The 57671-nt window shown below is 63.9% G+C and carries 39 protein-coding genes, 1 tRNA gene and 2 pseudogenes (1 of these 42 running past the window's edge); 26 read left to right on the top strand and 16 right to left on the bottom strand.

The features are described from left to right. The 4 genes from E4487_RS22090 to E4487_RS22075 all read right to left on the bottom strand — a co-directional run. Positions 1–8772: part of a non-ribosomal peptide synthetase coding region (locus tag E4487_RS22090; RefSeq protein WP_175254406.1), annotated on the bottom strand (this coding region is incomplete at its 3' end). 2215 nt of the annotated region lie to the left of the window's left edge; the window shows 8772 of its 10987 annotated nt. Between the two features lie 63 nt (positions 8773–8835). Next, positions 8836–9807 (bottom strand): TauD/TfdA family dioxygenase, encoded by a 972-nt coding sequence (locus tag E4487_RS22085; RefSeq protein WP_037055677.1) that lies wholly within the window; start codon positions 9805–9807, stop codon positions 8836–8838. Between the two features lie 12 nt (positions 9808–9819). Continuing rightward, on the bottom strand, positions 9820–10551 hold the full coding sequence (locus E4487_RS22080; protein ID WP_047585738.1) for a thioesterase II family protein: 732 nt from the start codon (positions 10549–10551) through the stop codon (positions 9820–9822). A gap of 2 nt (positions 10552–10553) precedes the next feature. Beyond that, on the bottom strand, positions 10554–10772 hold the full coding sequence (locus E4487_RS22075; RefSeq protein WP_152489134.1) for an MbtH family NRPS accessory protein: 219 nt from the start codon (positions 10770–10772) through the stop codon (positions 10554–10556). A gap of 317 nt (positions 10773–11089) precedes the next feature. On the opposite strand from E4487_RS22075, the gene E4487_RS22070 reads away from it, so the two are divergent. The 4 genes from E4487_RS22070 to E4487_RS22055 all read left to right on the top strand — a co-directional run bounded on the left by E4487_RS22070 (position 11090) and on the right by E4487_RS22055 (position 15785). Next, on the top strand, positions 11090–11626 hold the full coding sequence (locus E4487_RS22070; RefSeq protein WP_051800647.1) for an RNA polymerase factor sigma-70: 537 nt from the start codon (positions 11090–11092) through the stop codon (positions 11624–11626). 488 nt (positions 11627–12114) lie between these two features. Next, the gene (locus E4487_RS22065) at positions 12115–12864 is read left to right on the top strand and encodes a siderophore ferric iron reductase (RefSeq protein ID WP_175254405.1); all 750 of its coding nucleotides are present in this window, start codon (positions 12115–12117) and stop codon (positions 12862–12864) included. Between the two features lie 54 nt (positions 12865–12918). After that, complete coding sequence (gene fhuB / locus E4487_RS22060) at positions 12919–14922, top strand: Fe(3+)-hydroxamate ABC transporter permease FhuB (protein ID WP_257229483.1); 2004 nt, start codon at positions 12919–12921, stop codon at positions 14920–14922. Beyond that, entirely contained in the window at positions 14919–15785 is an 867-nt protein-coding gene (locus E4487_RS22055) for an ABC transporter substrate-binding protein (protein ID WP_037055669.1), read from the top strand. Before fhuB ends, E4487_RS22055 begins: the two co-directional genes overlap by 4 nt. Before the next feature lie 39 nt (positions 15786–15824). Here the strand turns inward: E4487_RS22055 and E4487_RS22050 are convergent, their stop codons facing one another. From E4487_RS22050 to E4487_RS22020, 8 genes and pseudogenes are all read right to left on the bottom strand, one after another. Further along, positions 15825–18011 (bottom strand): TonB-dependent siderophore receptor, encoded by a 2187-nt coding sequence (locus tag E4487_RS22050; RefSeq protein WP_175254404.1) that lies wholly within the window; start codon positions 18009–18011, stop codon positions 15825–15827. A gap of 102 nt (positions 18012–18113) precedes the next feature. Further along, positions 18114–18371: an SRPBCC family protein gene (locus tag E4487_RS22045; RefSeq protein WP_373921562.1), complete on the bottom strand. Its 258-nt coding sequence runs from the start codon at positions 18369–18371 to the stop codon at positions 18114–18116. A gap of 7 nt (positions 18372–18378) precedes the next feature. Further along, positions 18379–18621 (bottom strand): annotated as a pseudogene (locus tag E4487_RS25015) (GNAT family N-acetyltransferase); the annotation flags it as partial. Between the two features lie 103 nt (positions 18622–18724). Further along, a complete protein-coding gene (locus E4487_RS22040) occupies positions 18725–19924 on the bottom strand; it encodes an MFS transporter (protein ID WP_175254402.1) in 1200 nt (399 codons plus the stop codon). 103 nt (positions 19925–20027) lie between these two features. Continuing rightward, entirely contained in the window at positions 20028–20450 is a 423-nt protein-coding gene (locus E4487_RS22035) for a SidA/IucD/PvdA family monooxygenase (protein ID WP_280527652.1), read from the bottom strand. Between the two features lie 347 nt (positions 20451–20797). Next, a tRNA-Arg gene (locus E4487_RS22030) sits at positions 20798–20872 on the bottom strand. A 76-nt stretch (positions 20873–20948) separates the two neighbouring features. Beyond that, on the bottom strand, positions 20949–22061 hold the full coding sequence (locus E4487_RS22025; RefSeq protein ID WP_152489135.1) for a Glu/Leu/Phe/Val dehydrogenase dimerization domain-containing protein: 1113 nt from the start codon (positions 22059–22061) through the stop codon (positions 20949–20951). 79 nt (positions 22062–22140) lie between these two features. Then, positions 22141–25608, bottom strand: a complete 3468-nt coding sequence (locus E4487_RS22020) for an indolepyruvate ferredoxin oxidoreductase family protein (RefSeq protein WP_175254400.1) — start codon at positions 25606–25608, stop codon at positions 22141–22143. A 198-nt stretch (positions 25609–25806) separates the two neighbouring features. On the opposite strand from E4487_RS22020, the gene E4487_RS22015 reads away from it, so the two are divergent. Next, a complete protein-coding gene (locus E4487_RS22015; RefSeq protein WP_037055653.1) occupies positions 25807–26274 on the top strand; it encodes an Lrp/AsnC family transcriptional regulator in 468 nt (155 codons plus the stop codon). Here the strand turns inward: E4487_RS22015 and E4487_RS22010 are convergent, their stop codons facing one another. After that, complete coding sequence (locus E4487_RS22010; RefSeq protein ID WP_134675493.1) at positions 26275–27243, bottom strand: DMT family transporter; 969 nt, start codon at positions 27241–27243, stop codon at positions 26275–26277. It lies immediately after the preceding gene. A 278-nt stretch (positions 27244–27521) separates the two neighbouring features. On the opposite strand from E4487_RS22010, the pseudogene E4487_RS22005 reads away from it, so the two are divergent. After that, positions 27522–27710 (top strand): annotated as a pseudogene (locus tag E4487_RS22005) (DUF6316 family protein); the annotation flags it as partial. Positions 27711–27785: 75 nt separating this feature from the next. On the opposite strand, the gene E4487_RS22000 reads toward E4487_RS22005, so the two are convergent. Together E4487_RS22000 and metE are read right to left on the bottom strand one after the other, a co-directional pair. After that, positions 27786–28775, bottom strand: coding sequence for an alpha/beta fold hydrolase (locus E4487_RS22000; protein ID WP_175254399.1), 990 nt, complete (start codon positions 28773–28775; stop codon positions 27786–27788). Positions 28776–28966: 191 nt separating this feature from the next. Next, positions 28967–31264, bottom strand: coding sequence for a 5-methyltetrahydropteroyltriglutamate--homocysteine S-methyltransferase (gene metE, locus E4487_RS21995; RefSeq protein ID WP_175254398.1), 2298 nt, complete (start codon positions 31262–31264; stop codon positions 28967–28969). A 168-nt stretch (positions 31265–31432) separates the two neighbouring features. Here metE and metR point away from each other — a divergent pair, with 168 nt between their 5' ends. The 16 genes from metR (at position 31433) to E4487_RS21915 (ending at position 54092) form a co-directional block, all read left to right on the top strand. Continuing rightward, a complete protein-coding gene (gene metR / locus E4487_RS21990; protein ID WP_037055645.1) occupies positions 31433–32350 on the top strand; it encodes a transcriptional regulator MetR in 918 nt (305 codons plus the stop codon). A 279-nt stretch (positions 32351–32629) separates the two neighbouring features. Beyond that, a complete protein-coding gene (locus E4487_RS21985; RefSeq protein WP_175254397.1) occupies positions 32630–33286 on the top strand; it encodes a TetR/AcrR family transcriptional regulator in 657 nt (218 codons plus the stop codon). A gap of 9 nt (positions 33287–33295) precedes the next feature. Beyond that, a complete protein-coding gene (locus E4487_RS21980) occupies positions 33296–34384 on the top strand; it encodes an efflux RND transporter periplasmic adaptor subunit (protein WP_175254396.1) in 1089 nt (362 codons plus the stop codon). 1 nt (position 34385) lies between these two features. Further along, positions 34386–37532: an efflux RND transporter permease subunit gene (locus E4487_RS21975; protein ID WP_047584316.1), complete on the top strand. Its 3147-nt coding sequence runs from the start codon at positions 34386–34388 to the stop codon at positions 37530–37532. A gap of 829 nt (positions 37533–38361) precedes the next feature. Next, positions 38362–39672 (top strand): nucleotide sugar dehydrogenase, encoded by a 1311-nt coding sequence (locus tag E4487_RS21970; RefSeq protein WP_175254395.1) that lies wholly within the window; start codon positions 38362–38364, stop codon positions 39670–39672. Positions 39673–39784: 112 nt separating this feature from the next. Then, positions 39785–41215, top strand: coding sequence for a mannose-1-phosphate guanylyltransferase/mannose-6-phosphate isomerase (locus E4487_RS21965; protein ID WP_175254394.1), 1431 nt, complete (start codon positions 39785–39787; stop codon positions 41213–41215). Between the two features lie 45 nt (positions 41216–41260). After that, positions 41261–42793 carry a glycosyltransferase gene (locus tag E4487_RS21960; protein WP_051800644.1) on the top strand — a complete coding sequence of 511 codons (1533 nt, stop codon included), beginning with the start codon at positions 41261–41263 and terminating at the stop codon, positions 42791–42793. Between the two features lie 17 nt (positions 42794–42810). Further along, positions 42811–43956: a PilZ domain-containing protein gene (locus tag E4487_RS21955; protein ID WP_175254393.1), complete on the top strand. Its 1146-nt coding sequence runs from the start codon at positions 42811–42813 to the stop codon at positions 43954–43956. A 7-nt stretch (positions 43957–43963) separates the two neighbouring features. Further along, a complete protein-coding gene (locus E4487_RS21950) occupies positions 43964–45439 on the top strand; it encodes a sel1 repeat family protein (RefSeq protein WP_175254392.1) in 1476 nt (491 codons plus the stop codon). Next, positions 45436–46848 (top strand): alginate export family protein, encoded by a 1413-nt coding sequence (locus E4487_RS21945; protein WP_175254391.1) that lies wholly within the window; start codon positions 45436–45438, stop codon positions 46846–46848. Before E4487_RS21950 ends, E4487_RS21945 begins: the two co-directional genes overlap by 4 nt. 17 nt (positions 46849–46865) lie before the next feature. Further along, complete coding sequence (locus E4487_RS21940) at positions 46866–48296, top strand: MBOAT family protein (protein ID WP_175254390.1); 1431 nt, start codon at positions 46866–46868, stop codon at positions 48294–48296. Positions 48297–48306: 10 nt separating this feature from the next. Continuing rightward, complete coding sequence (locus tag E4487_RS21935) at positions 48307–49383, top strand: alginate O-acetyltransferase (RefSeq protein ID WP_150605720.1); 1077 nt, start codon at positions 48307–48309, stop codon at positions 49381–49383. Between the two features lie 26 nt (positions 49384–49409). After that, positions 49410–50051, top strand: coding sequence for an alginate O-acetyltransferase AlgF (locus E4487_RS21930; RefSeq protein ID WP_175254389.1), 642 nt, complete (start codon positions 49410–49412; stop codon positions 50049–50051). Between the two features lie 34 nt (positions 50052–50085). Beyond that, entirely contained in the window at positions 50086–51504 is a 1419-nt protein-coding gene (locus E4487_RS21925) for an alginate biosynthesis protein AlgX (protein ID WP_257229482.1), read from the top strand. Further along, positions 51495–52598: a polysaccharide lyase gene (locus E4487_RS21920; RefSeq protein WP_175254388.1), complete on the top strand. Its 1104-nt coding sequence runs from the start codon at positions 51495–51497 to the stop codon at positions 52596–52598. Before E4487_RS21925 ends, E4487_RS21920 begins: the two co-directional genes overlap by 10 nt. 15 nt (positions 52599–52613) lie before the next feature. After that, complete coding sequence (locus E4487_RS21915) at positions 52614–54092, top strand: right-handed parallel beta-helix repeat-containing protein (RefSeq protein ID WP_175254387.1); 1479 nt, start codon at positions 52614–52616, stop codon at positions 54090–54092. 31 nt (positions 54093–54123) lie between these two features. Here E4487_RS21915 and E4487_RS21910 read toward each other — a convergent pair whose 3' ends face one another. Continuing rightward, positions 54124–54804 (bottom strand): polysaccharide lyase family 7 protein, encoded by a 681-nt coding sequence (locus E4487_RS21910; RefSeq protein WP_134675479.1) that lies wholly within the window; start codon positions 54802–54804, stop codon positions 54124–54126. 801 nt (positions 54805–55605) lie between these two features. Between E4487_RS21910 and E4487_RS21905 the strand changes: the two genes are divergently transcribed. The 4 genes from E4487_RS21905 to E4487_RS21890 all read left to right on the top strand — a co-directional run bounded on the left by E4487_RS21905 (position 55606) and on the right by E4487_RS21890 (position 57504). Continuing rightward, positions 55606–56019 (top strand): hypothetical protein, encoded by a 414-nt coding sequence (locus tag E4487_RS21905; protein ID WP_175254386.1) that lies wholly within the window; start codon positions 55606–55608, stop codon positions 56017–56019. A gap of 84 nt (positions 56020–56103) precedes the next feature. Next, positions 56104–56565, top strand: coding sequence for a hypothetical protein (locus E4487_RS21900; protein WP_175254385.1), 462 nt, complete (start codon positions 56104–56106; stop codon positions 56563–56565). Between the two features lie 68 nt (positions 56566–56633). Continuing rightward, positions 56634–56954, top strand: a complete 321-nt coding sequence (locus E4487_RS25010) for a DUF2007 domain-containing protein (protein WP_175254384.1) — start codon at positions 56634–56636, stop codon at positions 56952–56954. Between the two features lie 148 nt (positions 56955–57102). After that, complete coding sequence (locus E4487_RS21890; protein ID WP_175254383.1) at positions 57103–57504, top strand: GFA family protein; 402 nt, start codon at positions 57103–57105, stop codon at positions 57502–57504. The last annotated feature ends 167 nt before the right edge of the window (positions 57505–57671 follow it).

Raw genomic sequence — 57671 nt, 5'->3', positions numbered from 1 at the left:
CCAGACGGCATGCGGGTCGCCTTCGGCCGGCAATACAGCTGGCTGCCCCGCGCGAATAGCACCATAGGCGGCGTGCAGATCTTCCAGCAGCACCCGCCAGGAGACGCCATCCACCGCTAGGTGATGAATCACCAGCAACAGGCGCTCGCCGCCCTCGTCCAGGCCGACGTGCATGGCACGCAGCAATGGGCCATTACGCAGATCCAGGCTGCGCTGGGCTTCGTCACACAGGCGCTCGAGCGTCTGCCGATCAGTTGCATGGCGGCGCCAGAGCAGCGTCAGGTCGAGTGCCCCCATGTCAGCGATACGCAGACGCGCTTGCTCACCATCCAAACGCAGACGCAACGCCGGGTGGCATTGCAGCAAGACATGCAGCGCACGCTCCAGTGCAGTGAGATCCAGCGGCTCGCTGGCCTCCAGCAGGATCGCCTGATTCCAGTGGTTGCGCAGCACAGCCGGTACACGCTCGAAGAAGCGAGCCTGCACCGGGGCCAGCGGCGCGCCACTGGCGGGCGGTGCGTTGACGGTGGCAGGCGTCGTGGCGACTTCCGACACCTCGCGTGCCTGCAGCCACTGCGCCAGTTGCCGCACGGTCTGCCGCTCGAACAACTGCTTGGGACTGAGCTTGAAACCCAGTTTGCGGATGCGCGCGATGATCTGCAGGCTGAGGATGGAATCACCACCCAACTCGAAGAAGTTGTCTTCGGCCCCGACCCGTTCGACCTTGAGCACCGCCTGCCAGATCGTCGCCAACTGGCTTTCCAGTTCGCTCAGCGGCACCTCCTCGCACGGTTTGCCAGCCATGTCCGGACGCGGCAGTGCCTGGCGATCGACCTTACCATTGGCAGTCAACGGTAAGGCCGGTAGCAGCATCAGTTGCGCCGGCAGCAGATAGTCCGGCACCTGGGCTGCCAACTCCTGGCGCAGCGCTTCGGCCTCTCCATCGGCCACACACCAGGCCAGCAAGCGCAAGGGCCCATCGCCCGCGCTCTCGGCCAGCACCAGAGCATCATGCACACCCGGCAGACGCTTGAGCACCTGCGCCAGCTCGGCCGGCTCCACCCGATAACCGCGGATTTTCACCTGTTCGTCGAGGCGACCGAGGAATTCGATCTCACCATCGGCACGCAGGCGCACGCGGTCGCCACTGCGGTAATAGCGCTCATCCTCAAGATGGATAAAACGCTCCGCTGTCAGCTGCGGCAGGCCCAGATAGCCGTCGGCCAGACCGGCACCGGCGATCAGCAGCTCACCCGGCACGCCAAGTGGCAGGCTGGCGAGCTGCTCGTCGACCACCCGCACCCGACTATTGGGCAGCGCCCGACCGATAGCTAGATTGCCCTGCGGCAAGGACTCACCGATGCGCCACTCATGGGTCAGCACACCCACGGTGGTTTCACTTGGGCCATAGTGGTTGACCACCCGCAAACCTGGCGCCAGCTCACGCACACGCGCCAGCAGTGGTGCACCGCAGGCTTCGCCGCCGAGCACCAGCAGGCGCAGCGGCAAGACCTCGACCGGCTGCGGCGCGGCGGCCAACAGGCCGCTGAGATGGCTGGGCACGATCTTCAGCACGGCGACGGCACGAGCCTGAATGAAGGCGGCGAAACGCTCGGCATCGGCCACCTCCTCGGCGCTGGCCAGGCACAACCGCCCACCACTGCATAGCGCACCGAACAGGCTGGTATGGCCGAGATCGGCCGCCACCGACGACACCATCGCCCAGCCCTCCCCGGGCTGGCTGTCCAACCGTGTCAGCGCGCCCTGCACGTAGTTGGCCAGGGCACCGTGGCTAACCACTACGCCTTTGGGCTGCCCCGTGGAGCCGGAAGTGAAGATCACATAGGCCGGACTGGCCGCGTCGATGACCACGGCAGGCGCCTGCGCTGCAAAGTCCGACGGCCCTCCGGCCTCGACCAGGATTGCCTGATCCGGGAAGAGCGCCGCAGTTTCACGCTCGCTCACCAGCACGCAGCGCGCCCCACTCTCGGCCAGTAGTTGCTGCAGACGCGTACTCGGCAATGCCGGATCGAACGGCACGTAGGCAGCACCTGACTTCAGCACCCCCAGAAGCATCAGCAGCCAGCGTGCACCGCGCGCCTGGCAGAGCGCGACGCGCTCACCCGGGCCGACTCCCCGGGCGCGCAAGGCATTGGCCAAACGGTTGGCCGCGGCGTCCAGCTCAGCATAACGGTATTGACCATCCCAGGCCTCGACTGCCATTTCGCCCGGGCGTGCCATGCACTGTCGATTGAACAACTGCAGCACATCAGCGGACGGCCACGGGCGGCGCTCGCCGGCCAGTTCCGAACGCAGTTCGGCTGGGACCAGAGTCAGTTGTTCGAGTGGCTCGGATGGCCGGGCACAGAGTTGTTCCAGTTGCCAGGTGAAGGTAGCGACGATGCGTGCCACCGTGCTGACGTCGAACAGATCCTGGGCAAAGACGAAGCTGCCGCGCAGATGGCCATCCTCGCTGGCCTCGGCCATGTCCAGGGCCAGATCGAAACGCGCACCGTACTGCTCTTCACTGAACAGTTGCAGTTTCAGCGGGCCGGCATCCGGCAGGCGGCTGACGTCGAAGCCGAAGTTGAACTTGACCTGCGCCAGAGGGTTCCAGGCCAGACTGCGCTCCGGTTGCAGCGCCTCGACCAGTTGCTCGAAGGGCACATCCTGATGTGCCTGGGCACCCAGTGCCAACGGCTTGAGCGCAGCCAGCAGATCGCTGAAGGAAGCCTGCACATCGACTCGGCAGGGGTAGACCAGGGTGTTGACGAAGAAGCCGATCAGCCCCTCGGTTTCCAGTTGCTGGCGGTTGGCGACCGGCACCGCGACACGCAGATCAGCCTGGCCACTGCAACTGCGCAGCAAGACGCCATAGGCGCCCAGCAGCAACATGAACAAGGTGACGTCGTGGCTGCGCGCCAACGCCCTCAGGCGCTCGCTCAGCGCCGCATCCAGCTCGAAACTGAGACTGCCGCCACGGTAGCTCTGCTGCGCCGGACGCGGGCGGTCGCATGCCAGGTCGAGACGCGGATTGTCATGCCCCAGTTGCTGCACCCACCAGGCCAGTTGTCGCTCACCCTCGCCATCGGCGAGCAGGCTACGCTGCCACTGGGCGTAGTCGGCGTACTGCACCGGCAGCGCCGGCAGCGCCGCCTGGTTGCCTACCAGCGCGGCACTGTACAGCGCGGCGAATTCATCCATCAGCACACGGATCGACCAACCGTCGGAGACGATATGGTGCAGGGTCAACAGCAGTACATGATCCTCCGCGGCCAGGCGCAGCAGCGTCAGACGCAGCAGCGGGCCGTCACGCAGGTCGAACGGGCGCCCGGCTTCCTCTTCGGCCAGGCGATGCGCCTGGGCCTCGGCATCGCCGTGGGCGGACAGATCCAGGCGCACCATGGGCAGTTCCAGCCGCGCATGGATGACCTGGCACGGCTCGCCCTCACGCTCGTCGAAGGTGGTGCGCAGTGTCTCGTGACGCGCCATCAATGCCGCGAATGCCTGGCGCAACGCGCCCTCGTCCAGCGCGCCGCGCAGGCGCAGGGCGCCAGGGACATTGTAGGCAGCACTGTGCGGTTCCATCTGCCAGAAGAACCACAGGCGCGCCTGCGCCGGGGACAGCGGTAGCGCGCCATCACGTGGCACAGTGCGCAATGGCGGGCGGCTGTCGCGCTCGCCAAGCGTCGCCACAGCGGCGGCAAAGGCATCCAGCCGCGAGGCCTCGAAGATCATCGGCAGCGGACACTCGACGGCGAGGAGTTGGCGAATCCGCGATACCAGCCGGGTCGCCAGCAGCGAATGACCACCGAGTTCGAAGAAATCATCCTCACGGCCGACTCGCGGCAGCTCGAGCAACTCGGCCCAAAGCGCTGCAAGCTGGCTTTCCAGGCCCTCGCGTGGCGCGCTGTAGTCGTCATTGACGTCCGCCACTTCGGGCAAGGCCTTGCGGTCGATCTTGCCATTGACGTTCAGCGGCAACTGAGCCAGCGCGATGATCTGCGTGGGCACCATGTACTCGGGCAGTTGCTCGCGCAGCGCCGTCTTGAGCGCTTCGGTCGCCTGCAGCGGCGCCACGTAGGCCACCAGCCGGCGCCCTGCCATGCCGTCGCGACAGACCACGGCCGCTTCGCTGACCCCATCGAGCGTGCGCAGGCGTGCTTCGATCTCGCCGGGCTCGATACGGAAGCCGCGAATCTTGACTTGCTGATCGACGCGCCCGAGGTAATCGAACGAGCCATCTTCACGCCAACGCACACGGTCGCCGGTACGGTAGAGACGCCCACCCGTCATGCCGAAGGGATCGGCGACGAAGCGCTCGGCGGTCATCCCAGGACGCTGGTGATAACCGCGCGCCAGCAACTCACCGCCGATGTACAACTCGCCGACCACACCGCGCGGCAGCGGTTGCAGGTGCTCGTCGAGTACGTACAGGTCTCTAGCGCCCACTGCCTCGCCGATGGGCGCATAAGCGGCACCACAACGGCTGGTAGCATCGGCCTTCCACAACAGGGGCGTGACCACCGTTTCGGTAGGCCCATAGCCATTGATCAGGTGTTCCGCCTTGAGGCTGCGCCGCGCCAATTCGAATGCTGCCTCAGGCACCGCGTCACCACCGAAGCAATAGATGCGCATGCTCGGCGCATGGCCAAGGCGTGCCGCCTGTTCGGCCAGTTGCTGCAGGAAGGCCGGCGGGAAGGCCGCAACCGTCACCTGATGCAGCTTGAGGCGTTCCAGGGTCTGCTCCGGCGTCCACAACGCAGCACCGCGGATCAGCAGACTGGCGCCGTGGCTCAGTGCAGTTAGCCAACGCTCGTGAGCCCCATCGAAAGCAAACGACATGAAGATCAGCTCGCGGTCACTCGGTCGCATCGCATAACGCTCACCGATGGCGCGGCAGTGTGCGGCGATTTCGCCATGCGCTACAGCAACGCCCTTGGGCTGGCCAGTGGAGCCGGAGGTGTAGATCAGATAGGCCAGGTTGGCCGGGTGAACCCGTGAAGCGGGGCATTGCGCCGGCCAGGCGGCATCATCGAAACGGTCTAGATCCAGGCGCTGCACCGAATCGCCAATCGGCAGGTGCTCGGCCAGCGCTGACTGACTGATCAACCAGCCGATACCGGCATCCTCGATCAGCCAGGCCAGGCGTTCGCGGGGATGATCCACATCCAGCGGCACATAGGCGCCGCCGGCCTTCATCACGGCCAACAGGGCCAGCGGAATATCCACGCCGCGCGGCAAGGCCACGCCAACCCGTGCCTCGGGGCCGACACCCGCCGCGACCAGAGCCTGGGCCAGGCGGTTGGCGCGCGCATCCAGTTCAGCGAAGCTCAGGCTGCGTTGCTCATCCTGCAGCGCGATGGCCTCCGGCTGGGCGGCAGCCTGGGCTGCGATAACCGTCGCCAGCGGCTCGAAAGCCTCAGCACTGGCCGGTACTGCACGGCGCCACAGCGCTTCGTCGAGCCAGGCACCCGCCTGCAACGGCGCATCCGCCGGCTGCTTCGGCAGTGCGCGCAGCAGCGCGAGGAACTGCTCGGCCATGCACGCCATACCGGTAGCACGATAGCGCTCGGCAGCGTAGCAGAAGCTCAGCTCGAGGCCGGCCTGGCTCTCGCGTACACGCAACACCAGGTCGAAGGGGGTTTCCAGATCGATCTGACGCAGGCTTTCCACGTTCAGCCCCTGCAATGCCACCGTTCCCCGTACCTGATGGTCGAACGCCACCTGGCAGAGTGGATGGCGACCGTGACTGCGATCTGGCTGCAACGCCTGCACCAGTTGCTCGAACGGCAGATCCTGATGAGCCTGGGCATCCAGCAGCCCATCACGCACCTGGCGCAACAGCGCACTCAGGCTCGGGTTGGTCGAAAGGTCGCAGCGCAACACCAGCAGATTGACGAAGAACCCAACCAGACGTTCGCTGGCGAGCTGTTCACGCCCGGCCTGGGTAAGACCGATGCGCAGATCCTGCTGGCCGGTGAAGCGCTGCAACAACAGGTTGAACGCCGCCAGCAACAGCATGGCCAAGGTCACACCGTGCTGCTGGGCCAGCTGACGCAACTCCCCGCTCAAGACATCGTCGAGACGCTGCTCGATGAAGCCGGCACGACGTCCACTCTGGCGAGTCGTGTCGACCAAGGTGTATGGCAACTCAAGCGGCGGATGTTCCTGCCCAAGGTATGTGCGCCACCACTGCAGCAGTCGTGCGCTCGCTCCACCGTCCAGTACCTGCTGCTGAGCGGCGGTGATATCGACGTACTGATGGCTCAACTGCGGTAGCTGCGCAACCTCACCTTGCAGACGCGCCGCATAGCACGCCGAAAACTCCTCCAACAGCAGATTCAGCGAGGCGCCATCGGAGATGATGTGGTGCATGCAGAGCAGCAGCGCCTGACGGCCTTCGCCCAGGTGCTGCAGACGCAGACGTAGCAACGGGCCGCTGACCAGATCGAAGGTTTCGGCAGCGAATTGCAGCGCGTCGCCCTCGGCAGTGCTCGGCTGACCACTCAGATCGATCTGACTGAACGGCACCGGCGCGGCGTCGGTCAGGTGCAGGCGAACTTCGCCATCACTGTCCTCGACGAAACGGCTGCGCAGCGTCTCGTGACGCAATTGCAGATCGACGAATGCCTGTTGCACTGCGTCGACATTCAGCTCGCCGCGCACCGTCAGACCACCGGCGATGTGGTACAGCGGGCTGTGCGGCTCCAGCTTCCAGAGGAACCAAAGACGGCGCTGGGCCGGCGACAGCGGCAGCGTGCCATGGCGATCCAGACAGGTCACTTCGGCGCAGGCCGGTGTATCGACAACATGACTGGCCAGCGCAGCGACGAAAGCGCCCAACACCGGCGCCTCGAACAGCAGGCGCGGCTCCACTGCGCGGCCATGACGCTCACGCAGGCGTGCCAGTAACTGGGTCGCCCGCACCGAATCACCACCGAGGACAAAGAAGTGATCGTCACGTTCGACCGCCTCCACCTGCAGCACCTCGCACCAGAGAGCAGCCATGGCCTGCTCCGCCTCGCTCAGCCGAGCAGTGTTCACCCGATCGCCTTCCACCAGTTGCCCGGCACGCTGTACCGCGTAAGCCGACAAGGTGCCATCAGCCAATTGCTGGCGGCATGCAGAGCGCTGCAGCTTGCCGCTGGAAGTCTTTGGCAACGCGCCCGGTTCCAGCAGCGCCACGAGCAGCGGTGCTTCCTGGAAACTGTCGGCGACGGCCGCCGAGATAGCCTTGATCAGCGCGGCAGCCGGTATCAACTTGCGCACACTGCGGCCAATCTCGGCGGCTATACCGATCCCCTCGCGACCGTTGTGCTCCACAGCGAATGCAGAGATACGGCCCTTGCGCACCACATCCACTTCTTCTTCGACACAGCGTTCCAGATCCTGCGGGTAGAGGTTCTGGCCACGCACGATGATCATGTCCTTGAGCCGCCCGGTGACGTACAGCTCATCGTTGTGCAGGAAGCCCAGGTCGCCGGTACGCAGCCAGACGCGCCCATCGCGCTCGACGAAAGCACGCTCACTGGCCTCGGGGTTGCGCCAATAGCCCAGCGCGACGCTGGGGCCACTGCTCCAGATCTCGCCAACCTGCCCAGGCCCCAGAGATGCGCCGCTGTGCGGATCGACCAGTTGCACCTCATGCTCGGGCTGCAGGTGCCCGCAGCTGACCAGCAAGGTGCCGCGGCCGGGGCGTCCCAGGTTACTGGCCAGTGCCGTCGGATCCACCTCCAGCAAACCGATACCTTTACCGCGTTGGCCACCGGCAACGAACAGGGTCGCCTCGGCGAGGCCGTAGGAGGCATAGAGCGCATCGGCATCGAACCCAACCCGCGCGAAGGTGGTAGCGAAGCGCTCCAGGGTGTCCGGACGAATCGGTTCGGAGCCGGAGAAAGCCAGGCGCCAGCGGCTCAGATCAAGCCCCTCCATGGCGCCCTCACCGATGCGCTCGCAGCACAGCCGGTAGGCGAAATCCGGGCCACCACTGACCGTACCGCCGTAACGGGAGATGGCCTCCAACCAGCGGCGCGGACGCTCGAGGAAGTAGCGCGGCGACATCAACACACAGGGAATACCGCTGTAGATCGGCTGCAGCAAACCACCGATCAGCCCCATGTCGTGAAACAGCGGCAGCCAGCTGACCATCACGTCATCGGCACAGATACCCAGGCCATGGCGAATCAACCGCTCGTTAGCTAGCAGGTTGCCATGGCTGACCTGCACCCCCTTTGGTGTAGAGGTGGAACCCGAGGTGTATTGCAGGAAGGCGATATGCGCATCACTCAGCTCCGGCATCTGCCATGCCAGGCCCAGACCGCCCGGCGTGTGGTCAACGGCAAGCAGCTGCGGCGTGGCACCACCGACAACCTGACAGGCCGGACGCAGGGCGTCCAACAAACTGGAATCGGTGAGCACCAGGCTCGGCTCGGCGTCACCGAGAATGGCCTGCAAACGCGCCAGGTGCTGCGGCCTAACGGACTCGGGCGGATACGCCGGCACAGCGATGATGCCGGCATACAGGCAAGCAAAGAAGGAAACCACGTATTCCGTGCTGCTGTGCATCAGCAAAACGGCGCGATCACCGGGTTGGCCATGCTGCAGCAACCAGACAGCCAAATCACGTGCGCGCTCATCCAGTGCACGGTAGGTCAGTGCTTCGTCCACCCCTTCAGCGATAAAACGCAGAGCGATATCGCGCGGCGTTTCAGCGGCACGCTGGACGAGCGCCTCAACCAGGTTGGTGGCAGCGTCGTAACGATCATTCATGGCATCACCTTGAATCGCGATGGGTGCACTGCACCCGCCGTGTGAAATGGAATATTCGGGTGCTCAGAGCAGATCCAGGCCATGGCCTTGCGCCATGGCCACAATGACCTTGCGCGGGCCACTGAAAGGCGTGCGCGCATGAGCAGTCAGCATGTTGTCGAGCATCAGCACATCGCCGCTGCACCAAGGAAAGCTGACCGTCGCTTCGGCCAATACGCCGCGGATGTCATCGAGCAGGGACTCCTCGATCGGGCTGCCATCGCCGTAATAGACATTGCGCGGCAGGTCCTCTTCGTCGACGATTTCCAGCAGGCTTTCGCGCACCTCGACGGGCAGGTTGGAGACGTGGAACAGATGCGCTTGGTTGAACCACACCCAGTCACCCGTGCGTGGATGACGGGCCACGGCCTGACAGAGCTGGCGAGTGCGCAGTTCACCGTCCTCCTTCCATTCGCATTCGATCTGGTGAGCCCGGCAGTAGGCCTCGACCACCGCACGATCACTGCTGTTGAACACCTGTTCCCAGGCAACGTCCAGACCATTGCCGTAGTTACGCACGTACATCAGCCCACGCTCGCTGAAGCGTCGGCGAATCGTCTCACCGACCTGACGGTAGACCACCCGACTGTCTGCGATGGGCGTCTCCCCTCCACTCTGCGCGGCCTGCATGCAGTAGAACCAGATACGCATCGGCCACTCGCGGGTGTAGGCCTGCTCGTTGTGCAGCGGAATATGTTGATGCGGCGGATACTCGGTAGAGGTGTAGACGCCAGCGGTCACGTTACTGCGCGGCGTGGAGCCGAATTCGTAGTTCAACAGCGGGTCGCCGAATGCGGCGGCGAACGCACGAAAACGCTCGGCTTCGCCCACCGCAAAACCGCGCAATAGCACTCCACCACAGCGTTCAAGGTGTTGATCGATCAGCTCGCGCAGCTCCTGCTGGCTCGCCAGCAGGTCGATTCCGTCCTCAGCCTGCACCAGCAGCGGTAAACCCTCACGCGACTCAGGCAAAGGCTTTATGGAGAAGAAAGTCATCGCATGCTCCTCTCAGGCCTCGATAGCCCGGAGATCCCGCCCACTCTCACGCAGCTTGCCGAACATGTATTCGAGCAACTGCTGTTCGCAGGCGTTGATGAAAAAATGATCGCCCTCGAACATCTCCAGAGAGAAGTCATCGGCGGTTTCGTCCTGCCAGGCCGCCAGCGCATCCATCGATACGCGATCCGCCTTGCCGCCAAGTACATGGATCGGGCAACCGAGCCGCGCACGGCGGTAGTAGCGATAACGGCCACACAGCAGAAAATCGGCGCGCAACACCGGCAGGGTCAGGCTGAGCATCTCCGCATCGTCAAATACGGCTGCTGGCGTTCCCCCCAGGGACCGCAGGCGCAGTAGCAGCTGCTCATCGCTCTGCTCTTGCGCCAGTTCGAGGTGGCTCTCACGGCGCGACGGCGCCGACGCCGCCGAAGCGAACAGCGCCTGCGGGGCAGGCATGCCGAGCTGGCGCAGCGCATGGGCCAATTCGAAAGCCAGCAGGCCACCGAGACTGTGACCAAACAGGGCGTAGGGCTGCTTGAGCGACTCGCTCAACTCGGCCGCAAGCTGCTTGGCCAGCGCGTACATATCGGTCTGCAATGGCTCATTGAAACGCCGACCACGCCCTGGCAACTCCAGCGGCAACACCTCGACCGAAGCCGGCAATGAACGACGCCAACGCGCATAGGCCATCGCGCTGGCACCGGAATACGGCAGGCAATACAGGTGCAGGCGGCCAGGCATCATCACCGCTCCACAGCCTCGCCGCTCATCACCTGACGCAAGCTCAGTGGACGCATGTCGACCCACTCCCGCTCAACGTAGTCCAGACACTCCGCCTTGCTGCCTCGCTGCTCCGTCTCACGCCAGCCAGCGGGCACCGCCTTGTCGTCCGGCCACAGGGAATACTGCAGCTCGTGATTGACGAGAACCTTGAATGTCGCGTCGTCGCGATCGAATGCCATCTCTGCCTCCTTCTCGCCCGGGTTGGGCGGCTTTCCGATGAAGACGAAGGAGAGGAGCGAATAATTAGGATTAACCCATGAGATTAATTATCATGCGCACCACTTGAGAAAGCATTCTCATCCGACTGAACGTTTTGATTTTTGATCGAGTCAGAGGCCACGTATGATTTGATAATAATTATCAACTACATTAGATTTGGCCACCTCGATACCGGCGCAGGAACCGCCAGGCAGGGCGAAAGACCCGCGCAATGGATTCGCGTCAGATCTCCCCCATGTGGACGCCCATCACGCTCTGGCCGCATAGGAAACATCTCATGCCCAAGACGCTCCCCCCCCAGCAGCATATGGCCCTGCACGACCTGTTCGTCACCCGCAGGCAGACCTTCATCAACGCTGCGGCACGCATCCTCGGCTGCCGTAGCCACGCCGAAGATGTGGTGCACGACGCCTATATCAAGCTCAGCGCCGCGAGCATGGTCCCTAACATCCAGTCGCAGAGCAGTTACCTGTTACGCGTGGTGCGTAACCTGGCGATCGACCTCTATCGCCGCCAGGCTCTGGAGAAACGCTATGCCGGCAGCGAGGAAGAAGGCCTGTATATCGCTGCCCCTGGAGCCTCACCAGAGACCAGCCACGAGAGTCGAGAGACCTTGGAGATGCTCTCCTCGGCCTTGGCGCAGATGCCCGAGCGCACTCGCTACGCCTTCGAGATGTACAAACTGCACGGACGGACGCAGAACGACATTGCCAAGGAACTGGGGGTCTCACCGACCCTGGTGAATTTCATGGTGCGTGATGCACTGCTGCACTGCCGGCAAGCGCTCAAGCGCATCGAAAGCAAGGCACGCTGAAAGGAAGGGGAAGATAACCGACGCGCCTGTTGGGGACTGGCAGATGGCCCTGCCAGAATCGAGCATAGCCAATCAAGGCCTCGTGATAACTGGCCTTGAGTATTTCGATACTCATTGCATACCCCCAAACGTATCCCGACTTTCCAGCCCGCAGCACCTACCCCCAGAGGGCTGCTGGAGACGTGACGAACCTACTCATGGAAATTCTGATGTTCTTGACGCTTCTGGTGTTCCGCTCTGACCTAACGCCAGAAACTTCGGGGCTTGCAGCCATGAAACAGAATTGCGAGGAAGGCGGAATACGTGGTGTTCTGAACGCCAATGCCCGTACGCCCAGGCCCCAAGGCCCATCTGGCGAGGGCATTATTTGTGCGTGACGCACACCAAGCACGCAAATGATAATTTGTATCACTCGCATTTGACTGCTAAATTATTCCGACCTCTTCTGCCGACGCGCTCCATTCGCGAAGCTTCCGGATTCGATCGCCATGCACCCTGCCACCGACCTCGACGCCCTGCTCAAGTCCGTCGCCCTCTGCCTGCCAGGCTTGAACGGCAACGTGGCTCCCGTGCGCAGCGACCAGTTCCTGTGCGGAGGCCAGGGCAATCAGGAGCGCATCGCCGCGCTGCATGACTACTGGCAGCATGCCCACCCCGAGGCCGGGCGACACTACTGGTCCACCCGCTGCTGGACCCTGCTGATCTGGCAACCCATCTACCTCAGCCTGCTGGCCGCTCACCTGGAGCGCCGTGTGCCCTGCCTGAAGCGAATGGGGCAGTCGATCCAGCAGGGCTTCGTCGGTGGTTTCAACCTTCCGCCTGATTGCGCGCTGTGCACAGGCGACCGGAAACTGGTCGAGAACGCAGCTGAACGACTGATGAACCTGCTGGAACATCAGCTCGAGGAGTTCAACAGCGTCTCCACCATCTACCCCAAGCTGGCCCGCCTGCTGATCGCCGACTGCGCCCGCGCGGCACTGCTTCTGCTGCAACGCCACCAGAACCTGGGCAATGCACAGCTGCGCGAGCTGGAAGAACAGTGGCTGCAAGCACTGGGACTGCCAGGCAAGAGCCCGCTGATCGAAGTCAGCCTGGACGACGGTCGCCAGTGCCTGGCACTGGGGCGCAATGCCTGCTGCCAACACTTTCGTCGCGCCGATGGCGAGCCCTGTGCCGGCTGTCCAAGACTGAAACCCGCCGAGCGCCTGCAGCGTTTTCGCGAAGAGCTGGTCTGCTGATGCTCGCACGCGGCTCGGCGCACGCCCCTCTTCGTGACAACAGAGCGCCCCGATTTGGCTGAAGTCGACAGCGCACAGTACCCGGTCGACGATTGCCGGCCGCTGAAGGCGGATGCTTGCCGCTACGCTCTGACGCTCCTCGGACTGTTGCTCATTGCCCTGCTGCACCTCAATCTCAGCCTCGATCACTGGACGCTGAACTTCCCCGAAGGCGACAGCTTCACCGCCTTGCAATTTCACCTGGCCAGCCTGCCGCGCATGGTCATGGCGTTGCTGGTGGGCGCGGCTCTGGGGCTGTCCGGCAGCCTGTTGCAGCAACTGACGCAGAACCGCCTCGTATCCCCCATGACCCTAGGTGCCGCGTCCGGCGCCTGGCTCGGGCTGCTGGTCGCCAGCCTGGCCTTCCCCGCCTTCGCTGCCGTGCAAGGTCACTGGGCTGCACTGGCCGGGGCGCTGCTGAGCGTGGGGCTGGTCCTGCTGATTGCCGGACGTGATGGCATCGCCGGCCTGCCGGTGATACTCGCGGGCATGGCCATGAACCTGCTGCTCGGTGCGCTGGCCATTGCCGTGCTGATACTCAACCAGCAGCAGACACGCGGCCTGTTCATCTGGGGCGCGGGCGACCTGGGGCAGATCGACTGGTCCTGGGTCAGCTGGCTCTGGCCCAAACTGCTGCCGGGGCTGTTGCTGCTCTGGCTGGCGCCGCGCGCGCTGACCCTGCTCAAGCTGGGCGGCACTGCCGCCCAGGGGCGCGGACTGAATCTGTGGCCAGCGCTACTGACGCTGTTTCTCGCCTCACTGTGGATGACTTCCGCAGCCATCACCGCAGTCGGCCTGATCGGCTTCATCGGTCTGCTGGCTCCCAATCTGGCGCATCTGTGCGGCGCACGCACGGCCCGCGACGAGCTGCTCTACAGCGCCTTGCTGGGCATGCTGGTGCTACTGGCCAGCGACGCCATGGCGCTGCTGCTCAGCCGCTGGCTGGGCGAGCGGATACCGACAGGCGCGGTTGCCGCGCTGGTCGGCGCGCCGGCCCTGCTCTGGCTGTCCCGGCAGCAGCGCGCTGCGGAAACCAGGCAGTCGCTGGACCTGCCGCGGGGCCGCGAGCGCTGCAGCGGTCGTACCTGGTGGCTGCTGGCATCGGCCACGGCACTCACTGCACTGCTTGGCCTGTGCCTGCAGCTTGAACCTCAGGGCTGGCAGCTGGCCTGGCCATCGGACGTGCTGTGGTCGCTACGCTGGCCGCGCTTGCTCAGTGCGGCAGCCGCCGGCACAGGCCTAGCCGTCGCCGGCGTGTTGCTGCAGCGCCTGTTGCACAACCCGCTGGCCAGCCCGGACATTCTTGGCCTGAGCGCCGGCGCAGCGCTGGTGGTGATGATCAGCCTGCTGCTGTTCGGGCAGGCGCTGTTCTGGCTGCTTGCGCCGATTGCCGCATTCATCGGCTGCCTGCTGGTCCTGGCGACGCTGGTGCTGCTGGGGCGCAAACAGCAGTACTCGCCAGGATTGATGGTGCTGGTCGGCATGGCGCTCGCGGCCCTGCTCAACACTGCGCTGCAACTGGCACTCAGCCAGGGGTCGTCGGACTCCCTGGCGCTGCTCGGCTGGCTGGCGGGCTCGACCTACCGCGTCAGCGCGCTGCAAGCCTGCGTGCTGGGGGTCGGCGTAAGCCTGCTGATCGGTCTCAGCCTGTTCTGGCAGCGCGCGCTGGACCTGCTCACGGCGGGAGACGGCATCGCTCACGGGCGCGGCTTGGATGTGCCGGCAACGCGCCTGGCGCTGCTGTTGCTGGTGGCCCTGCTCTGCGCCCTGGTGACCAGCCTCGTCGGCCCGGTGAGTTTTCTTGGCCTGCTCGCACCACACATGGCGGCGACCCTCGGTGCGCGGCGCGTTCAGCAACAACTGCCGCTCGCCGCGTTGCTTGGTGGCCTGCTGATGCTGCTGGCCGATGCCATCGGCCGCAACCTGATATTCCCGCTGCAGATCCCGCTGGGCATCGTTGCATCGATACTCTGCGGCAGCTACTTCATCCTTCTTCTGCTGCACAGACGCCTGTCATGAAGCGCCGTACCCTGTTGCTGTGCCTGCCCCTGCTCGCCTGCTCGCCACTGGCCCTGTCGGGCGAACCGCGTATTGCCGCACTGAGCTGGGAACCTGCCGAGCACCTGCTGCAGCTGGGTATCACCCCGCTGACGGTGGCCGATGCTCCGGATTATCGTGATTGGGTGGTACGCCCGACGCTGCCAGCCGACGTGGTCAACGCCGGCAGTCGCACCGAGCCGAATCTGGAACGGCTGGCGCAGCTGCGCCCCGAGCTGATCCTGATCACCCCGTTGCTGGAAGACATACGCGCGCCCCTCGAGCGCATCGCGCCGGTGCTGAGCTATGGCGACTTCACCCAGAAACAGGACAACCTGGAGCTGCAGCGCAGCAACTATCTGGATCTGGCCGCACGCCTGCAACGCAGCGACCTGGCAAACCGGCGCCTGCGCCAGATGCAACAGCGCATCGACGCCTTGCGCCAGCAGTTGCTCGTTCACTTTGCGGGCGAACTGCCCAAGGTCACCCTGATCCGCTTCGCGTCAGCGACCCAGGTGTACATCTTCGGCCCCAATTCGCTACCGCAGCACGCCATGACCCTGCTCGGCCTGCAGCCTGCGCAAGCGGTACCGGTCAGCCGCTGGGGCAGTACCCAGGCGCCGGTTACCCAGCTCGGCAGCATCGAGGATGGCGTGGTGATCTACATCGAACCCTTCGCCCAGCACGAGCGTCTGTTCACCACACGGCTGTGGCAGGCCATGCCATTCGTGCGCCAGCAGCGCCTGACCAGCATGCGCGCGACCTGGACTCACGGCGGCGTGTTCAGCGTGCAGTACCTGGCGCAAGCCATCAGCGAAGCGCTGCTGAAGCTGCCGGCTGAATAGAAAGCCCCGCCTGGGTTCAGGCGGGGCTGGTGGAGGGACTCAGTACTTCCAGGTCAGGCTCAGGGTCGCATTGCGCGACGGTGCGTAGTACGACTGCGCCCAGTACAGGCTGGTCAGGTACTTGCGGTCGAACAGGTTGTTGACGTTGAGCGATACGTTGAAGTGCGGGTCGATGTCATAGCTCGCCAGTGCATTGACCACCGCGTAGGAGCCCTGACGGCTGACGATGGTCTCGCCGGTCGTCGAAGTGCCCTGCTCGCGGAAGATCTCGCTCTGCCAGTTGACGCTGCCCCCCACCTTCAATCCCTGCACCTGCGGTACCCGATAGGTGGTCGCGAGGTAGAGGGTGTTCTGCGGAATGAAGGTGCGCGTGCTGCTGCCATCGCCATCGCGCAGGGAGAACAGATGCGTCAGGCCCGCACTGGCCTCCCAGCCCGGTGTCAGTTGCCCCGCCACGGTCATTTCAAAGCCTTCGACCTTGGTGTCCACGCCCTGATAGTAGGAGAAGCCCTCCGCCGCATCGAAGCCGGCGTACTCGGGGGTGTTGTCCTGCTTGGTGCGGAACAGCGCGAAGCTGGCATTGAGACGACGGTCGAACCACTCACCCTTGATCCCGCCCTCGATGCTGTTGCCTTCGATCGGCTCGAGCAAGGCATGGTTTCGATCGACCTGGTACTGCGGACTGAAGATCTCGGTGTAGCTGGTGTACAGCGAGTAGTTGTCGTTGAGGTCGTACGTCAGGCCGACATAGGGCGTCGACTTGTTCTTGTCGTACTGATGGCCTTCACCGACGCGCTCACCGCTGCTCTTGAGGTTGGTGTGGTTGACGCCGGTGATCAGCTTCAGCTGGTCGCTCAGCGAGAAATGCCCGGCCACGTAGTAGCTGCGGCGGTAGACGGTGTAGTCGGCCCAGCTGGTGACGTTGGCGAAATCCGGACGCGGGTAGTCGCCGTCGTAGTCCCACACCGGTGGCAGCGACTGGACGATGGCATCGTCACTGGATGTCCAGTGCGCACGGGTACGCGACCAGTTGCTGCCCAGGACCACTTCATGGGTCCGACCGAACAGCTCGAACGGCCCCTTCACCGACGCGTCTCCCAGCAGCTGACGCTCGGTACGATCGAACTTCGACCCATAGGTGTACAGGCCAAGCCCGGTGGTGGCATCCGGCACACCGCCAGCCATGAGCATTTCGGCGTCGGAACCGATCTCGCGGTAGTTGAGCGTCACCTGGGTTTGCCAGCCACCGCCCCAGTCGGTCTTCAGTTCGGCGAAGGTCTGCTCGTCATCGGTGTCCCAGTAGCTCCAGTCCGGCGCAGTGTTGTGCGAGCGGTCGTAGTGCACCTTGGAACCATTGGTGTAGTACAGCGACAACGCGCTCCACATGATCCCTTCCGGTCGGTTGCGCTGCTTGGAGTAGCCGATGGTCGCGGTGCTGCTGTCGGTCAGATCGGCCTCCAGGATGCCGGAGAACAGCGTCTTGCTCGGCTGGTAACGGTCCAGGTAGGAATTGCCCTCCTGCCCGGCGAAGATAGCGCGCCCACGCAGTGTACCGCTGTCGTTGAGGGAGCCGGACACGTCGGCCTCGAGGCGCCGCGTCTGCCAGGAGCCATAGCTGAAGCCCAGCTGCGCCTGGGTCTCACGGGTCGGTCGCTTGCGTACGAAGTTGATCGTCGCGGACGGATTGCCGGGGTTGGAGGTCAGGCCATTGGCGCCCTTGAGAATCTCGATGCGGTCGTAGAGGAAGGTATCGATGTCACCCATCTGCTCTTCAGAGGAGAAAGGTACGCCGATGCCGTCGATCTGGAAGTTGTTCACGTCCAGGCCACGCGCGGTGAAGTAGGTGCGGTCGGTCTCCACGCGCTGTACACCGATGCCCGCCGCCTGCAAGGCATCGTTGGCGTTGCCGAGCTTGAAATCATCGAGTTGCTGACGGTTCACGCTGGTGATGGTCTGCGGCGTTTGCCGCGGCGTCAGATCGAGCTTGGTCGCCGTACCGCTGCTCCCCAGGGTATAGGAGTCGCTCTGTTCGGTGACGACCGGCGGCGCCCGGTTGACGCCGGTGACGCTGATGGGCTGCAACACCAGCGCATCGCCATCCTCATCAACTTCCGCGGCCACCACCGGCCAGGCCAACGGCAACACGCACAGCGCCATGGCCAGTACGCGGGGACTGCAGGCAGCGCGCAGGCGCACCCGGTGTTCTGAGTGATACATCGTTTTCATGGGCAGACACTTTTTCTTGATTGAGTTGGATAAAGCGTGGGCACAGCGCAAGGGGACTTCAGTTCATCGCAATAACCTCCATGCCGCTCCGATCTGCGTGTCTCAACGGTGCTGGGCAGCCAGGGCCTGCCCCATCACCTGGCGATACCAGCCATGGAAGTGCTGCATGCCCTCCTCCAGCGGTATCTGGTACGGGCCACTGTCATCGATACCGCGCTGATAGAGCGCCCGCCGGCCGGCATCGGTGCGCTCGGCGATCTCGTCGTCTTCGATGGCGGTCTCCATGTAGGCCGCGTGGTGCGCCTCGACCAGCTCGCGGTTGTTCTCGCAGAGTGCCTGCCACCGCGCGCAGCACGTCACGGGTGAAGTGGCGAATCGGCTCCTTGCTCGGGCCGACGAAAAAGTGCATGCCGAGGTCGCCAGGCTGCACCGCATAGAGCTCACCGAGCAGGTCGTACCGGGGGTCGTAGCACTCCATGACGAACGCTGGCGCACCTCGATAGCAGCCCATGAAGGCACGCATGTGGCCGCTCCCCATGGCATCGGCGTAGAAGTCGCGGGTCGCCTCCAGGGTCATGTCCTGCATGTTCCAGTAATGGGCGTAGTCCATCTGGTACCAGGGGTGGATCACCGCGACATCCTCGTCGAGACGCAACGGGCGCAGGCTGAATTGCGGGTCTAGCGATGCACGCGGATGGCGCAACACTGTGGCCTCAGTTGGCATGGCAGAGTTCCCCCTGAGCGGCATGCCGGCGATCGACGCCGAACCAGCCGCGGTCGATGATCGCCGTGAGCAGCAGGCCTGCCGCAGCGATGACGAAGGTCAGCGGAATACCGACCAGGTTGACCAGGAACCCGGCGCCGAACGAGGACAGCAGCACGCCAAGGTTCTGGAAGAAGTTGGTGACGCCGAAATCGCGGGCATACGCGTCCGGCGTACTGACCTTGAACAGAGTGACCTCGAGCTTGACGATCACCTGATACAGCGCCCACCCGTACAGGCAGCGACCCACGATGATCAGCTCCAGCGACTCGCTGGCCTGCAGCGCCAGGCCCGATGCCCCGAGCAGCAGATTGAACAGGGTGTGATCGACCCAGCGCGGTGGCTGCGCGAGCAGATGCTTGAGCAGCAGCGCGAGCAAGGCGACGATGCCGGGGATAGCGAACACCAGGCCGGTCAGCAGAGGCTCGTGCAGCCCCGTACGTGCCTCCCAATACAGGGTGAAGAAAGGCCGTACCAGATAGGCGCTGAAGTCGAAGAGAAACATCAGCAGGCACAGCTTGAGCAGCGCCGACAGCGCCTGCGGGCTACGCCGCGGCACCGGTGCCTGGCCGGTCTTCTCCTCGCGACTGAGCACCCTGACCACTTTCCCGCTGCGGATCAGGTACAGGCACAGGGCCATCTGCGCCAGGTCACCAGCCGCCATCAGGGCGATGCAGAAGCTGGGCCCGTAATGCTCCAGCGCCATGCCGCCGACAGCCGCACCGAAGATCGCGCCGATGTGGCTGACCACCGACAGCAGACCGATCACCAGGCTGTGATTCTCTGTCGCCTCCAGGCGCATCAGGTAGGGGAACATCAGCAGGTAACTGGCCTTGGTCATGAACATCATCAGACTGAGCAGCCAGTAGCTCTCGACGCTCGGCGCCCAGATCGAAGCCAGGCAGAACAGCGCAGCCACTCCCTGGGTGTAGAACAGCAGGTGCATGGTCTCGATACGCCTGGCGACACGCGCCCAGACGGGCAACATGCACATCACCGCAATCGAGATAGCGGCGATGTAGGCGCCCACATGCACCGGGCTGGTCACGCCGTAACGGGTCTCGAAGAATTGCGGGTAGAACGCGATCAGAATCGAATCGCTGATCACGCCGAAGCCCGACATGATCAGAATGGTGGTACGCAGATTCATGCAGAGGCGCTCCCCAGCCCGAGCGCAACGAAACCGCTGGCGGCTGGCGGCTGAAAGTTCTGGTAGGTGGTGCGTGCTTCACAGGGACAGTCATCGCGCCCGGTCAGCTCGTTGAGCAACTGGCCAGCACGTAGCCAGGCAGCAAGTCGTCGTACCGGACCTCCTGCACTTCGTGCTGATAGCGCAGGTTGTCGAGCTGCGCCGCCGCCCATTTGCAGTAACGATCGAATTCCTGACGCGACAGGTACCAGTTCTCGCGGATGTAATAGTTGTACAAGCGGCCTTGCTGCTTGCAGTAGTTGAGGTAGCTGAAACGACTGGTGGGATCGGCCATCGAGACCAGATCGGCAAGGAAGGGATTCTGTAGCGTGGTGCCGTCCAGCAGCATGCCGGGGTGCCAGCTGAATTCGGCCTTCCTGTCGAGGAAAAGGCTGCGGGTTCCCAGAGGCTCCGCAAGGCATGCCAGCCCGGGATTGAAAGGCCCGATGCCTATTGCAATGAAGTCGTAGGGCAGTTCCGTGGTCACGTTGCGCCTCATCAGTCCGGATGAAAGTGGGCCGATACTAGAGCTTGGTGATAATGACTTTCAATAGCACATAAGAATAAATATTCATATCGGACGAGCGCTTTAGCACAGGACTGACAAACCGGGACCGGGACAGCCAAGCGGGGCGCAGAAGGTGCGTTCTAGAGCCCTTGCTGACCAGAAAGAAGACGCAGCGAGATATCCAGAGACAGCATGCTCTGGATCTGCGAAGCGACAGCGAAGAGAGAGACACAGCGAGGCGACTGGACGGCATGGCGAGCGAAGGTCGCTCATGCAGAATCAGGGAACTAAGGAGGAGAAGCACGCCAGATCGGCGAAAAAGAAGATGGCGTCCCCTGCTGGAATCGAACCAGCATCTAGCCCTTAGGAGGGGCTTATTCTATCCGTTGAACTAAGGGGACACGGCCGTATTCGCAACGGCCGGGCGGCATCTTAGCGACGACCGGCGCGTTTGTCATGTCGCGATCCGTTCGCGGCCTAGCGCTGCCAGCCGTGGGCAACCGCCGCAGAGGCTGTCGAGGCACGCACGCTGGGCACACCACCGTGCAGGCGCTCCAGCGCCATGCGGTCGGCTATCGCGGTGGTCGTCTCGCCTTCCCGCTCGGCGCGCTGGAAGATTTCCGTCAGGGTCGGGCCGATGCTCTCGATATGCGCCTTGAGTTCGGCGGCGCTGCCACCGGTGCGCTCGTAGCAGACATCGATGATGCCGCCGGCATTGATCGCGTAGTCCGGCGCATACAGGCAGTCACGGCGACGCAGCAGCTCGGCCAGGCTGGCGTCGGCCAGCTGGTTGTTGGCCGCGCCGGCGATGATCGGCGCACGTAGGTTCTCGAGGCTCTGCAGATTGATGATCGCGCCCAGCGCGCAGGGGGCGAACACGTCGACGTCGAGGCCGTAGATCGCGTTCTGGTCGACGGCCGTGGCCCCCAGCTGAGCGACCGCACGTTGCACGTTGGCCTCGAAGATGTCCGTCACCCACAGTTGCGCACCGGCCTCGCGGAGCAGCCTGGCCAGGTGGAAACCGACCTGCCCCACCCCCTGGATGGCCACGCGGATGCCGTTCAGATCCGCCCGCCCCATGCGGTGTGCGACGGCGGCCTGGATACCGATGAACACGCCATAGGCCGTGGACGGCGATGGGTCGCCATCGCGGCTGCCACCGCCGAAGGCCTCGCGCTGCCCGGCACCGGCGACATGGCGCGTGCGCTCGGCCATGATGCGCATCTCGTTCACCCCGGTGCCGGAGTCCGCCGCGGTGACGTAGCGTCCGCCCAGGCTGTCGACGAAGTCGCCCATTGCCTGGAACAGCGCCTCGCTCTTGCCGCTGTGCGGATCGCCGATGATCACCGCCTTGCCTCCTCCGAGCGGCAGACGCGCCAGCGCAGACTTGTAGGTCATGCCACGTGACAGACGCAGCACATCGCGCAGGGCCTCGTCGTCGCTGGCGTAGTTCCACATGCGGCAACCGCCGAGCGCCGGGCCGAGCGTGCTGTCGTGAATGGCGATGATGGCTTTCAGGCCGCTGGCCTGGTCGTGGCCGTAGACCACCTGTTCGTGCTGGTCGAAGTCGACATGAGTGAAGACGGACATCGAATCACCTCGGTATTCAGATCGTAAAAGGCCATCCCCCTCCCGCGCGGGAGGGGTGGCAAGGGGGATAGTTGAAGAATCAGGCAGCCGGTTCGAACAGCTGCACCGCCGCGATCTCGCTGACGGTCATGCGGGCCTTGAGCTGCACGGCCTGCTCGCGCACCTTGGCCATGGCGGCTTCCTTGACGTGGCCATAGCCGCGCACCTGCTCCGGCAGTTCGGCCAGCGCCATGGCGGTGCGGTAGTTGTCCGCGTTCAGTTCGCTGAGCAGGTAGGCCAGGTTGGCCTCGTACTCCTCGATCAGCTCACGCTCCAGACGTCGCTCGGTGCTGTACCCGAAGGGGTCGAGCGCCGTACCGCGGAGGAACTTGAAGCGTGCCAGCAGCGCGAACGCCTTGAGCATCCAGGGACCGAAGCTGCGCTTGCGCGGCTCGCCGGTCACCGCATCGGGCTTGCTCAACCAGCTCGGTGCCAGGTGGAACTGCAGCTGGTAGTCGCCCTCGAACTGCTCTTGCAGACGCTTGCGGAACGTCGCCTCGCTGTACAGCCGCGCCACTTCGTACTCGTCCTTGTAGGCCAGCAGCTTGAAGTAATAACGCGCGACCGCCTTGCTCAGCGCCTGCCCGGCGTCGCTATCCGCCTGGCGCACGCGCTCGACCAGCGCCCGGTAACGTTCGGCGTAGGCGCCGTTCTGGTACAGGCTCAGGCGCTGTATGCGGTCGGCGACGATCTCGTCCAGCGTGCTGCAATGCGGAGCCTCGACCACCTTGGGCGCGGCGAGCTTCTCCACCGCAGCCATGTCATGTGCCGCGCGCCGCCCCCAGAGGAACGCCTGCTGGTTCAACTGCACGGCCACGCCATTGAGTTCGATGGCCTTGTCAATGGCCTCGGCCGAAACCGGTACCAGGCCGCGCTGGTAGGCAAAACCGAGCATGAACAGGTTGGTGGCGATGCTGTCGCCGAGCAGGCGCGTGGCCAGGCGCGTTGCATCGACAAAGCGGGTCTTGCCCTCGCCCACCGCCTCGCTGATCGCCTCGCGCATCGCCGCGCCCGGCACCTGGGCATCGGGGTTGCGGGTGAATTCGGCCGTGGCCGACTCGTGACTATTGATCACCGCGTGGGCGATCTTGTCATTCAGCTTGGCCAGCGACTCCTCGCTGGAAGCCACCACCAGGTCGCAACCCAGCAACAGGTCAGTTTCCCCGGCCGCGATGCGCACCGCGTAGATATCGCTCTGCCGCGCAGCGATGCGGATATGAGTGATCACCGGACCGAACTTCTGCGCCAGGCCGGCCTGGTCGAGTACGGTGCAGCCCTTGCCTTCGATATGCGCGGCCATGCCCAGCAGCGCACCGACGGTGGTCACGCCGCTGCCACCCACACCGGGCAGCAGAATGTTCCAGGGACGCGTCAGCGCAGGCTGTTTCGGCTCCGGCAAGGCGATGAATAGGGCTCCCAGGCCCACGGCCTCGGGCTTGCGCAAGCCGCCACCATGCACGGTGATGAAGCTCGGGCAGAAACCCTCGAGGCAGCTGTAGTCCTTGTTGCAGGCGCTCTGGTCGATCTCGCGCTTGCGCCCCAGTTCGGTCTCCAGCGGCAGCACCGACAGGCAGTTGGACTTGACGCTGCAATCGCCGCAGCCTTCGCACACGTCCGGGTTGATGAACACGCGCTTGGCCGGGTCGACCAGCTTGCCGCGCTTGCGCCGACGGCGCTTTTCGGTCGCGCAGGTCTGGTCGTAGAGAATCACCGAAACGCCCTTGAACTCGCGCAGCTCACGCTGCACGGCGTCCAGTTCGCGGCGGTGATGGAAGGTCACGCCCGGCGCGAAGGTGGCGCGGGTCGGGTACTTGTCCGGCTCGTCGCTGACCAGAGCGATGCGTTTGACGCCCTCGGCATGCACCTGCTGGCTGAGCTGGTCGATGCGCAGCTCGCCGTCGATGGGCTGGCCGCCGGTCATGGCCACCGCGTCGTTGTAGAGGATCTTGTAGGTGATGTTGACCCCGGACGCGACGGCGGCACGCAAGGCCAGGTGCCCGGAGTGGAAGTAGGTGCCGTCGCCCAGGTTCTGGAACACGTGCGGCGTGTCGGTGAAGGGGGCCTGGCCGATCCAGGTCGCGCCCTCACCGCCCATCTGGGTGAAGGTGTCGGTGCTGCGATCCATCCACTGGGTCATGTAGTGGCAACCGATGCCGCCGAGCGCGCGGCTGCCTTCCGGTACCTTGGTCGAGCTGTTGTGCGGGCAGCCGGAGCAGAAGTGCGGGGTGCGCACGGTCTTGTGCTTGGGCGCGGCCAGGGCCTTTTCCTTGGCGTCGAGGAAGGCCAGGCGTTCCTCGATGACCGGGCTGCTGTAGATCGGCGCCAGGCGCTTGGCGATCACCCGGGCGATCATCGCCGGGGTCAGCTCGCCCAGGTTGGGCAGCAGGGAACCGCCCTCCTCGTCGAACTCGCCGACCACCCGCGGGCGCTTGCCCACCGGCCAGTTGTAGAGCTGACCGGTGAGCTGGTCCTCGATGATGCTGCGCTTCTCCTCCACCACCAGGATTTCGTCCAGCCCTTCGGCGAACTGGTGCACGGACACCGGCTCCAGCGGCCAGCTCATGCCGACCTTGAGCACGCGCAGACCGACCTTGGCGCACAGCGCCTCGTCCAGACCCAGGTCATCCAGGGCCTGGCGCACGTCCAGGTAGGACTTGCCGGTGGTGATGATGCCCAGGCGCGGGTTCGGCGAATCGAGCTTCACCTGGTTGAGGTTGTTGGCCAGCGCGAACGCGCGAGCTGCATAGATCTTGTAGACGTTGAGGCGCTTCTCCTGCGCCAGGGGCGGGTCCGGCCAGCGGATGTGCACGCCATCCTCGGGTAGCTGGAAGTCCTCGGGAATCTTCACCTGCACGCGCAGCGGGTCGACATCCACCACGGCCGAGGAGTCGACGTTCTCGGCGATGGTCTTCAGCGCCACCCAGCAACCGCTGTAGCGCGACAGCTCCCAGCCGATGATGCCGTAGTCCAGGACCTCCTGAACGTTGGCCGGATTGAGCACCGGAATCGACGCGGCGATGAAGGCATGCTCGCTCTGGTGAGCAATGGTCGAGGACTTGCAGCCATGGTCGTCGCCCGCCAGCAGCAGCACGCCGCCGTGCTTGGAAACGCCGGCCGAGTTGCCATGCTTGAACACGTCGCCGCTGCGGTCCACCCCCGGCCCCTTGCCGTACCACATGGCGAACACGCCGTCGTAGCGCGCCCCCGGGAACAGGTTGGCCTGTTGGCTGCCCCATACGGCCGTCGCCCCGAGTTCCTCGTTGACGCCCGGCTGGAAGTGGATGTGGTTCTGCTTGAGGTAGTCGCGCGCGTCCCACAGGCTCTTGTCCAGGCCGCCCAGGGGCGAGCCACGATAGCCGGAGATGAAACACGCGGTATTCAGACCGAAGGCGGCGTCACGCTGCTTCTGCAGCATGGGCAGGCGGGTCAGGGCCTGGGTGCCGGTCAGGTAGAGGTGACCGGTAGCGAGGCGATATTTGTCATCCAGGCGGATTTCGGCCAGGGACATGGAGCGCTCCTTTTATTCTTATGGCGAGCACGAGGAGCGCGACGGTAAACACGCTCCGTTGCATCCGGCCGCAGGATCACCACGACGGATTTGCCTAAAGCATGACTGGAGGGTTCCGCTTTTTTCTTTCTATTTTTCAGATTGCAGGACAATACTTCGCATGATCCTTCCAACAATCACAAGAAAATGGAAATAGTCATGCAGGATAAGCTCAGCGCCATCGACCGCAGGATTCTCCGTCTGCTGCAACACAATGCCGACCTCTCCGCCGCCGAGGTGGCCGAGAAGGTCGAGCTGTCGCAGTCACCCTGCTGGCGGCGCATCCACCGCATGCAGGAAGACGGGCTGATCGAGCGCAAGGTCGCGCTGCTCAGCCACAAGCGCCTGGGTTTCGGCATCACCGTGTTCGTCGACATCAAGCTGTCGGCGCACGGTCGCGGCAATCTGGATGAGTTCGAACAGGCCGTGGTGGGCTATCCGCAGGTGCTGGAGTGCTACAGCATGGCCGGCAGCTCGGACTACCTGCTCAAGGTGGTGGCCAAGGACATCGCCGACTACGAGCGCTTCCTGCGCGACCACCTGCTGCAGCGCCCGCATGTGCACGAAGCGCATTCGCACATAGCCATGAGCGAGGTCAAACGCACCACCGAACTGCCGCTGGACTGATCAGGCCTGCGTGGCCGCCAGGCGCCTGGCCTTGCGCGCACGCAGGCTGGCCATCAGCGAGGGGCCGAGGGCGGTCAGGGCGGAGCCGAGCACCACCACCACCGCACCGGCGTAAGCGATCCAGTTGACTGCCTCGGGCAGCACGTGGTCCGGCCACCAGGTGGACGCCAGCGCCACGGACACGAAGGTCACCAGCGGCGTCAGCGCCAGAGTGGCACTGACCCGCGAAGCTTCCCAGTGCGCCAGCGCCTCGGCGAAGGCGCCGTAGGCCACCAGGGTATTGAGGCAGCAGGCCAACAGCAGCCAGCCTTGCAGCGGGCTCAGCTCCAGCACCTGCAGCGGCTGCGCCCAGGGCGTCAGCAGCAAGGCGCAGGAGAGGTAGATGACCATCATCACCTGCACCGAACTCCACAGCGTCAGCAGCTGCTTCTGCGCCAGACCGTAGAAGGTCCAGACGAAGGCGGCGGCGAGCACGGTCAGTACGCCGGTGGTATAGGTCGTCAGCGACGTCAGCAACTCGCCCAGGCGCTGATTGAAGAACAGGCCGAAGCCCAGCAGCATCACCACCAGGCCCAGCGCCTGACCCAGGCTGAAGCGTTCGCGGAAGATGAACAGGCTGCTGATCAGCAGCAGGATCGGCGCCACCTGGATCACCAGTTGCGTGGTGCCGGGGCTCAACAGCCTGAGCCCGACCAGGTACAGCACATAGTTCGCCGTCAGCCCGCCGATGGCCAGGGCCAGCAGCCAGGCACCCTTGCGCCCCAGCGGGCGGAAACGTGGCAGGCGGCGAGCGGCGGCGAGGTAGGCCAGCAGCAGCGAACCCGCCACCGTCAGGCGGTACCAGGTGACCGTGACCGGGTCCATGACCTGCAGGACTTCTTTCAGTTTGATCGGCAGGATGCCCCAGAGCAGCGATGTGAGCAGGGCGAGAAGCAGGCCGTACATCCAGCGGCCGGAGGAAATGTGCATGGCGACCTCAGCAGCGCGGTCGACTGAACGCGTCGACCGCAGCCGGCCATTCTAGGAGAGGCCGACGCACCAGCACAGTGACAGTTCGGCTCGCTTGCCGAGCGCAACTGTACCGCCCGGCATGCCTCAGGTGTCAGCAGGCCGGCGTCAAAATTCAATAAAAAACGCCAACCAGTAGCCAACGGCCGGCAACTTCGACCATTGGTCGCCTTGCCGGGCAAGCCGCTCCGCTCGCAGTAGACTCAGCCTATCCAGCACCTGCAGATGGAGCTCTCGTCATGTTCGGCCAACGCACTGTCGACCCCCAACCGGGCACGCACTACCGCAGTTCACGCCTGAGCGCCGTCAATGGCCAGTATTTCTTCGCTACCCGCGAAGGCACGCTGGAAGGCCCCTACCTCTCGCGCCACGATGCCGAGCAGAGCATCCAGCGCTACATCGAGCGCATGGCCATGGCGGACAAGCTGATCCGCCACAGCAGCGAGCACATCGACAGCCAGCAGCGCCGCGACGCGATCAAGCACAATCAGGAACTCTGATCGCTACAGGTGGGCCAGCCCGAGGTCGCCGCGGTGGGCCGCGAGGTGTGGCAACACTGCGGCCAGCAGCGGTTCCTTGAAGGCATCCTGGAAACGGTGGGCCAGCCCCGGAATCAGCTTCAGCTCCGAGCCCTTGATGTGCGCCGCCACGTGGACACCATGCATCACCGGTAGCAGCGGGTCGGCGGTGCCATGCACCACCAGCGTCGGCACGCTCAGGCGGTTGAGCAACTCGACCCGGCTCGACTCGGCGAGAATCGCCAACAGCTGCCGCTGCACGCCCTCTGGATTGAAGGCCCGGTCGTAAGCCACCTCGGCCTGATGCAACAGCAACGCGCGATCATCCTTGACCGAGGGGCTGCCCAGCGCCGCGAGCAGGTCGGCCTGCTGCTGCAGCGCGGCCTCGCGGCTGCCGGCCTCGCGCCGCGCCAGCAGCGCGACCAGCGCATCGCTGGGTGCAGGCAGGCCCTGGGCACCGGAACTGGTCATCACCAGGGTCAGGCTGAGCACCCGCTGCGGCGCCAGATCGGCCAGGTGCTGAGCGATCATGCCCCCCATGCTCGCCCCCAGGACATGGAAAACGCCGATACCCAGGTCGTCCATCAAACCCAGCGCGTCGCCTGCCATGTCACGCAGGTGATAGGGCGCTCCCAGCGACAGCCCCAGGCGGTAGCGCACCACTTCGTAAGGCAGGTTGATGCTCGGCGCGGGCTTGCGCCAGCTGCTCAGGCCGACGTCGCGGTTATCGAAACGAATGACCCGGAAGCTCTGCTGACAGAGACGCTCGACCACTTCGTCGGGCCAGTGGATCAACTGCCCGCCCAGGCCCATGATCAGCAGCAGCGCCGGGTCGCGCTCGCGACCGACGCTCTGGTATGCCAGACGAACGTCACCGACGTCCGCATAGCGGGTCGGCTCGGACAGATCGCAACGATTGGCAGCAAAAGACTGCACGCCGCAGAGCAACGCGGCAATGAAGATGAGTGCACGCATGAAGAACACCAGAAACATAGAACCCCACTGAAACGCGATTCTGGTGAAAGTCGTTCGACGGCGCTGCCACACAAGCATGACAGTTTGATGAAGGAGGACGAACGGTTGCCCGGCAAGTGACCAAAGGCCCATGCAGAGCGTGCCCCTCCGTACCGGCTGGCAGGAGGGGCCTGGGCGCTACGGGCGGAACATCAGGCCAGTTCCGCGCGCAACTGCCGGGCTGCCGCGACCATGTTGACCAGCGCGGCCTCGGTCTCGGGCCAGCCGCGGGTCTTCAATCCGCAATCGGGGTTGACCCACAGCCGCTCCAGCGGGATGCGCCGCGCCGCCTTGCGCAGCAGAGCGGCCATCTCGGCGCTGTCGGGTACGCGCGGCGAGTGGATGTCGTAGACGCCCGGGCCGATCTCGTTGGGATAGGCGAACCGTTCGAAGGCGGCCAGCAGCTCCATGTCCGAACGCGAGGTCTCGATGGTGATCACGTCGGCGTCCATCGCCGCGATGGAGTCGATCACGTCGTTGAACTCGCTGTAGCACATGTGCGTGTGGATCTGCGTTTCGTCACGCACGCCGCTGGCGCTCAGGCGAAATGCCTCGGTGGCCCAGTCCAGGTAGCCCTGCCAGGCCGCCTGACGCAGGGGCAGGCCCTCACGGAACGCCGCCTCGTCGATCTGGATGACCTTGATTCCGGCGGCTTCCAGATCGACCACCTCGTCACGGATGGCCAGCGCCAGCTGCCTGGCCTGCACCTCACGCGGCACATCCTCCCGGGCGAAGGACCACATCAGCATGGTCACCGGCCCGGTCAGCATGCCTTTCATCACCTTGTCGGTCAGGCTCTGCGCGTACTGGATCCATTCCAGGGTCATCGCCCGTGGCCGGCTCAGGTCGCCGACGATCACCGCCGGTTTCACGCAGCGCGACCCGTAGCTCTGCACCCAGCCGAAGCGGGTGAAGGCATAGCCGTCCAGTTGTTCGGCGAAGTACTCGACCATGTCGTTGCGCTCGGCCTCGCCATGCACCAGCACATCCAGCCCGAGGCGCTCCTGCACCTGCACCGCATGGCGGATCTCGCTGTGCATGGCCTCGGTGTAGTCGGCCAGGCTCAGCTTGCCCTGACGGAACGACTGCCGCGCCAGACGAATGGCCGCAGTCTGCGGGAAGGAACCGATGGTGGTGGTCGGCAGCACCGGCAACCGCAGGCGCTCGCGCTGCTTGCCGATGCGCTCGGCGAACGGCGACTGGCGCTGGGCATGGCGCGCACGCGTCGCCGCCAGACGTGCCTGCACCTCAGGCTTGTGAATGCGCGTCGAGGCCGCGCGCGCCGCCTGGACCTCGCGGCTCGCCGCCAGCGCCGCCTGTACCCCGGCATCCTGCGGCGCTTCCAGGGCCTTGCCCAGCAACGCGACCTCCTCACATTTCTGTACCGCAAAGGCCAGCCAGCCTTTCAGCTCGGCGTCGAGCTGGTCCTCGCGCGCCAGGTCCACCGGGCAGTGCAACAGCGAGCAGGACGGCGCCACCCACAGGCGCTCGCCCAGGCGTTCATGGGCATGGCGCAGCACGTCGAGCGCCTTCTCCAGGTCGCAGCGCCAGACATTGCGCCCGTTGACCACGCCGAGCGACAGCACCTTGTAGGCCGGCAGCCGGTCGAGAATCGTCGGGTACTGGTCCGGTGCCCGTACCAGGTCGATATGCAGGCCATCCACCGGCAGGTTGGCCGCCAGGCCGAGGTTGTCCTCCAGACCGCCGAAATAGGTGGCAATCAGCTTGCGGCAGGGTTCGCGCTGAATCAGGTTGTAGGCGCGCTCGAACGCGTTCTTCCAGTCCTGCGGCAAGTCCAGCACCAGAATCGGCTCGTCGATCTGCACCCACTCCACGCCTTGCTCGGCGAGGCGCTGGAAAATCTCGCCATAGACCGGCAGCAGGCGCTCGAGCAGTTCCAGCTTGTCGAACTCATCGCCCTTGGCCTTGCCCAGCCACAGGTAGGTCAACGGGCCGATCAGCACCGGCTTGACGCTATGACCGAGCGCATGGGCTTCGGCCACTTCCTCGAACAGCTGCTCCCAGCTCAGGGCGAACGCCTGATCGGCACTGAACTCCGGCACCAGGTAGTGGTAGTTGGTGTCGAACCACTTGGTCAGCTCCTGGGCATGGGCGCCGCCACAGCAACCGTTCGTGCTCGCCACGGCGCCACGCGCCATGGCGAACAGGGTGTCCAGGGTCGGTTTGCCGGCGGCCGGGCGGAAGCGCTCGGGAATCACGCCGAATGCCAGGGAATGGCCGAGCACCTGGTCGTACCAGGCGAAGTCACCCACCGGCAGCAAGTCGATGCCGGCGTCTTTCTGCAGTTGCCAGTGCTCGGCACGCAGGCGCTGACCAACGGCGCGCAGCCCCGCCTCGTCCAGCTCGCCTTTCCAATGGGCTTCGAGGGCTTTTTTCAGTTCACGGTCGCGGCCGATGCGCGGGAAACCGAGGGAATGGGACAGGGCCATGGGGTGACGCTCCAGAGTCAATCGAGATGGCGCCATTCTCGGCATCGCCAGCACGTGAGACAAACTCAAGATTTTCGTCTTGATCTAAAGATTTACTCATGTAGGCTGTATGAACCACTTTCATCCAGCCACGACATTGGATGAATGAAACCTTCGCAGAGACCCGTCATGCTCGAGCTACGCCACCTGAAAACCCTGCACGCCCTGCGCGAAACCGACAGCCTGGTGGAGGCTGCCGAGCGCCTGCACCTGACCCAGTCGGCCCTGTCGCACCAGTTCAAGGAGCTCGAGGAACGACTCGGCCTGCAGCTGTTCGTGCGCAAGACCAAGCCGGTGCGTTTCACCAGCGCCGGCCTGCGCCTGCTGCAACTGGCCGACGCCGCCCTGCCCCTGCTGCGTGGCGCCGAGCGGGACCTGGCGCGCCTCGCCGGTGGCACCGCCGGACGCCTGCACATGGCCATCGAATGCCACAGCTGCTTCCAGTGGCTGATGCCGACCATCGATCAGTTCCGCGACGCCTGGCCGGAAGTGGAACTGGACCTGGCCTCGGGCTTCTCCTTCGCACCACTCCCCGCGCTGGCACGCGGCGACCTGGACCTGGTGGTGACCTCGGACCCCGTCGAACTGGCCGGCATCACCTACGTACCGCTGTTCACCTACGAGGCCATGCTGGCCGTAGCCAACCAGCACCGTCTGGCGCACAAGGCCTATATCCAGCCACAGGACCTGGCCACGGAAACCCTCATCACCTACCCGGTGGAACGTGACCGCCTGGATATCTTCACCCGCTTCCTCGAACCCAACGACGTGGAGCCCGCGCAGGTACGCACCTCCGAGCTGACGGTCATGATGATGCAACTGGTAGCCAGCGGACGCGGCGTCTGCGGCCTGCCCAACTGGGCGCTGCACGAGTACAGCTCGCGGCACTACGTCAGCGCCAAGCGCCTGGGCGAAAAGGGATTGTTCGCCACCCTCTATGCGGCGATCCGCAGCGACATGCTCGATGCGCCCTTCATGCGCGACTTCCTGCTCACCGCCAAGGACACCTCCTTCGCCAGCCTGGAAGGCGTCAGCGTGGCGCGCTGAGCACCACTGCACAGACAAAGGCCGCTCGCGCAGGCGTGTGGCCGCCCTTTCATCACATCTGCCGCGCGCCCCGCAGCAGGCTTTACCGCCCGCAGGGCACCAAGACAACGAAATGGCCGGTCCCCGGACGGCCTCGCAGCGCTCCCCAGGCGAACGGTACCCGCCGGCAGCAGGGCGCAACCCCACCCACGCCAATTGCCTTGTTACAACTCCTGGCTTGCCGCCTTGTGACCAACAGTCATAGCATGACCGCCGGTCACAGTCTTTCGTGGAAAGTCCATGCGCTATCAGGATCAACTCTTCCAGCAACGTGAAACCGCCTTGCTCGAAGCCGCTCGACAGCTGTTCCAGAGTCAGTCCTGGGACCGCGTCACAATCGCCGAAGTGGCACGCCACACCGGCATCGGCAAGGGCACCGTGTACAAGCACTTTCCCAGCAAGGAAGCGCTGTTTGCGCGCCTGGTGCTGGATCGCTCGCGCATGCACCTGATCGAACTGCAGACACTCTCCCACTCGGCCCCGGCGCCGGAGGCCATGCGCCGGATGATCCGTCGTGCCTTCGAGCAGCTGCTGGCCGACCCGCTGCAGGCCCAGCTGTGCCTGCACTGTGACCGCCCGGCCTTTCAGGAGCGCCTGGAGCTGCCCTACCGCGAACAGTTCCTCGAACTCGAAGCCGAGTACATGGCCCTGTTCAGCGAACTGCTGCAGAACAGCTTCGCCGACCTGCAGCTTTCTGACGAGCACTGCCAGCACCTGTTGTGGGGCGTGGAGGCGTGCCTCAACGGGGTGATGACGCGCATTGCCTCGGGCGGCTTCGAGCACTGGGCCGACCCCATTGCCTTCGACGCCTATTTCGAACGCGTCACCGACTTCATCATCGCCGGCCTGCACGGCCAGGCCGCTGCGCTGCTGGCAGCGGCCGCCACCAACGAGTAAGGGATTCTCATGTTCACGCACCTCAGCAAACGCCCCTGGATCATCGCGGTCGTCATCGCCATCGCCCTGCTGCTCTGGCTGTTCAGCGGCGAACGCTTCAGCGCCCGTGACGAGACGCAGGCCGAGCCGGACAAGCCCCTGGCCGCCGCCAAGCTGGCCAGGGTCGAAGTGCAGTGGCTGGAGGCACAGCCCATGCAGCGCCAGCATGTGGTGCAGGGGCAGATCGAAGCCTGGCGCCGGGTCGAGCTGCGTGCGCAGGTCAGTGGCAGCGTGCAGAAGCTGGACCAGGACAAGGGCAACCGCGTCGCCGCCGAGCAACTGCTGCTCAGCCTGTCGCCGGATGACCGGCCGGCCCAGGTGGCGCGCAGCGAAGCCGACGTGCACCAGCGCGAGAGCGACGTGACTGCGGCCAGACGCCTGCGCGAGCGCAGCCTGATCTCCGCCAGCGAACTGATGCGCCTGGAGAGCGAACTGGCCAAGGCCCGCGCCGAACTCGACAGCGCTCGCCTGCACCTGCGCAACACCAGGATCAAGGCGCCGTTCGCCGGCATCTACGATCAGCGCGCGGTCGAACTGGGCGACTACGTGCAGCCCGGACAAAGCCTGCTGACCCTGGTGGACATCGACCGCCTCAAGGTCACCGCGCAGATCGCCCAGCAGCAGGTCACCCAGCTGCAGCTGGGGCAGGCGGTGAGCGTGGAACTGCTCGACGGCCGCACGCTGCAGGGCGAGCTGCACTTCATCGCCGCTGCCGCCGACCCGGACTCGCGCAGCTTCCGTATAGAGGTCAAGGTGGACAACCCGGACGGCCTGCGCCTGGCAGGCGCCAGCGCCACGCTGCACATCCAGACCGGCGAGGCCATGGCCCACCGCCTGTCCCCTGCCCTGCTCAGCCTCGACGAGAACGGCCGCCACGGCGTCAAGTGGGTCAACGATGAGCAGCGCGTGGAATTCACCCCCGTGCAACTGATCAGCGTCGACAACCAGGGCGCCTGGGTCAGCGGCCTGCCGCCGAAGGTCGCGCTGATCACCCTGGGCCAGGGCTTCGTCGAAGCGGGCCAGCAGGTGCGCACGCAACTCGCCGCAGAGGGCAGCTGAGATGCACGCACTGATTGCCGCCGCGCTCGACCGCAGCCGTACCACCCTGCTGATCCTGCTGTTCCTGCTGTGCGGGGGGCTGCTGGCCTACGTCGCCATGCCCAAGGAGTCCAACCCGGACGTCACCATTCCGATGATCTACGTGTCGGTGACCCTGGAAGGCATCAGCCCGGAAGATGGCGACCGCCTGCTGGTGCGCCCGCTGGAACAGGAGCTGCGCAGCCTGGAAGGGGTCAAGGAGATGAGCTCGGTCTCCAGCGAGGGCCACTCCTCCGTCACCCTGGAATTCGACGCGGGCTTCGACGCCAAGGTGGCACTGGCCGACGTGCGCGAGAAAGTCGACACCGCACGCAGCAAGCTGCCCGACGAGGCCGACGAGCCGACCGTGACCGAAGTCAACGTGGCCCTGTTCCCGGTGCTCTCGGTGGGCCTGTCCGGACCGATCGCCGAGACCGAGCTGGTGTACATCGCCCGGCGCCTGAAGGAGAACATCGAAGGCATCGGCGAGGTGCTCTCGGTGACCATCGGTGGCGACCGCGAGGACCTGATGGAAATCGTCGTCGACCCGCAGGTGCTCGACAGCTACGGCATCGACTACAACGAACTGTTCAACCTGGTCAGCCGCAACAACCGCCTGGTCGCCGCCGGCAGTCTGGACACCGGTGCCGGGCGCATGAGCATGAAGGTTCCGGGCGTCATCGAGGACCTCGAAGACGTCATGAACATGCCGATCAAGGTGGTCGGCGACAGCGTGGTGACCTTCGCCGATGTCGCCACCATCCGCCGCACCTTCAAGGACCCCACCGGCTTCGCCCGGATCAACGGCCAGCCAGCCATCGTGCTGGAGGTGGCCAAACGCAGCGGCGCCAACATCCTCGCCACCATCGACCAGGTCAAGGCGCTGATGGAGCAGGCCAAACCCCTGTTGCCACCCGGCGTGGAAGTCAGCTACATCATGGACCAGTCGCAGGAAGTGCAGAACATGCTCGGCGACCTGCTCAACAACGTGCTGACCGCCATCGTCCTGGTACTGATCCTGGTGGTGGCGAGCATGGGCATGCGCTCGGCACTGCTGGTGGGGCTGACCATTCCCGGTGCGTTTCTCAGCGGCATCCTGCTGATCTGGATGCTCGGTTTCACCCTCAACATCGTCGTGCTGTTCAGCCTGATCCTGGTGGCCGGCATGCTGGTCGACGGCGCCATCGTGGTCTCCGAACTGGCCGACCGCTACCTGCAGCAGGGCCAGTCGCCGCGCCAGGCCTGGGCCAATGCCGCCACGCGCATGGCCTGGCCGGTGATCGCCTCCACCGCCACCACCCTGGTGGTGTTCCTGCCGCTGCTGTTCTGGCCCGGCGTGGTCGGCCAGTTCATGAAGTACCTGCCCGCCACGGTGATCATCTGCCTGCTCGCCTCGCTGGCCATGGCCCTGGTGTTCCTGCCGGTGCTCGGCGCCGTCAGCGGCGGCAAGGCGCGGCCACAGGCGACGACCAGCAACCGCGCCGGCACGGCCTATCGCCATCTGCTGGCGACGCTGCTCAAGCGCCCCGGCCTGACGCTGCTCGGCATGCTCGCGCTGATCGCCCTCATCTATATCGGCTACGGTCGCTTCAACCATGGCGTGGAGTTCTTCCCGGAGGTCGAGCCGGAAAGCGCGCAGATCTGGCTGCGTGCCCGTGGCGACCTGTCGATCCAGGAGAAGGACGCCCTGCTCAGGCAGGTCGAGAAGCAGGTGCTGGGCATGCGCGAGGTCAAGGCGCTGTATGCCCGCTCCCTGGCGCAACCGGAAGGTCAGCTGGGCGCCGACGTGATCGGCACCCTGCAGTTCCAGTTCGTCGACTGGCACCAGCGGCGCCCGGCCAAGGACATCCTCGCTGAAATGAGCCAGCGCACCGCCGGCATTCCCGGCGTGGTGCTGGAATTCCGCAAGCAGGAGGAAGGCCCCACCGACGGCAAGCCGGTCAAGCTGCAGATCAGCACCCTGGACACGGCGCTGACCGAACAATGGGTCGAGCGCATTCGCGGCGAGATGCAGAAGCTCGGGGGTTTCGTCGATATCGAGGATGACCGCGCCCTGCCCGGCATCGAGTGGCGGATCAAGGTCGACCGCGAGGCCGCAGCCCGCTTCGGCGCCGATGTCCTGAGCGTCGGCAACGCGGTGCAGATGATCACCAACGGCCTGAAGCTGGCAACCTACCGCCCCGAAGACGCCACCGACGAAGTCGACATCCGCGTGCGCCTGCCCAACAACTGGCGCTCGCTCGATCAGCTTGGCCGCCTGACGCTGAACACGGCAGCCGGCCAGGTCCCGCTGAGCAACTTCGTCGACCTGCAGCCCGCGCCCAAGGTCGGCACCCTGCGCCGCGTCGATGGCGATCGCACCATCACCCTGCAGGCCGACCTGGCCGACGGCGCACGCCTGGACGAACGCCTCAAGGCCCTGCGCAAGGCGCTGGGGGAGGTGCCGGCCGAGGTCAAGGTGAAGTTCACCGGCGAGGATGCCGACCAGCAGGAGGCGGCCACCTTCCTGATGACCGCGTTCCTGGTCGCCATCTTCCTCATGGCGATCATCCTGGTGACCCAGTTCAACAGCCTCTACCAGGCAGCCCTGGTGCTTTCCGCGATCGTCCTGTCGACCGCCGGGGTGCTGATCGGCCTGCTGGTCAACGGCCAGTCGTTCGGCATCGTCATGGTCGGCATGGGCCTGATCGCCCTGGCCGGTATCGTGGTGAACAACAACATCATCCTCATCGACACCTACAACCAGCTGCGCCGGCAGGGCCTGGCCCCACGCGAGGCCGCGCTGGAGACCGGCAGCCTGCGCCTGCGCCCGGTGCTGCTCACCGCCGTGACCACCATCCTCGGCCTGATGCCGATGGTGCTCAGCATCAACGTCGACCTGCTCACGCCGAGCCTCGGCTTCGGCGCCCCGTCGACCCAATGGTGGACGCAGCTGTCCAGCGCCATCGCCGGCGGCCTGGCGTTCGCTACGGTCCTGACGCTGCTGCTGACGCCTTGCCTGCTGGTGCTCGGCGCGCGTTTCGAGCGGCGTCCGCCGCCACTGGAGACCTACGACACCGACCTGCTCGACCTGCCGGAACACCTCGTCGCCAGCAAACCCGGCAAGGCCCGGCTGCAACGCAGCGACTGAGGCCAGGCGCGCAGGCGTTTCGGCACCAGGCCACTGCATGGCGAAACACCAGACTTCGCCTAGGCTGATCGATACGACAGCTCAAGGGCGGGAAAGGAAAGCTGGCAAGGACGCCTTTTTCCGCCACCGCAGCAACGCGAGCGCCCCGCAGAAACGACAAAGCCCTCCAGGAGAGGGCTTTGTTTTGCCTGCAGATCCGGCGATCTGCAGGCCACGCAACTGAAAACCGAGCTAACGAAGTGTATGGGGTCGGCATCCTGCCTGTTGGCCACTTCGTTAGCCCGGTGACCGGAGAGTAGTCCAGACGGTGGCACTGTGCCAAGCCTGAATTTCCGGCATTGCCTCACAGAACGCAGAGGCCGGCAGCGCCGGCCCGCCAGTTCGAATTCGATATTGCCAACTTCGTCGCAGCGAAGGCAAAACCACCGCACAGACATATCGCAATGATATTACAGACACCCTGCACAACTAACGCGCACAGCACAGAAGTGCGTGCAACATAAGCACGCAGAAAAGCATCGATTTTATGACGCCATAAAAATAACACAGCGAAAATGTGCGACTTTTTTTTGGCGACATAAATACCACAAACTTTAAGTTATTGATTTTTATAATAAAAAAAATAACAAAAGATTAAACAAACAAAATAAAAAAATAAGGTCCATGTTTTGCTTGAAAGCGCAAAACAGCCGACGCTAATATCCGCGCACTTTCAGCCAGCCAGCCGAATACAACGGAAATAAACCGTTGATTCATACAGGCGCAATGAAACAGGGATTAGGGTCAGCAGCGGCAATTGACCGACTCAGTTAATTAAGGAGAAGGACCTATGCGTATCAGTATTTTCGGACTGGGCTATGTGGGGGCTGTCTGTGCTGGCTGCTTGTCCGCCCGTGGTCACGATGTCGTCGGCGTGGACGTGTCGCAGGCCAAGATCGACCTGATCAACCAGGGCAAGTCGCCCATCGTCGAGCCTGGCCTGGCCGAACTGCTTGACGCCGGCGTACGTTCCGGGCTGCTGCGCGGTACCACCGACGTCAGCGCTGCGGTGCTGGCCAGCGAACTGTCGTTCATTGCCGTCGGTACGCCGAGCAAGCGCAATGGCGACCTCGACCTCGGCTACATGGAGTCGGTGTGCCAGCAGATTGGTGCAGCCCTGCGCGACAAGCATGAGCGCCACACCGTGGTCGTGCGCAGTACGGTCCTGCCTGGCACCGTGAAGAACGTCGTGATCCCGCTGCTCGAAAGTGCCTCCGGCAAGCGAGCCGGTGTCGACTTCGGCGTGGCCACCAACCCGGAATTCCTCCGTGAAAGCACGGCGATCAAGGACTACGACTTCCCGGCGATGACCGTCATCGGCGAACTGGACGAACAGTCCGGCGACCTGCTGCAAGAGCTCTACAGCGAACTCGACGCACCGATCATCCGCAAGTCGATCGAAGTCGCCGAGATGATCAAATACACCTGCAACGTCTGGCATGCGGCCAAGGTCACCTTCGCCAACGAGATCGGCAACATCGCCAAGGCCGCCGGCGTCGATGGTCGCGAAGTGATGGACGTGATCTGCCAGGACCACAAGCTCAACCTCTCCAAGTACTACATGAAGCCCGGCTTCGCCTTCGGCGGCTCCTGCCTGCCCAAGGACGTGCGCGCCCTCTCCTACCGCGCCGGCAGCCTGGACGTCGAGGCGCCGCTGATCGGCTCGCTGATGCGCAGCAACGCCGCTCAGGTGAAGAAGGCCTTCGACATCGTCACGGGCTACGACAAGCGCCGCATCGGCCTGCTCGGCCTGAGCTTCAAGGCCGGCACCGACGACCTGCGTGAAAGCCCGCTGGTGGAGCTGGCCGAGATGCTCATCGGCAAGGGCTACGAGCTGAAGATCTTCGACAGCAACGTCGAATACGCACGGGTCTTCGGCGCCAACAAGGACTACATCGAGTCGAAGATCCCGCACGTCTCCTCGCTGCTGTGCAAGGAGCTGGACGACGTGGTCGCAGCCTCCGATGTGCTGATCGTCGGCAATGGCGAGCCACGCTTCGCCGATGTCGTGAAGGGCATCAGTGACGACAAGCAGATCGTCGACCTGGTCGGATTCATGGAACACGCCACTCAAGCCAACAGGGAAGGCATCTGCTGGTAAGCGCACGCTAACAAGAACAGCGGTGGCACCGGCGCGGTGCCGTTCGATTGGTTACGGCGCATGCCGGTTTCCTGCCAATAGCCCTGAATCGGTGTTTACACGGAGTAACAGCATGATTCCCCTGATTTTGTCTGGCGGCAGTGGCTCTCGCCTCTGGCCCCTGTCCCGCAAGCAGTACCCCAAGCAGTTTCTCGCCCTCACCGGCAACGAGACGATGCTCCAGCAGACCATCGGGCGCCTGGCGTTCGACGGCATGAGCAAGCCCATCGTGGTGTGCAACGAGGAACACCGCTTCATCGTCAGCGAACAGCTGGCGAGCATCGGCCACGAAGCCCAGACCATCCTGCTGGAGCCCTTCGGCCGCAATACCGCACCTGCGGTCGCCATCGCCGCCATGCACCTGCTGGCAGAGGGCCGGGACGAACTGTTGCTGGTACTCCCGGCGGACCATGTGATCGAGGACGTCGCGGTGTTCCACAAGGCCCTCGCCGTGGCCCGCAACGCAGCGGAACAGGGTGCGATGGTGCTGTTCGGCGTACCTGCCGAGCGCCCCGAGACCGGCTATGGCTACATCAAGACCGGACGTGATGCGTGCGAACTTCCGCAGGGCGTACTGGCGGTCGAGGCCTTCGTCGAGAAGCCCGACCTGGAGACGGCCTGCGAATTCGTGGCCCAGGGCGACTACGTCTGGAACAGTGGTATGTTCCTGTTCCGCTGCAGCCGCTACCTCGAGGAACTGCAGCGCCACGACCCGGACATCTATGACACCTGCCAGCTGGCGCTGAGCCGCAGCACCCACGACCTGCAGTTCATCCGCATCGACCCGAGCGCGTTCGAGTGCTGCCCCGACAACTCCATCGACTACGCCGTGATGGAGAAGACCGACCGCGCCTGTGTGGTGCCGCTGTGTGCCGGCTGGAACGACGTCGGCTCGTGGTCGGCGCTGTGGGACGTCCAGGACAAGGACGGCGACGGCAACTGCCAGTCCGGCGACGTGATGCTGCACGACAGCCACAACTGCCTGGCGCACAGCCAGAGCAAGCTGGTGACCCTGGTCGGCCTGGACGACGTGGTGGTGGTCGAGACCAAGGACGCCGTGATGGTCGCCCACAAGGACCGGGTGCAGGACGTCAAGCAGCTGGTCAACCAGCTGACCTGCAAGGGCCGCAGCGAGGCGAACAGCCACTGCCAGGTCTACCGCCCCTGGGGCAGCTACGACTCGCTCGACAGCGGCAACCGCTTCCAGGTCAAGCGCATCGTGGTGAAACCGGGCGCCAGCCTCTCCCTGCAGAAGCACCACCACCGCGCCGAGCACTGGATCGTGGTATCCGGCACGGCCCGCGTGACCTGTGACGACAAGACCTTCCTGCTCTGGGAAAACCAGTCGACCTACATCCCCATCGCCGCCATTCACCGTCTGGCCAACCCCGGCAAGATTCCCCTGGAGATCATCGAGGTCCAGTCGGGCAGCTACCTGGGCGAGGACGACATCGAGCGTTTCGAGGATGTCTACGGCCGCACCGACGACGTCACGATCAACTGATAGCGGCAAGACGTGCCACACGGCTTCAATGGAGGAAGCACGCCCATGCTCAGGCATTTAACAGCACCTCTGGGGTGGTTCGAGGCCTCGCCCGGCCTCGGCAAACTGTGCGGTTGGCTCTGCCTGATCGCACTGATCGCGCTCGCCTCGGAGATGGTCGACCCCAGCTACCTGGACCCGTCGCACCAGAAGTTCATCTTCCTGATCGGCGCCCTGGGCATGTGGCGCTACGGCAACGCCGCGACCCACTACCTGCGTGGCATGTACTTCCTGCACTGGCGGTTTCCGCGCATGCGCAAGGCCGTCGAACGCATGGGCGACGCCGCCCTGCCCGACCATATGTTCATGGTGGTGACCAGCTTCCGCATCCCGACGCACACCACGTTCAAGGTCTACCAGTCGGTGTTCCAGGAAGTGCAGCGCATGCCGGTGCCGTGCACCATCATCGCCTCCATCGTGGAGAAGGGTGACGAGAACTTCATCAAGGACATCATGCGCCAGGAGGTGCGTGATCGCGACGACATCAAGCTGGTCATCGTGCGGGCTCGCGGCACCGGCAAACGCGACGGCCTGGCCCACGCCTTCCGCGCCCTGTCACGGCAGATGCCACTGGAAAACGCCGTGGTCGGCGTGGTCGACGGCGACACCATGATGCTGCCGGGCTGCGTGGAGCGCGCCGTCACCCTGTTCGCCTACCTGCCCAGCGTCGGCGGCATCACCACCAACGAGTTCTGCGAGGTGGAAGGCAGCAGGCTGATGCAGGAGTGGCACACCATGCGCTTCGTCCAGCGGCACATCAACATGTGCTCGATGGCGCTGAGCAAGCGCGTGCTGACCATGACCGGGCGCCTGTCGTTCTTCCGCGCCAGCGTGATGACCGACCCGGCGTTCATCAAGGACGTCGAGGCGGACTTCCTCGACCACTGGCGCCTGGGCCGTTTCCAGTTTCTCACCGGCGACGACAAGTCCTCCTGGTTCAGCCTGATGCGTGCCGGCTGGGACACCTTCTACGTACCGGACAGCCATACCCTGACCGTCGAGCACCCGCCAGACAACAGCTTCCTGCGCGCCACGCGGCAGCTGATGTATCGCTGGTACGGCAACTCGCTGCGGCAGAACTTCCGCGCTACCCGCCTGCTGGGCCTCGATCGCCTCGGCCTGTTCACCATGTACGTGCTCTACGACCAGCGCGTGTCCATGTGGACCTGCCTGATGGGCCTCAGCGCTTCGGTGGTGGCCGGCCTGCTGTTCGGCGTGCAGTACCTGCTGATCTACCTGTTCTGGGTGCTGCTGTCGCGGACCCTGGTGACGCTGCTGTTCTTCTTCACCCAGCACCCGGTCGATCCGATGTACCCCTTCGTTCTCTATTACAACCAGATCGTCGGCTCGGTGATGAAGGTTTACACCATGTTCCACATGGACCAGCAGAGCTGGACGCGGCAGAAGACCACGATCAGCAACGGCAACGTCAGCTTCGATGCGGCGCTCAACCGCTGGACCTCGAAGACCATGTTGCTGTCCTCCATCGCCATTTTCTTCGGGGTCATCTCGGTCCTGTTGGAACTCACGCAACCCTAAGCAAAGGCGCGAATGCTATGAGTAGCACCACTGTCCTACCTGCAAACGTTGTTCATGAAGCGATCGATGAACGCCAGTTCGTTCGCGCCAAGATCCCTGCCCGCCTGACCCTGGCAGGCAACGGCATCAAGGAACTGGAGTGCGAGATCCAGGACATTTCGCTGGGCGGAATCGGCCTGCTGCTGGATCAGCCGCTGAAGATCGGCAGCCTGTTCAACGGCTCGATCAAGCTGAACCTGCACACGGTCGACCTGAACATCGATACCAAGCTGAAGATCGTCTCGCAGCGCGGCCGCGAAGTCGGCGCCGAGTTCGTCGAGCTCGACCGGCAGAAGCGCGACATCCTGCGCTACATCATCTCCGCCTACATGTCCGGCGACATCGCCGACATCAACGGCCTGTTCAACGTCATGCAGCGCGAGAACTACATCAAGGAGCGCAAGACCAAGCAGGCCAGCGCACGCACGCCCGCAGAGCGCCTGAAGGCGGCCCTCGGTTCGCTGCTGTTCTTCTGCGCCGGCGCCGCCGCAGTGACCCTGATCGTCTACAAGAGCTACCTGCTGTTCTTCCAGATGCCTGCCGCGCAAGCGGTCGTCGGCGCCAACGCCTACATCGTCAGCATGCCGGAGAACGGCAACCTGCGTTACCTGATCGGCGCCGAACAGACCAGCGTCAGCACCGGGCAACCACTGGCCAGCGTCTCCACGCAACTGGCCAGCAGCCTCACCAGCCCCGCCGACATCGCCGCACTGGGCGACCTCAGCGAGCAGGATGTCGCCGCCCTGCTGGGTCGGGTCACGGTGGAAACGGTGATCGCCAGCCCGTGCAACTGCAGCCTCTACTTCCCTGCACCGCGCCTGGACGGCTTCGCCTACAAGCAGCAGGAGCTGGTCCACCTGTTGCCGCAGGACCAGCCACTGAACATCAAGGCCAGCGTTCCTTTCGAGCGCATGGACAAGCTCGAGCGGGTTCGTGCGGTGGAGATGCGTGTACTGGGCAGCGACGACACCTTCTCCGGCGAGATCGTTTCCAGTCGCGTGGACGATCAGCGGCAGATGGTCGAGCTGACCATCGAGCCGGATCACCCGCTGCCGCTCAGCGCCTATCAACTGCCGGCCGCCGTCGAGTTCAAGCTCGGCCTGCCCCTGCGCTGGACATTCTGAGGTCACCATGTCGCTCAGATCGCTCCTGTGCACCACTGCCCTGTCCCTGGCCATCGCCGGACCGGCGCAGGCGGCCCGCAGCCTCGAACAGATTCGCTACGCGCTGTTCCAGGACAACCTGGCGCCAGTGGAGGAGGACCTGCGTGCCCTGGCCGCCCGTGGCGACCTGGGCGCGACGCGACTGCTCGGCGAAGTGCTGGCGAGCCGCAGCCCGGCAAACACCGCACGCGCCATCGAACTGTTCAAGCAGGCCTTCGCCGAGGGCCGCGGCGATATCGGCGCACTGGTGCCACTGGCGCGCCTGGTGGACTACAAGCCGCGCTGGCAACAGGCCAACCACGCCTACATGGAGCAGGCGCTGCAGCGTTTCAAGGCCGGGCGCGACTTCATCAGCGTCGACACCCGCCTGGAAGTGTTCCTGGTCTTTCCCGAGCTGTTCGACGCGGCACAAGTCACGCAGTTGATCGACCTCTATGACCGCGCCTGTCTGGTGTATTGCCACGCCCCGCTCTACCGCGCCGTCGCGGCGGCCCGTGCCGGTGACACCGAGTCTGCGGACAGGTGGTTCCACCTGGCGGTGGAAAGCGACCCGCGCGCCGTGTACCGCTACTACGATTTTCTCGGCGAGGCGCGCAACCAACGTTTCCGCGCGTTCGCCGAGCAACTGGCGCCGCGCATGACCACCCTGCCGGTCGACCTGGTGCAGCGCATCGCCCAGCAACTGACCGAGGTGCGCAACGCCGAGATCAGCGCCTACAACAACAGCCGCCCACTGTCGCGTGCGCAGACCGACGAGGAGAAACAGGCCCGCGAGCTGAAGGCCCAGGCACACGCCAGCCTCATCGAACAGCTCGACCGCGAGGTGCTGCAGTGGCTGGACAACGCCATCGCCCGTGACTTCGGCCCGGCAATGGTGAGCAAGGCCAACTTCCTCATGACCGCCCCGGATCGCTACGGCCCGGAGCCGGTGGTGGACCTGGTCCAGCGCCTGGAACAGCGCCAGGGGCAGAACCTCAGCCTGAGCATGGCCGAGCGTGAGCAGCCCATCACCCCGCAACACATCAAGGCCCTGCGCGCCAGGCTGCACATGGTGCTGTGGCGCACCCTCGATCCGCACCTGAGCCAGCGCCTGATCGCCGAGCTGCAAGCCGAGCACTACCCCGAAGCCACGCTGCTCGAGGGCGACATGTACAACCAGGGCGTCCTGGACGAGCCCGATCAGGAAAGGGCCCTGGCGCTGTACCTGCAGGAAGCCAGGGCCGGCTCGATCAACGCCCTGATGCGCATTGCCCGCCTCTACACCTATGGCCGCGCCATCTGCCGCGACAACGCCAAGGCCTACACCTTTGCTTTCGCCGCTCAGGAACTGGGCGATCAACGCGCAGCAGCGCTGACGCAGGCGCTGGGCTCCAGGCTGACGCCCGAGCAACGCACCGCCGCCACCCGTGATGGCAACCGTCTCATCGAGGAGTTCGCCCTGTGATCCGCCCCAACGCCCTGCGCTGCGCCGCCCTGTTGCTCGCTTGCCTGCCCCCGTTCCTGGCGCAGGCCGATGAGTTCGACAACCCGGCGGCCGAGGCCGACAGCCTGTCGCCCGAGCTCGAACCGGTCACCTCGCTGCTGACCCACAAGCTGTTCATGCGCACCGGCTATGGCCCCGACGAGACCCGCCTCGGCGAGGATCGCCGCACCTTCTTCAGCCTGCGCTACGAGCCTTCCTACCGCTGGTACTCGCCCGAGCAGCGCTGGGCCAGGTGGGAGCTGTTCGGTCGCCTGTGGCTCAACTACGACACCGATCCGAATGCCCTGCAGAACACCGAGGGCAGCGACGAGAACCTGAGCCGGCGCCGTCATGCCTACAGCGAGGCCCGCGAGTTCTACGCACGCCGCAACCTGCTCGGCGACGACCCGCGCTTCTCCGCCACCTTCGGCCGCCAGCGCTTCAGTGATCGCTTCGGCATCTGGTGGGACGACAGCATCGAAGCCCTGCGCCTGGACTACAACGACAGCTTCGCCAGCGGCTTCGTCGCCGTCGCCGAGAAGTTCTACTACTACAACTCCGACGACAATCGCCTCGACCCGCGCGACAAGAACATCCGCTACCTGATGGCCGAGTACGCCTGGCGCTGGCATGCCGATCACTGGATCGGCGCGCGCCTGCTGCACGAGGACGATCACTCGGGCAGCTCGGTGGATGATCGCCAGGACTTCGACGGCCTGCGCTACGGCATCTTCCTGCGCGGCGACACGCGCCAGCTGACCTCGCTGGTCAGCGACTACCAGCTGGAAGCCGTGCGGCTCGACGGCACGCAGGACATCACCCAGGCCAACGGCCAGCGTGAGCGCAGCGACAAGCGCGGCTGGGCGCTGGTCGGCGATGTCGGCAAGCGTTTCGAGAGCCTGCCCTGGACCCCGCGCGTCGGCCTCAGCGCCGGTCTCACCGACCGCCCGGACGACAGCGGCAACGACGGCTTCAGCCTCAACCGCATCCAGTCGGACCGGCGCAACGACCCCTTCAGCTACAGCAGCCGCCTGGTCAGCAACCTGGTCAGCGTCAACCTGAGCAACCTGGCGTTCTATGGCATCAGCCTGGAAACCCAGCCGACCGACCGCAGCCAGCTGGACATGCGCCTGAGCGATCTGCGCCTGCGCAACGCCTCCGCACAGCTGCCACTGCGCACCACCACCGACGGCCTGGTGCGCGACAGCGGGTCGTCGCACCTGGGCCAGGTGCTGGACATCAATCACTACTGGCGCATGTTCCCGCTGGCCTACGACGGCAAGCGCATCCAGCTCAACACCCTGACCAGCCTGAGCTACTTCAGGGCCGGTAGCGCACTGGAGATCGGCGACGACTACCAGGTGACGCTGGGCATCACCCTGACCTACTGACCGAGAGCAGCGCCAGCATGATCTTCGCCTCCAATGTCTTCCTGTTCCTGTTCCTGCCGGTCTTCCTGCTCTGCTATTACCTGGCCAGGGATCACTGGCGCTCCTACGTGATCGTGCTCGGCAGCTACCTGTTCTACGCCTGGTGGCGGCCCGACTTCCTGCTGTTGTTCGTCGCCATTTCCTACTGGAACTACTGGTTCGGACTGCGCATCAAGGCACGAATCGATGCCGGCGAGAAGCAGATCGCCTTTCGCCTGCTGAGCGTCGGCGTGATCGGCAACCTGGCCACCCTCGGCTACTTCAAGTACGCCAATTTCGGTGCCGACGTGCTGGTCGCGGTACTCGAGCCGCTGGGTATCAATACCTTCACCCTGGAACACATCATCCTGCCGCTGGGCATTTCCTTCTATGTGTTCCAGGCCCTGAGCTACATCGTCGACATCTACCGGCGCAACGCGGAGCCCACCGATCGCTTCGTCGATTTCGCCGCCTACATCGCCCTGTTCCCGCAGCTGATCGCCGGGCCGATCCTGCGCTACAGCCTGATCGACAAGCAGCTGAAGAACCGCAGCCACTCCCTGGAACTGTTTTCCCTGGGCGCCTGCCGCTTCATGCTCGGTTTCATCAAGAAGGTGCTGATCGCCGACTCCCTGGCGCCGATGAACACGCTGTTCATCGGCGGTGGCGAACTGCAGATGGCGGACGCCTGGTTCGGCCTGCTGGTCTCCGCGCTGCAGCTGTACTTCGACTTCTCCGGCTACAGCGACATGGCCATCGGCCTGGGCATGATGATGGGCTTCCGTTTCGCGGAGAACTTCAACCAACCCTACATCGCGCAGAGCATCACCGAGTTCTGGCAGCGCTGGCACATGACCCTGGCCGACTTCCTGCGCGACTACGTGTACATGCCGCTGGTGCGCAAGCGCCTGGTCGGCATGCTCGTCGGCCTGGTCATCACCATGATGCTGTCCGGCCTGTGGCACGGCCCCAGCTTCGCCTTCATCTTCTGGGGCCTGTTCTTCGGCATCGCCATGGTCATCGAGCGCCGGCTGGGCATCGCCACCAAGATCAACACGCCCTACAACTTCTGGCGCAACGCACGCTGCATGTTCGTCCTGGCGTCCTGCATGCCGTTGTTCTTCACCGGCGCCCTGCCCCACGCCCTGCAGATCTACAAGGCGCTGATCGGCCTCAACGGCTTCGGCTCGCTGGACCTCTACTGGTTCGGCACCTCGGCCATGACCATGACCTTCACCCTGATCGCCCTGCTGTGGATCGTCGTCGCCGGCTCGATCAACGTCCGCTACTACGCCAGCGCCGGCCAGCAGGCGTACTTCATGCAGCACGTCAGCGGCGTCGGCATGCTCCTGCTGTGGCTCGGCTTCCTGCTGACGCTCACCCGCCTGGCGGCGAATTCCTTCTCCCCCTTCCTGTACTTCCAGTTCTGAGGTTGCCGACATGTTTCCGGTGATGAGTTCGGCCAGCAAGATCAACGGCATCCTGTTCTGCGTTCTGCTGTGCGGCATGTTTCTGTACTCGCTGCCTGCGGTGCTCGCGTTCTCCAGCACCCAGACCCAGGCCCTGTCGCTGTTTCTCGACGGCAAGCTGGTGCGCAAGTTCGAGCAGTTCTACGACAAGCGCCTGTTTCTGCGCGACCCGTCCGTGGAGCTGTGGGCGAACATCCAGCAGGCGATCTTCCGCGAAGGGGCCAGCGGCGTGGTGCTGGGCCGCGATGGCTGGCTGTTCACCAACCAGGAGTACCTGCTGCCCAGCGACCTGGAGCAGAACCTGGACAAGCAACTGGCGCTGATCGACAAGGTCCACGCGCAACTGGCGCAGCAGGGCAAGCAGCTGATCATGCTGCCGGTGCCGATGAAGCTCGACACCTACGCCGAGCACTCGAGCTACGCGCCGGCCGAGCGAATCAGCAGCCTCTACCAGCAGTTCAGCCAGCGCCTGGCCGAGCGCGGTATCGACACGGTCGACCTGCGCAGCGCGTACCAGGACGTCGCCGCCGCCGAGCCGCTGTTCCTGCGCAACGACACTCACTGGAGCCCGAAGGGGGCCGAGCTGGCGGCGCAGACCCTGGCCCGACAGTTCCCTCAGCTGCGCGGCGACACGCCCTACATCACCCAGGCCGCCGGCGAAAAGCAGATCACCGGTGACCTGCTCAACTACCTGAAATTCGACCCCAGGCTGGCGCCCAGCTACTTCGAACCGGTGTACATCCAGCTCCATGAAACCCTCAAGCACGACAGCGGCGGCCTCGGCGCCAGCCTGTTCGGCGACGAGGCCATTTCCCTGGCGCTGGTGGGCACCAGCTACACGCGTATCGACGATTGGAACTTCGCCGGCTTCCTCAAGCAGGCGCTGCAGCGCGATCTGGTGACCGTCGCCCTGGAAGCGCGCGGTCCATTCCAGTCCATGAACGAGTTCCTGGCCGGCCCTGCCGCCAGTGGCGACGAGGTGCAGACGGTGATCTGGGAGTTCCCCGTGCGCACCCTCCTCGCCCAACGCCAGATCCCTTCTCCCTGACATCTCCACCAGCCAGAGGTACCCCTATGCCCACCCTCATTCTTCGCGTCATGACCCTGCTGCTGCTCGGCAGTGCTTGCGTCCAGGCCGCCCAGGACAGCAATGCCGACCTCTATGACCCGGTCGCCCCGGCCAACTCGGCCTTCGTGCGGGTACTGAACCTCAGCGACAGCAACGTCGAGGTCACGCTCAGCGGCAAGAACAAGCCCCAGTCCGTCACCGGCGGGCAGTTCGGCGGCTACCGTTTCGTCGCTCCCGGCGTGCAACGCATCACGGTCGCCGGCCAGGTGCTGGAGCGTGAACTCAAGGCCAATACCGCCAGCACGGTGCTCTATCGCGACGGCCAGCTGCAGCTGATCGCCGACCAGTTCGTCAACGAGCCGCGCAAGGCGCAGATCGCGTTCTACAACTTCACCGCCAAGCCGGCGGCACTGAAGACCCTCGACGGCCAGCATGTGGTGGTCGACATGATCGAACACGACCAGACCGGCAGCCGCATGGTCAACGAGCTGAAGATCGCCTTCGCCGCCTACGCCGGTGACGCCAGGCTGGTCGACTTCGACGAGCTGTTCCTGAAGAAGGGCCGCTCCTACAGCTACGCCCTCCTCCCGGCAGGCAGCGGCTTCCGCGCGATTACCCTGGCGAACAGCATCGACCCGACGGAATGACTCCCGACGGCCCGGCCAAACAAGTGAGCGGACGATGACCTGCAAACGCATGAAGCACCCTCTACTACTGGCGGTCGGCAGCCTGATCGCCGCCGGCGCTTGCGCCACGCCTGCCGCGGCACAGGCCGAGCAGGCCGAAGAGTGCCAGGACCTGCAATGCCTGATCTGCCCGCGCCTCAGCGCCCCCGAGGAATACGCCGAGGGCAACATGAAGGCGCTCAAGCAGATCGTGCCTGGTAAGGATCGCTGGCTGTTTCGTTCGGAGGTCGACCTGACCAATGACTTCGGCATTCCAGCGGCTGCGCAGCCGGAGTTCGCACGCCTGATGCAGGCCTTCGCCAGGCACGGCACGCAGGTCGCGGTAGCCGTGCAACCGACCCGAGGGCTGATGCACCGCGCCCAGCTGCTACCCGGGCAGGCGCATGGTTTCGACTACCAGAAAGCCAGCGGCAGCCTGCGCCGGTTCCTGCAGCAGATGCGCGACGCCGGCGCCATCGTCCCCGACATCATGACCCTGGTGGAAAATCCGCCCAAGGACTTCTTCTTCCGCCGCGACCACCACTGGACCCCGGTAGGCGCAGAGTCCACTGCCCGCCTCACGGCCGAGGCCATTCGCCAGAGCCCGGTCTATGCGCAACTGCCGCGCAAGGGCTATGTCACCGAGCAGACCCTGACGCTGTACAAGGACGGCACGCTCAACCTTGGCCTGGCGGCGATCTGCGGCAACCACTTCGGCTACCAGTTCGTGCCCGGTTACCAGACCGTGCCGGAGAGCAACGACGCCGCGCTGCTGTTCGAAGAACAGCCCGACCCCGAGGTGGTGCTGGTAGGGACCAGTAACTCCGCCGCCCGCGAGGATGAAACCAAGCAGTTCAACTTCGACGGATTCCTCAAGCAGTACCTCAGCACCGACCTGATCAACTACGCGCTACCGGGCGCCGGCCAGGACGGCTCGCTGCTGGAATACCTGCAGTCGAGCAACTACTCGCCGGACAAGGCACCGAAACTGATCATCTGGGAGCTGCCGGCCAACTACCGGCTGGACGGTGAGCTGACCTACCGCCAGCTGATCCCCGCCGTGAACGGCGGCTGCAAGGCCAGCGACAGCGTGCTGCAGGCCCAGCTGGAACGACCGGGCATGGGCCTCAACGACCGCCTCGAGCTGCTCAGCAACACGGGGGCGGCGCGTCAGAACCTCAAGGGCCGCGACGCCGTGCTCGACATCCGCATCAGCGATCCCAACATCAAGAACTTCTACATCATCACCTATTACGACAACGGCACCCGCGACAAGGTGTGGTTCCGCCGTGAAGCCATCGTCACGGGCGGGCAGTACTACCTCGAACTGAGCCGTGCGCCGGAATTCCGCGACGCCAACCTGCTGTCGGTGCTGCTCGAACCCACGCAGACCGTCGAGCAGCCCTTCAAGATCGAGACCAAGCTATGCCTGTAAGCATCCGCCTGACGGCCCTGCTGCTGTTGCTCTGCGCCTCGCTGGGCGCCAACGCGGCCCAGTCGATCTGGGCGCCGCAGTCGACGGCAGCTTCACGCCTGGTCGGCGACTATCGCCAGGAGCGCTGCCCGAAGACGCCGCCAGCCGCCTACACCGGCCACTTGCAGCTGGACAGCAAGTACGACCAGCGCGACCCCAGCAAGAGCCGCCTGGTCGCCCGGCAGAGCAAGGACACGCAGCGCATCCGCAAGCAGGTGCAGGGCTATATCGGTGGCCTGATCAAGGCCGCCCAGGTGTTCCAGCGCACGCAAAAGGCCAACGAGGCCAACATTGCCCTGGCCTGCCTGGACCAGTGGCTCGACGCCTGGGGCAGCCGCTCGGCCCTGCTCAGCGATGACGCCAGCAAGACCGGCGTGGCCTCGCGCAAGTGGGCCCTCGCCGCCATCGCCTCGACCCTGCTCAAGGTGCAGGCGCTGAGTGACCAGCGCTATCGGTTGAGCCCCGTGCAGAAACGCTGGCTACAACAGCTGTCCGCCAAGGTGATCGCCGAATACGAGCCTCGTCGCCACGACAGCGGCATCTACTTCAACAACCACGACTACTGGGCGGCGTGGGCCGTCGCTGCCACCGCCATGTTGCTCGATGACGACAAGGGCCTGGCCTGGGCAGACGTCGCCCTGCGCCGGGCGTTCAGCCAGCTCGCCCAAGGTAAGGGGGACTATGAGTACCTGCCACTGGAAGTCGCCAGAGGACGCCTGGCCGCCGACTACAGCCATTACGCGCTGGTGCCGTTGATGCTGCTGGTCGAGGCCTCGGAATTCAACGGTCGCCCGCTCAGCGAACAGGAGCGCAGCCAGCTCGCCGGCCTGGCCAACTTCGCCGCTCGCGCCGTGCTGGAGCCCGGGACCGTCGCCGAACTGAGCGAACGCCAGGCCGATGTCGGCCCGCACAAGATGGTCTGGCTGCTGCCGTTCCTCAACCGCTATCCGCAACACCAGTGGGGCCGCCGCCTGTACCAGGCACACGGCGAGGAGATCAACCACTACAGCCAGGTAGGCGGCGACCTCAAGCCGCTGTATCCCCGGCCCAACTGACCCAGGATTGTCGCCATGTCACAGGCTCTGACCCTTTCCCGCGCACTGCTGCTGATGACCTGCACCCTCAGCCTCGCGGCCCTCGGTGCGCCAGCGGCCCTGCACACGCTCGACCCGCACTGGCAGCAGCAGCAACAGCAGCGCAGCAGCACGCAGATCATGCAGCGCAGTCAGCCTCCTGTACTCGACATGCAGGCCCCCGGAAAGCGCGGCAGCGTCACCCTGGAGCCCATGTACTCCGCGCAGGCCGGCAGTTGGCCGTTCGAGCCGTTCGTGCACAACGGTCTGTTCCGCGCCATCGCCAGCTACCAGGCGCAACACCCGCGTGCCGTGGTGATCCGTGGCGGCAGCATCACCCTGGAGCAACTGCGCACGCAGCTCAACGATGCCCGGGTCCTGGGCCGCCATGATGACGGCTACCTGCTCAGCTACCCGCTGATGATCGCCGACGATGCTGCACTGCTGATCGACGACCAGGTGCTCTACCTGTTCGGTCCATCCGGCACGGCACTGATCAACCAGGGAATGCTGCGCGTGCAGAACTCACGGCTGCAGAGCTGGAGCGACGGCCGTGCCACGGACACCGACCGCCCCACCCGCCCCTTCATCATGAACTGGGCCGGCAGCCGCCTGCAGATCGAGACCTCGCAACTGGTCAGGATCGGCTACAACGCCAACCTCTCGCGCGGCGTCAGCAGTGGCCTCAGCCCGCACCAGTCGGCGAATCGCCCCCCGGCGCAGATCCTGATCGAGGGTAGTCGCTTCGAAGAAATGGCCAGCGCGCTGGAGCTGAATCACAGCCAGGCACTGGTGCGTGGCAACCAGTTCATCAGGCAGCAGCAGTACGCCATCGACCTCGGCAACAGCCGCTTTCTGCTTGCCGACAACCGCATCGACGGGGTGAAGAACAACAGCGGCGTGCGCGTCAGCGGCAGCAGCAGCGGACGCATCCAGAACAACCTCATCCTGCGCGCGGGCAAGAGTGCCATTGAAGTCAGTGCGCAGCACGGCGCCCTGCTGATACAGGGCAACCGCCTGGGTGCATCCCTGGGCTACGGCCTGATGCTGCGGCAGATCGGCGATGGTTCAGGGCTGCTGGTCCAGGACAATCTGATCGCCAACAGCAGGCTGAGCGCCATCGACGCAGCCGAACTGAGTGGCGCGCTGATCCTCGACAACCGCATCCATTCGACACCGGAATACGCCATCAGCCTGCGCAACGCCCAACCCAGCGCCGGCCGACTGGTCATCACCGGCAACCGCCTGGAAAGCATCGGCAAGGCCATGATCCGGGTAGAGGGCATGCAGGACACCATATTGGGCGACAACCACTTCAAGGCCACTCCGCTGCTGCAGAACCTGCTGACAGGCGACCTGCTGCCGCTGCAAAGCCAGATACTCGACAGCACCGTGCGCCGTCGCTGCCACCTGCAGATCTCGCAGTTCCAGGGCGCAGAGGCCGACCCGACTGACGCCCCGACCTGCAGCAACTAACCGACGCGGACCGATCGACGGAACACCGCAGCTAACGATGCTCGACCTTCAACTGGCTGAAGGTCGCCGCTCCCGCATTGGTTTCATTGCCGTTGTTGTCGAGGGTGTAGACCCCCGCCTTGAAGTACAACGCATGGCTTGCCCATGCCTTGTTCAAGCTGCGACTCCAGGTCTTCACCGCTCCGCCCGGCTCGACCAGGCCAATGCTCAGCGTGCCGTTCTTCGCCAGGTGAATTTCATAGCTGAAGTCCTGATCCAGCCTCACCTTGCTCGACAACACGATCTTCAACGAATCGGCGTCGGCAGGATGCCCGCGAAACGCGATCACCACGTTGCCGTAACCCGTCTGCGGCACATACTGGTAACCCAGCATCAAGGGCGGTGAAGTGCCCTGCTTGGAGTGAATCTGCGAGAACGCCAGCATGCCGCTGGCAGGCACCTGAGTGATTCTGGCGGTCGCGCTCAGTACGTCGGTCGCAGCAGTGTAGGACCAGTTCCGCAGCGTGCCATCGGCATAGGTTTCCCTCAGTTCGCTGCGCGGGTACACCGAGTTGCTGGTGGTAGAGCCATTGGCCGGCGCCCAGAAGAAAATCCGCCCGTCGCGGGACTGAAAGTAGTCATCCTGATACCCGCCGACCAGGAGAGGCGTATCGATGACAGTCGCAGGCACGCCTACGGGAATGGTGAGGTTCCAGGTGGCAAGATCGATCATGACTGAACTCCATGGATAAAACGGCCAACGCAGGCCTACTCAGTCCCGCCAGACCGCCGCCCCACGAGAACGCGAGCACGACCTCCGACTTGCAACCGAGCTTATCGCCGGGTTCAGCGGTGATTAACGACCACTCATCATGATTTTGGCGCTGCTTTTTTGACTAACACCGCAAGCCGGTTGAACACCCCGCCCTTTGCCTCATCGCATAACGATTCCTTTGCAGGGAGACAGCGTCGAACCTTCACAGGATCGACCTTTTCCACTCCCCGAGAGGATGCAAGGAATGTGAGCGAGTCGAAGGTTTACCGACGCCAAAGGTGCCGGCACGCCTCGTCGAAACGCTAAAGCGCAGGGGTTTTGACGCTTTGCATGCCCCAGAAAACAAAAGCCCCGAAACTCTGGATGTTTCAGGGGCTTAAGCTTGAGATATGGCGGGAAGATGGAGATTTGGTCCCGTTCAAACGGCTGCCCGTCGCTGCTCTGCTCTGCCCAACGTCAGCAAAATCGGGAGTTCCGTCTCATGGCCCCTGCCCACTGATGCCCTACACCGCCCGTTAATTTCGCCACTTTATCGACACACTGCCTAGACAGTCGTGTTGGCCATCGGTAGCGTCTAGCCACCACAACACCCTGGAACATCCGACCTGAGCAGCTCTGCGTGTCGCGTTGCGCCTAGTGGGCCGTGTCTTCATTCTGGCCTATGACCTGACGCCTCTCCGGGGAGGTCATCAGACAGCAGCGGTCATGTCATGCGACGGCAAGGTCGCCTAACTAATAGGCATGCACTAAAGGAATAGTATGCGTTCAGCAAATCTAATAATTACTGGTGGCATCGCTGCACTCTCTACATGCCTCGCCATCTATGCCTCCCCAGTTGGGACAAAGGAGCTTCATCGTTGGGCGCTGGTGCTGGGAGCGTTTGCAAGCATTGCGTGCATCTCATGGCTATTCTTTGGCGCGCTCCTTTTATCAAAAAACAACAGCCTTAAAGGCCAGACACTCATCTTGCTTGGCTATGTATCTGCCCTGGTACTGTGCGCTATATCTGGCGGTAGTTTCGGCGCCTTGTACTTTATAATGCACGCAGAAAAAGTCGACTTCATAACGGCTTTCAAATCTACTGCTATCGTCATGCTTGGCGGCTACACTATAGCCACTGCGATCTTCGGCTGGGCACTTGTTTATCTGAAAAGAACCCAAAGAAAGAGCTAAAGGGGACAGATTTATTTTCGATGGGCGATCGCAATAAATAAATCCGTCCTTTTTCATTCCCACTAACCAAGCATCATACACCTTATGCAGTTACCGATTGAACTCGATAACGCCTTAAGCTTCACCCATGGTTTTCTCAAGGCACTAGAAATAGTTGCGAACAGAAAAGCAGGAATCTCTGTAGGCATTTATAAGCGCAACGGAACGCTAGAAGCCGACCTAGCCTTGCACCTCAAGAAGTGCAAAATCCAATACTCAACAATAAAAACATCACTTTCAAACCGCGACGAATTTATAAAAAAGTCCTGGAGCCCGTTAGACATATCACTCTCTCACCTATCTCCTACCGTCCGAGAAGACCTGAAGTGGCAATTCGAAGAATGCGTCGGCCTGCTTTCTACCGCAATTGATGAACGTGGACCGTTCAACCCTCTCTTCAGCGCTCCAATCCATGAAGTTAAATTCAAAAGTGACAATAAAGGTTCTCTGCACACTCTTGAGATCGGCGATTGGACACTTGTATTTTTCGGCGAGCACAGCGCATGACAACATGTTAAAGCCGCTCACCGGGACAGCCCCAAAGCCAACCCATAACCAGACATCAGGCATTTATTTTGCGTAAACTATTGGAATCTGACAGCCTTATCCAGGTAAATCTGATAGCCAGCTACCTGCAAAGCAATGGCATAACCGTAAAAATACTAAACGAACACCAGAGCTCCATTCGCTCGCTTATTTCCTTTAACAAACCCATTCATCCTGAACTCTGGGTACACCCCGAACAGTTTGAAACTGCTGCCAAACTTGTCGGCCGCTTTCAATACGAACAAGAATCAAATTACTCGCAAAGCGAAACCGAGTGGCTATGCAAGAATTGCAAGGAAAGCAATCCTGGCAACTTCATGTCTTGCTGGGCCTGTGGAAGCCACAATTAATCTTCCTTATGATTTGCGGCTTGAATACCGGTTGAGCACGCCTAACAAGCGGCTCAATCCGTCTGTTTCCCTCACTGGTACGGGCTAACACCTGCGCCTTAAGTAAACGTCATGCCGGATTAATATGTAGACCATAGAAGAGATAGCTATGACTAAGCATGTTGGCTCTTGCCTGTGCAGCACAGTGAAATTTGAGATCCATGGAGACTTCGACAGTTTTTACCTCTGCCACTGTAAACACTGCCAAAAGGACACTGGCTCTGCTTATGCATCAAATCTGTTTTCGCAGTCAGCTACACTGACCTGGCTGGCGGGTGTAGATTCTGTGACCTCCTTTACGCTTCCAGGCACCCGCCACAGCAAAAGCTTTTGCAGGTCGTGTGGCTCAGCATTGCCCAGCACTCAGCTTACAAACCTGCTCGTTGTTCCTGCGGGCTGTTTGGACACAGAAATTGCTGCGCTGCCGACTGCGCAAATTTTCACATCAAGCAAGGCGGCTTGGGAGCGAGCGATCAATGATGTGCCGGAGGTCGAGGGGCTGCCAGAGTAAGAGAAGCTCACCTAACTAGAATCAGCCCCTGAACCAAACGTTAGGTGCCCAGGATGATTGTCTTCGCTTTTTTTGTTTGCTTCGTTGTGGCTGAACGAGCCCCTTGAAACACAGGACACCGTTTCCCCCTTACCATAAGGGATAGGCAAACGACTGTGTTTATGACT

Source organism: Pseudomonas sp. BMW13 (genome assembly GCF_013357275.1).
Taxonomy (GTDB): Bacteria; Pseudomonadota; Gammaproteobacteria; order Pseudomonadales; family Pseudomonadaceae; genus Aquipseudomonas; species Aquipseudomonas khazarica.
This window is presented reverse-complemented; position numbering and strand designations above follow the sequence as displayed.

Bases quoted from the DNA above. Each gene is read 5' to 3' on its own strand.
- E4487_RS22085 (WP_037055677.1), bottom strand. From the start codon at position 9,807: ATGACTTTCTTCTCCATAAAGCCTTTGCCTGAGTCGCGTGAGGGTTTA.
- E4487_RS22080 (WP_047585738.1), bottom strand. From the start codon at position 10,551: ATGCCTGGCCGCCTGCACCTGTATTGCCTGCCGTATTCCGGTGCCAGC.
- E4487_RS22075 (WP_152489134.1), bottom strand. From the start codon at position 10,772: ATGGCATTCGATCGCGACGACGCGACATTCAAGGTTCTCGTCAATCAC.
- E4487_RS22070 (WP_051800647.1), top strand. From the start codon at position 11,090: ATGCCCAAGACGCTCCCCCCCCAGCAGCATATGGCCCTGCACGACCTG.
- E4487_RS22065 (WP_175254405.1), top strand. From the start codon at position 12,115: ATGCACCCTGCCACCGACCTCGACGCCCTGCTCAAGTCCGTCGCCCTC.
- E4487_RS22055 (WP_037055669.1), top strand. From the start codon at position 14,919: ATGAAGCGCCGTACCCTGTTGCTGTGCCTGCCCCTGCTCGCCTGCTCG.
- E4487_RS22050 (WP_175254404.1), bottom strand. From the start codon at position 18,011: ATGAAAACGATGTATCACTCAGAACACCGGGTGCGCCTGCGCGCTGCC.
- E4487_RS22040 (WP_175254402.1), bottom strand. From the start codon at position 19,924: ATGAATCTGCGTACCACCATTCTGATCATGTCGGGCTTCGGCGTGATC.
- E4487_RS22025 (WP_152489135.1), bottom strand. From the start codon at position 22,061: ATGTCCGTCTTCACTCATGTCGACTTCGACCAGCACGAACAGGTGGTC.
- E4487_RS22020 (WP_175254400.1), bottom strand. From the start codon at position 25,608: ATGTCCCTGGCCGAAATCCGCCTGGATGACAAATATCGCCTCGCTACC.
- E4487_RS22015 (WP_037055653.1), top strand. From the start codon at position 25,807: ATGCAGGATAAGCTCAGCGCCATCGACCGCAGGATTCTCCGTCTGCTG.
- E4487_RS22010 (WP_134675493.1), bottom strand. From the start codon at position 27,243: ATGCACATTTCCTCCGGCCGCTGGATGTACGGCCTGCTTCTCGCCCTG.
- E4487_RS22000 (WP_175254399.1), bottom strand. From the start codon at position 28,775: ATGCGTGCACTCATCTTCATTGCCGCGTTGCTCTGCGGCGTGCAGTCT.
- metE (WP_175254398.1), bottom strand. From the start codon at position 31,264: ATGGCCCTGTCCCATTCCCTCGGTTTCCCGCGCATCGGCCGCGACCGT.
- metR (WP_037055645.1), top strand. From the start codon at position 31,433: ATGCTCGAGCTACGCCACCTGAAAACCCTGCACGCCCTGCGCGAAACC.
- E4487_RS21985 (WP_175254397.1), top strand. From the start codon at position 32,630: ATGCGCTATCAGGATCAACTCTTCCAGCAACGTGAAACCGCCTTGCTC.
- E4487_RS21980 (WP_175254396.1), top strand. From the start codon at position 33,296: ATGTTCACGCACCTCAGCAAACGCCCCTGGATCATCGCGGTCGTCATC.
- E4487_RS21975 (WP_047584316.1), top strand. From the start codon at position 34,386: ATGCACGCACTGATTGCCGCCGCGCTCGACCGCAGCCGTACCACCCTG.
- E4487_RS21970 (WP_175254395.1), top strand. From the start codon at position 38,362: ATGCGTATCAGTATTTTCGGACTGGGCTATGTGGGGGCTGTCTGTGCT.
- E4487_RS21965 (WP_175254394.1), top strand. From the start codon at position 39,785: ATGATTCCCCTGATTTTGTCTGGCGGCAGTGGCTCTCGCCTCTGGCCC.
- E4487_RS21960 (WP_051800644.1), top strand. From the start codon at position 41,261: ATGCTCAGGCATTTAACAGCACCTCTGGGGTGGTTCGAGGCCTCGCCC.
- E4487_RS21955 (WP_175254393.1), top strand. From the start codon at position 42,811: ATGAGTAGCACCACTGTCCTACCTGCAAACGTTGTTCATGAAGCGATC.
- E4487_RS21950 (WP_175254392.1), top strand. From the start codon at position 43,964: ATGTCGCTCAGATCGCTCCTGTGCACCACTGCCCTGTCCCTGGCCATC.
- E4487_RS21940 (WP_175254390.1), top strand. From the start codon at position 46,866: ATGATCTTCGCCTCCAATGTCTTCCTGTTCCTGTTCCTGCCGGTCTTC.
- E4487_RS21935 (WP_150605720.1), top strand. From the start codon at position 48,307: ATGTTTCCGGTGATGAGTTCGGCCAGCAAGATCAACGGCATCCTGTTC.
- E4487_RS21930 (WP_175254389.1), top strand. From the start codon at position 49,410: ATGCCCACCCTCATTCTTCGCGTCATGACCCTGCTGCTGCTCGGCAGT.
- E4487_RS21925 (WP_257229482.1), top strand. From the start codon at position 50,086: ATGACCTGCAAACGCATGAAGCACCCTCTACTACTGGCGGTCGGCAGC.
- E4487_RS21920 (WP_175254388.1), top strand. From the start codon at position 51,495: ATGCCTGTAAGCATCCGCCTGACGGCCCTGCTGCTGTTGCTCTGCGCC.
- E4487_RS21915 (WP_175254387.1), top strand. From the start codon at position 52,614: ATGTCACAGGCTCTGACCCTTTCCCGCGCACTGCTGCTGATGACCTGC.
- E4487_RS21910 (WP_134675479.1), bottom strand. From the start codon at position 54,804: ATGATCGATCTTGCCACCTGGAACCTCACCATTCCCGTAGGCGTGCCT.
- E4487_RS21905 (WP_175254386.1), top strand. From the start codon at position 55,606: ATGCGTTCAGCAAATCTAATAATTACTGGTGGCATCGCTGCACTCTCT.
- E4487_RS21900 (WP_175254385.1), top strand. From the start codon at position 56,104: ATGCAGTTACCGATTGAACTCGATAACGCCTTAAGCTTCACCCATGGT.
- E4487_RS21890 (WP_175254383.1), top strand. From the start codon at position 57,103: ATGACTAAGCATGTTGGCTCTTGCCTGTGCAGCACAGTGAAATTTGAG.